At 57.8% G+C, this 57671-nt stretch carries 52 protein-coding genes and 2 tRNA genes (2 of these 54 running past the window's edge); 26 read left to right on the top strand and 28 right to left on the bottom strand.

Annotated elements, in window-relative coordinates; all coding sequences use genetic code 11:
- Window positions 1-287: the end of a UDP-3-O-acyl-N-acetylglucosamine deacetylase gene (gene lpxC, locus ACIPF8_RS16130; RefSeq protein ID WP_400422843.1), read on the top strand. The gene continues 649 nt to the left of window position 1, outside the view; 287 of the gene's 936 nt are visible here — the last part of the coding sequence; its start codon lies beyond the left edge, outside the window; its stop codon occupies window positions 285-287.
- A 68-nt stretch (window positions 288-355) separates the two neighbouring features.
- On the opposite strand, the gene ACIPF8_RS16125 is transcribed toward lpxC, so the two are convergent.
- Window positions 356-757 carry a DciA family protein gene (locus tag ACIPF8_RS16125; protein ID WP_400422840.1) on the bottom strand — a complete coding sequence of 134 codons (402 nt, stop codon included), beginning with the start codon at window positions 755-757 and terminating at the stop codon, window positions 356-358.
- Between the two features lie 159 nt (window positions 758-916).
- Here ACIPF8_RS16125 and ACIPF8_RS16120 point away from each other — a divergent pair, with 159 nt between their 5' ends.
- From ACIPF8_RS16120 to ACIPF8_RS16100, 5 genes are all read left to right on the top strand, one after another.
- Window positions 917-1876 (top strand): M23 family metallopeptidase, encoded by a 960-nt coding sequence (locus ACIPF8_RS16120; RefSeq protein ID WP_400422837.1) that lies wholly within the window; start codon window positions 917-919, stop codon window positions 1874-1876.
- A gap of 221 nt (window positions 1877-2097) precedes the next feature.
- Window positions 2098-4857, top strand: coding sequence for a preprotein translocase subunit SecA (secA, locus tag ACIPF8_RS16115; RefSeq protein ID WP_400422834.1), 2760 nt, complete (start codon window positions 2098-2100; stop codon window positions 4855-4857).
- 180 nt (window positions 4858-5037) lie between these two features.
- Window positions 5038-6276, top strand: coding sequence for a bifunctional glutamate N-acetyltransferase/amino-acid acetyltransferase ArgJ (gene argJ, locus ACIPF8_RS16110; protein ID WP_400422831.1), 1239 nt, complete (start codon window positions 5038-5040; stop codon window positions 6274-6276).
- A gap of 184 nt (window positions 6277-6460) precedes the next feature.
- Complete coding sequence (locus tag ACIPF8_RS16105) at window positions 6461-7351, top strand: ATP-binding protein (RefSeq protein WP_400422828.1); 891 nt, start codon at window positions 6461-6463, stop codon at window positions 7349-7351.
- Between the two features lie 91 nt (window positions 7352-7442).
- Window positions 7443-7859 carry an NUDIX domain-containing protein gene (locus tag ACIPF8_RS16100; RefSeq protein WP_400422825.1) on the top strand — a complete coding sequence of 139 codons (417 nt, stop codon included), beginning with the start codon at window positions 7443-7445 and terminating at the stop codon, window positions 7857-7859.
- 63 nt (window positions 7860-7922) lie between these two features.
- Here ACIPF8_RS16100 and ACIPF8_RS16095 read toward each other — a convergent pair whose 3' ends face one another.
- The 10 genes from ACIPF8_RS16095 to ACIPF8_RS16050 all read right to left on the bottom strand — a co-directional run bounded on the left by ACIPF8_RS16095 (window position 7923) and on the right by ACIPF8_RS16050 (window position 18783).
- On the bottom strand, window positions 7923-8111 hold the full coding sequence (locus ACIPF8_RS16095; RefSeq protein WP_061534609.1) for a DNA gyrase inhibitor YacG: 189 nt from the start codon (window positions 8109-8111) through the stop codon (window positions 7923-7925).
- 21 nt (window positions 8112-8132) lie between these two features.
- Window positions 8133-8888 carry a cell division protein ZapD gene (gene zapD / locus ACIPF8_RS16090; RefSeq protein WP_061534608.1) on the bottom strand — a complete coding sequence of 252 codons (756 nt, stop codon included), beginning with the start codon at window positions 8886-8888 and terminating at the stop codon, window positions 8133-8135.
- Window positions 8889-9073: 185 nt separating this feature from the next.
- Window positions 9074-9718: a dephospho-CoA kinase gene (gene coaE, locus ACIPF8_RS16085; protein ID WP_400422820.1), complete on the bottom strand. Its 645-nt coding sequence runs from the start codon at window positions 9716-9718 to the stop codon at window positions 9074-9076.
- Window positions 9719-9724: 6 nt separating this feature from the next.
- Window positions 9725-10591, bottom strand: coding sequence for a prepilin peptidase (locus ACIPF8_RS16080; protein ID WP_400422817.1), 867 nt, complete (start codon window positions 10589-10591; stop codon window positions 9725-9727).
- The gene (locus ACIPF8_RS16075; RefSeq protein ID WP_400422814.1) at window positions 10591-11826 is read right to left on the bottom strand and encodes a type II secretion system F family protein; all 1236 of its coding nucleotides are present in this window, start codon (window positions 11824-11826) and stop codon (window positions 10591-10593) included. The genes ACIPF8_RS16080 and ACIPF8_RS16075 overlap by 1 nt, the downstream gene beginning before the upstream one ends.
- Window positions 11827-11877: 51 nt before the next feature.
- Complete coding sequence (gene pilB, locus ACIPF8_RS16070) at window positions 11878-13602, bottom strand: type IV-A pilus assembly ATPase PilB (RefSeq protein WP_400422812.1); 1725 nt, start codon at window positions 13600-13602, stop codon at window positions 11878-11880.
- Between the two features lie 125 nt (window positions 13603-13727).
- Entirely contained in the window at window positions 13728-15014 is a 1287-nt protein-coding gene (locus ACIPF8_RS16065; RefSeq protein ID WP_400422809.1) for an HlyC/CorC family transporter, read from the bottom strand.
- 102 nt (window positions 15015-15116) lie between these two features.
- Window positions 15117-15193, bottom strand: a tRNA-Pro gene (locus ACIPF8_RS16060).
- A 97-nt stretch (window positions 15194-15290) separates the two neighbouring features.
- Entirely contained in the window at window positions 15291-16241 is a 951-nt protein-coding gene (gene ispB / locus ACIPF8_RS16055; RefSeq protein WP_400423014.1) for an octaprenyl diphosphate synthase, read from the bottom strand.
- Window positions 16242-16440: 199 nt separating this feature from the next.
- Complete coding sequence (locus tag ACIPF8_RS16050) at window positions 16441-18783, bottom strand: Tex family protein (RefSeq protein WP_400422806.1); 2343 nt, start codon at window positions 18781-18783, stop codon at window positions 16441-16443.
- Window positions 18784-19219: 436 nt separating this feature from the next.
- On the opposite strand from ACIPF8_RS16050, the gene aqpZ reads away from it, so the two are divergent.
- Complete coding sequence (aqpZ, locus tag ACIPF8_RS16045; RefSeq protein WP_400422803.1) at window positions 19220-19915, top strand: aquaporin Z; 696 nt, start codon at window positions 19220-19222, stop codon at window positions 19913-19915.
- A 73-nt stretch (window positions 19916-19988) separates the two neighbouring features.
- On the opposite strand, the gene prmC is transcribed toward aqpZ, so the two are convergent.
- From prmC to ACIPF8_RS15990, 11 genes are all read right to left on the bottom strand, one after another.
- Window positions 19989-20870, bottom strand: a complete 882-nt coding sequence (prmC, locus tag ACIPF8_RS16040; RefSeq protein ID WP_400422800.1) for a peptide chain release factor N(5)-glutamine methyltransferase — start codon at window positions 20868-20870, stop codon at window positions 19989-19991.
- A 13-nt stretch (window positions 20871-20883) separates the two neighbouring features.
- Complete coding sequence (locus ACIPF8_RS16035; protein ID WP_400422798.1) at window positions 20884-21384, bottom strand: disulfide bond formation protein B; 501 nt, start codon at window positions 21382-21384, stop codon at window positions 20884-20886.
- Between the two features lie 233 nt (window positions 21385-21617).
- A complete protein-coding gene (gene prfA, locus ACIPF8_RS16030) occupies window positions 21618-22700 on the bottom strand; it encodes a peptide chain release factor 1 (protein WP_400422795.1) in 1083 nt (360 codons plus the stop codon).
- 117 nt (window positions 22701-22817) lie between these two features.
- Window positions 22818-24119: a glutamyl-tRNA reductase gene (gene hemA / locus ACIPF8_RS16025; RefSeq protein WP_400422792.1), complete on the bottom strand. Its 1302-nt coding sequence runs from the start codon at window positions 24117-24119 to the stop codon at window positions 22818-22820.
- Window positions 24120-24214: 95 nt separating this feature from the next.
- Window positions 24215-26617 (bottom strand): CHASE2 domain-containing protein, encoded by a 2403-nt coding sequence (locus ACIPF8_RS16020; RefSeq protein WP_400422789.1) that lies wholly within the window; start codon window positions 26615-26617, stop codon window positions 24215-24217.
- A 35-nt stretch (window positions 26618-26652) separates the two neighbouring features.
- Window positions 26653-28326 carry a FecR domain-containing protein gene (locus tag ACIPF8_RS16015; protein WP_400422786.1) on the bottom strand — a complete coding sequence of 558 codons (1674 nt, stop codon included), beginning with the start codon at window positions 28324-28326 and terminating at the stop codon, window positions 26653-26655.
- A gap of 30 nt (window positions 28327-28356) precedes the next feature.
- Window positions 28357-29046 carry a response regulator transcription factor gene (locus tag ACIPF8_RS16010; protein ID WP_400422783.1) on the bottom strand — a complete coding sequence of 230 codons (690 nt, stop codon included), beginning with the start codon at window positions 29044-29046 and terminating at the stop codon, window positions 28357-28359.
- 424 nt (window positions 29047-29470) lie between these two features.
- Window positions 29471-29722, bottom strand: coding sequence for a cell division topological specificity factor MinE (gene minE / locus ACIPF8_RS16005; protein ID WP_038493233.1), 252 nt, complete (start codon window positions 29720-29722; stop codon window positions 29471-29473).
- A gap of 1 nt (window position 29723) precedes the next feature.
- The gene (gene minD, locus ACIPF8_RS16000) at window positions 29724-30539 is read right to left on the bottom strand and encodes a septum site-determining protein MinD (RefSeq protein WP_400422779.1); all 816 of its coding nucleotides are present in this window, start codon (window positions 30537-30539) and stop codon (window positions 29724-29726) included.
- A 229-nt stretch (window positions 30540-30768) separates the two neighbouring features.
- Window positions 30769-31506, bottom strand: coding sequence for a septum site-determining protein MinC (gene minC / locus ACIPF8_RS15995; protein WP_400422776.1), 738 nt, complete (start codon window positions 31504-31506; stop codon window positions 30769-30771).
- 265 nt (window positions 31507-31771) lie between these two features.
- Window positions 31772-31847: transfer RNA gene (locus ACIPF8_RS15990), tRNA-Phe, on the bottom strand.
- A 266-nt stretch (window positions 31848-32113) separates the two neighbouring features.
- On the opposite strand from ACIPF8_RS15990, the gene ACIPF8_RS15985 reads away from it, so the two are divergent.
- The 5 genes from ACIPF8_RS15985 (at window position 32114) to ACIPF8_RS15965 (ending at window position 37199) form a co-directional block, all read left to right on the top strand.
- Entirely contained in the window at window positions 32114-33322 is a 1209-nt protein-coding gene (locus ACIPF8_RS15985) for an FAD-dependent monooxygenase (RefSeq protein WP_400423011.1), read from the top strand.
- An 11-nt stretch (window positions 33323-33333) separates the two neighbouring features.
- Window positions 33334-34056, top strand: coding sequence for a DsbC family protein (locus ACIPF8_RS15980; RefSeq protein WP_400422774.1), 723 nt, complete (start codon window positions 33334-33336; stop codon window positions 34054-34056).
- Between the two features lie 75 nt (window positions 34057-34131).
- The gene (locus ACIPF8_RS15975; RefSeq protein ID WP_400422771.1) at window positions 34132-34731 is read left to right on the top strand and encodes an NTP transferase domain-containing protein; all 600 of its coding nucleotides are present in this window, start codon (window positions 34132-34134) and stop codon (window positions 34729-34731) included.
- 139 nt (window positions 34732-34870) lie between these two features.
- Window positions 34871-35329, top strand: a complete 459-nt coding sequence (locus tag ACIPF8_RS15970) for a DUF3429 domain-containing protein (protein ID WP_061534593.1) — start codon at window positions 34871-34873, stop codon at window positions 35327-35329.
- 40 nt (window positions 35330-35369) lie between these two features.
- Window positions 35370-37199, top strand: coding sequence for a M61 family metallopeptidase (locus tag ACIPF8_RS15965; RefSeq protein WP_400422768.1), 1830 nt, complete (start codon window positions 35370-35372; stop codon window positions 37197-37199).
- Window positions 37200-37253: 54 nt separating this feature from the next.
- Here the strand turns inward: ACIPF8_RS15965 and ACIPF8_RS15960 are convergent, their stop codons facing one another.
- Together ACIPF8_RS15960 and grxD are read right to left on the bottom strand one after the other, a co-directional pair.
- Complete coding sequence (locus ACIPF8_RS15960; protein ID WP_400422765.1) at window positions 37254-37874, bottom strand: UbiX family flavin prenyltransferase; 621 nt, start codon at window positions 37872-37874, stop codon at window positions 37254-37256.
- A gap of 8 nt (window positions 37875-37882) precedes the next feature.
- Window positions 37883-38194, bottom strand: a complete 312-nt coding sequence (gene grxD / locus ACIPF8_RS15955) for a Grx4 family monothiol glutaredoxin (protein ID WP_061534590.1) — start codon at window positions 38192-38194, stop codon at window positions 37883-37885.
- 311 nt (window positions 38195-38505) lie between these two features.
- Here grxD and rplU point away from each other — a divergent pair, with 311 nt between their 5' ends.
- The 4 genes from rplU (at window position 38506) to proB (ending at window position 41763) form a co-directional block, all read left to right on the top strand.
- Window positions 38506-38817 carry a 50S ribosomal protein L21 gene (gene rplU / locus ACIPF8_RS15950; protein ID WP_038493216.1) on the top strand — a complete coding sequence of 104 codons (312 nt, stop codon included), beginning with the start codon at window positions 38506-38508 and terminating at the stop codon, window positions 38815-38817.
- Window positions 38818-38855: 38 nt separating this feature from the next.
- Window positions 38856-39113 carry a 50S ribosomal protein L27 gene (rpmA, locus tag ACIPF8_RS15945; protein ID WP_014007873.1) on the top strand — a complete coding sequence of 86 codons (258 nt, stop codon included), beginning with the start codon at window positions 38856-38858 and terminating at the stop codon, window positions 39111-39113.
- Window positions 39114-39410: 297 nt separating this feature from the next.
- The gene (gene obgE / locus ACIPF8_RS15940; protein WP_400422761.1) at window positions 39411-40520 is read left to right on the top strand and encodes a GTPase ObgE; all 1110 of its coding nucleotides are present in this window, start codon (window positions 39411-39413) and stop codon (window positions 40518-40520) included.
- A 124-nt stretch (window positions 40521-40644) separates the two neighbouring features.
- Window positions 40645-41763, top strand: a complete 1119-nt coding sequence (gene proB / locus ACIPF8_RS15935) for a glutamate 5-kinase (RefSeq protein WP_400422758.1) — start codon at window positions 40645-40647, stop codon at window positions 41761-41763.
- A 98-nt stretch (window positions 41764-41861) separates the two neighbouring features.
- Here the strand turns inward: proB and ACIPF8_RS15930 are convergent, their stop codons facing one another.
- Entirely contained in the window at window positions 41862-42470 is a 609-nt protein-coding gene (locus ACIPF8_RS15930) for a CNP1-like family protein (RefSeq protein ID WP_400422755.1), read from the bottom strand.
- Window positions 42471-42478: 8 nt separating this feature from the next.
- Window positions 42479-43054, bottom strand: a complete 576-nt coding sequence (locus tag ACIPF8_RS15925; RefSeq protein WP_061534585.1) for an RNA pyrophosphohydrolase — start codon at window positions 43052-43054, stop codon at window positions 42479-42481.
- Between the two features lie 344 nt (window positions 43055-43398).
- On the opposite strand from ACIPF8_RS15925, the gene ACIPF8_RS15920 reads away from it, so the two are divergent.
- From ACIPF8_RS15920 to ACIPF8_RS15900, 5 genes are all read left to right on the top strand, one after another.
- Entirely contained in the window at window positions 43399-45135 is a 1737-nt protein-coding gene (locus ACIPF8_RS15920; RefSeq protein ID WP_400422752.1) for a proline--tRNA ligase, read from the top strand.
- A 171-nt stretch (window positions 45136-45306) separates the two neighbouring features.
- Window positions 45307-45951 (top strand): lytic transglycosylase domain-containing protein, encoded by a 645-nt coding sequence (locus ACIPF8_RS15915; RefSeq protein WP_400423008.1) that lies wholly within the window; start codon window positions 45307-45309, stop codon window positions 45949-45951.
- Window positions 45952-46265: 314 nt separating this feature from the next.
- Window positions 46266-47711, top strand: coding sequence for an alkaline phosphatase (locus ACIPF8_RS15910; protein ID WP_400422749.1), 1446 nt, complete (start codon window positions 46266-46268; stop codon window positions 47709-47711).
- A gap of 88 nt (window positions 47712-47799) precedes the next feature.
- A complete protein-coding gene (locus ACIPF8_RS15905; RefSeq protein ID WP_400422746.1) occupies window positions 47800-49242 on the top strand; it encodes an alkaline phosphatase in 1443 nt (480 codons plus the stop codon).
- A 149-nt stretch (window positions 49243-49391) separates the two neighbouring features.
- Window positions 49392-50075, top strand: a complete 684-nt coding sequence (locus tag ACIPF8_RS15900) for a hypothetical protein (protein ID WP_400422743.1) — start codon at window positions 49392-49394, stop codon at window positions 50073-50075.
- 111 nt (window positions 50076-50186) lie between these two features.
- Here ACIPF8_RS15900 and ACIPF8_RS15895 read toward each other — a convergent pair whose 3' ends face one another.
- Both ACIPF8_RS15895 and ffh read right to left on the bottom strand, forming a co-directional pair.
- Window positions 50187-50555: an SWIB/MDM2 domain-containing protein gene (locus ACIPF8_RS15895; RefSeq protein WP_061537577.1), complete on the bottom strand. Its 369-nt coding sequence runs from the start codon at window positions 50553-50555 to the stop codon at window positions 50187-50189.
- A gap of 353 nt (window positions 50556-50908) precedes the next feature.
- Entirely contained in the window at window positions 50909-52276 is a 1368-nt protein-coding gene (gene ffh / locus ACIPF8_RS15890; RefSeq protein WP_061537429.1) for a signal recognition particle protein, read from the bottom strand.
- 371 nt (window positions 52277-52647) lie between these two features.
- Here ffh and ACIPF8_RS15885 point away from each other — a divergent pair, with 371 nt between their 5' ends.
- From ACIPF8_RS15885 to ampD, 5 genes are all read left to right on the top strand, one after another.
- Entirely contained in the window at window positions 52648-53457 is an 810-nt protein-coding gene (locus ACIPF8_RS15885; RefSeq protein WP_400422740.1) for an inner membrane protein YpjD, read from the top strand.
- Window positions 53454-53723: a PP0621 family protein gene (locus ACIPF8_RS15880; protein WP_400422738.1), complete on the top strand. Its 270-nt coding sequence runs from the start codon at window positions 53454-53456 to the stop codon at window positions 53721-53723. Before ACIPF8_RS15885 ends, ACIPF8_RS15880 begins: the two co-directional genes overlap by 4 nt.
- Window positions 53724-53807: 84 nt before the next feature.
- A complete protein-coding gene (locus ACIPF8_RS15875; RefSeq protein ID WP_400422735.1) occupies window positions 53808-55529 on the top strand; it encodes a sensor histidine kinase in 1722 nt (573 codons plus the stop codon).
- 77 nt (window positions 55530-55606) lie between these two features.
- On the top strand, window positions 55607-57094 hold the full coding sequence (locus ACIPF8_RS15870; RefSeq protein ID WP_400422733.1) for a sigma-54-dependent transcriptional regulator: 1488 nt from the start codon (window positions 55607-55609) through the stop codon (window positions 57092-57094).
- A gap of 12 nt (window positions 57095-57106) precedes the next feature.
- Window positions 57107-57671, top strand: the 5' portion of a protein-coding gene (gene ampD / locus ACIPF8_RS15865; RefSeq protein ID WP_400422730.1) for a 1,6-anhydro-N-acetylmuramyl-L-alanine amidase AmpD. 77 nt of this gene lie beyond the right edge of the window; 565 of the gene's 642 nt are visible here — the first part of the coding sequence; the start codon lies at window positions 57107-57109; the stop codon falls past the right edge of the window.

Below are 57671 nucleotides of genomic sequence, written 5' to 3'. Positions count from 1 at the left end.
ACGCGATCGTGATGGATGAGTACCGTATCCTGAACAGCGATGGCTTGCGTTACGAAAACGAATTCGTGCGCCACAAGATTCTCGACGCCATCGGCGATTTGTATCTGATCGGTCATCCGCTGCTGGCCAGCTACACCGCGCACAAGTCGGGCCATGGACTGAATAACCAGTTGCTGCGTGCGCTGTTGGCACAGCCGGATGCTTATGAAATAGTCAGTTTCGATGAGATGACTGAAGCGCCTGGCGCCTACCAGCGTCAAGTCGGACAAGAGTGGGCATTGAACTGAACTGAGCTGAGCGGCGTGAATCTGCTCGCTTGAAATGTTTCTGATTAAATAAGGTCGCCGCGGCGGCCTTATTTTTTTTCGCTGTAGCGTTGCACCATCGCCGCGATGGCGTTTTTCAATGCATCGTTTCCGGACGACTGTCCCAATTCATCCATCAGCGAGGAGAAAGCGGATACCGCCTTCGATGGGAAGTGTAACTGCTTGGCTGGCGCGGGTTTGTTAAGATTTTGGCTAACTTGCACTTTGATTCGGATTGCATTAATCTGCCAGTGCTCTGACTGCAGCTGGCTTTGCAGGCGCGGCAGTTGTTGCTTCAATTTTGTTGCAAGAGCGGCATTGGGCGCAGACAGCACAAGTTGCCCGGCTTCGAATTGCAATACCTCGCAAGCACTGAACATGGATGGCAGTTCGGCGGCGCACTGTTTTTGCAGTGCCGCCATGCGTGTGACAGCAGGCAGAAGCGCCGCCATCTTGTCATTCCCCCGTAAAAAATCTGCGACGTCCCTGGATGTCTGTGTTGGAGTCCTGGAGCCGGTTATCGCTGGCCGGTAAGAAGAAGATGAGAGTCTACGCATGATCCTGAAACCTTATCACACCTGCGGCGCTGCCAGCGAGTCACAGAGGACACAATGCAGGTAATTCTGCTGCATCCGCGCTTTAATCGCGCAAAATCCATCACCTTGGGCGCCAAACACCTGGTGCTGATGATCGCCGCATTTTTGTTGGCGGTGCTGCTGGCTGCAGCGTTACTGTATTACGTCACGCTCCGTTATGCGGGAAGCTTGCCGTTTCTCGGTGCCGTGGCTACCGCCAATACCGCGGCCGGGGTGACGGATAAAGACAAATACCTGAAGGAAAACCTGGCCGCCATGGCGGTCAAACTGGGCGAAATGCAGGCGCAGATCATGCGCCTGGATGCCTTGGGTGAGCGAGTCCAGGGCTTGGCCGGCGTCAAGCCGGAGGAATTCAATTTCAAGGAAGCGCCCGGGCGCGGCGGCGCGGAACCGACTAGTCTGGATGCCGATCACCGGCCGCGCGACCTGACCATGATCGAGTTCCAGCAGGCATTGGCCGCCATGTCGCGCGATATCGGTTATCGCACCGATTACATGAATGTGGTTGAAACCGTCTTGATGAGCGACAAGATCAAATCCAAATTGTTGCCGACCAACCAGCCGGTCAACGTCAGCTACAATTCATCGAGTTTTGGCTGGCGGGTCGATCCGTTCACCGGCCGCAGCGCTTTCCACGAAGGGCTGGATTTCCCTGCATCGGTTGGCACCGCGATCGTGGCCGCGGCGGCAGGAGTGGTGATTGCCGCGGAATACCATCCGCAATACGGCAACATGCTCGATATCGATCACGGCAATGACATCATCACCCGTTACGCGCACGCTTCGCGTTTGTTCGTCAAGGTTGGTGATATCGTGCAGCGCGGCCAGCATATCGCAGATATCGGCACCACCGGGCGTTCGACCGGTCCGCACTTGCATTTCGAGGTGAGAATCAAAGGCGTGGCGCAGGATCCGCGCAAGTTCCTGAATGCCGGCACCGATTTGGCCAAAATAGCAACACTGTCTGGAAAGTAATGAATTTGTTGCCGTATCAACAATATAGGCCGTGATAGTCGTCAATGTGGAACAAATACCCGGCACAATTTGCGCAACATGCTATTGTTTCCGGTCGTATAACCCCAATGTGTCGGGGACTGCATGATAAAATTCTCCGATTATTTAGCCACAGCCCGGTTTCGTGTCAATCCATGAGAAGGTCACGAAATGTCGCCGGCGCTCTTTTTTAGAATCCAAGCATGTCATTACTGACCCAGATTTTCGGTAGCCGCAACCAGCGCCTGCTCAAACAATATAAAAAAGTCGTCCGCCAGATCAACGCGCTTGAGCCAGCTCTCGAAAAGCTGACTGATGCCGAGCTGCAGGCTAAAACGCCGGAATTCAAACAACGCATCGCCGGTGGTGAAAAACTGGATGATCTGTTGCCGGAAGCGTTTGCGGTTTGCCGCGAAGCCGGCAAGCGGGTCTTGAAAATGCGCCATTTCGACGTGCAGTTGATCGGCGGTATGGTATTGCATTACGGCAAAATTGCCGAAATGGGCACCGGTGAAGGCAAGACGCTGATGGCGACTTTGCCGGCCTACCTGAATGCACTGTCCGGCAAGGGCGTGCACGTTGTGACCGTCAATGATTACCTGGCGCAGCGCGATGCAGAGTGGATGGGACGCCTGTATGGCTGGCTGGGCCTGACTACCGGCGTCAACCTGTCGTCGGTCGAGCACGATGCCAAGCAGGACGCTTACGGCGCCGACATCACCTACGGTACCAACAACGAATTCGGCTTCGATTATCTGCGCGACAACATGGTGTATGACGCCGCTGATCGCGTGCAGCGTACCCTCAATTTCGCCATCGTCGATGAAGTCGACTCGATCCTGATCGACGAAGCGCGTACCCCGCTGATCATTTCCGGCCAGGCCGAAAATCATACCGATCTGTATTACAAGATCAATGAAGTGCCGCCACTGCTGATCCAGCAAATCGGTGAAGAAACGCCGGACGGCAAGGGCAAGATTGAAGTGCCGGGCGATTACACCAAGGATGAGAAGGCGCATCAGGTCTTGCTGACTGAGGCTGGCCACGACAAGGCCGAGCAGATCCTCACCAATATGGGTCTGTTGGCAGAAGGCGCATCGCTGTACGACGCCGCCAACATCAGCCTGATCCACCATTTGTACGCAGCCTTGCGCGCGCACTCGCTGTACTTCAAGGACCAGCACTATGTGGTGCAGGGCGGCGAAATTGTTATCGTCGATGAATTCACCGGCCGCATGATGACCGGCCGCCGCTGGTCGGACGGCTTGCACCAGGCGGTGGAAGCGAAGGAAGGCGTCAAGATCCAGAACGAGAACCAGACCCTGGCCTCGATCACTTTCCAGAACTATTTCCGCATGTACGGCAAGCTGGCCGGCATGACCGGTACCGCCGATACTGAAGCCTACGAATTCCAGGAAATCTACGGCCTGGAAACAGTCGTGATTCCACAGAACCGGCCGAACCAGCGCAAGGATCGCCAGGATCAGGTCTACAAGACTTCGCAGGAAAAATACAACGCAATGCTGAAGGATATTCAGGATTGCTACGAGCGCGGCCAGCCGGTATTGGTCGGCACCACCTCGATCGAAAATTCGGAGCTGCTGTCGGGCATCCTGACCAAGGCCAAATTGCCGCACAACGTGCTGAATGCCAAGCAGCATGCACGTGAAGCGGAAATCATTGCGCAGGCCGGCCGTCCGCAAGCGATCACCATCGCTACCAACATGGCTGGTCGCGGTACCGACATCGTCCTGGGTGGCAATGTCGAAAAACAAATCCAGTTCATTGAAGCCGATGCAGCGTTGAGCGACGCGGAGAAGCAATTGCGCTCCGACAAGCTGCGCGACGAATGGCAATCGCTGCATGACCACGTGGTCAATGCCGGCGGCCTGCATATCATCGGTACCGAGCGCCACGAATCACGCCGCGTCGACAATCAATTGCGTGGCCGTGCCGCACGTCAGGGCGATCCAGGTTCTTCGCGTTTCTATCTGTCGCTGGACGACGCCTTGCTGCGGATTTTCGCTGGCGACCGCGTGCGCGCCATCATGGACCGCTTGAAAATGCCGGAAGGCGAGCCGATCGAAGCCGGCATCGTGTCGCGTTCGATTGAATCGGCGCAGCGCAAGGTGGAAGCACGTAACTTCGATATCCGTAAGCAGCTGCTCGAATACGATGACGTCGCCAATGACCAGCGCAAGGTGATCTATCAACAGCGTAATGAGTTGCTGGAATCGCAAGGCGTATCGGAAACTGTCGCCTCGTTGCGCGAAGGCGTTCTGAGCGACACCTTCCGCACCCACGTGCCGGAAGAGTCGCTGGAAGAGCAATGGGATATTCCAGCGCTGGAAGCCACTCTGGCCAACGAACTGCATCTGGAAGTGCCGCTGGGCGAGATGCTGAAGGCCGAGCCGAACCTGACAGACGAAGAATTGCTGGAACGCGTACTGAAAACCGCCGAGGGCACATACGCCGCCAAGACGGAAATCGTCGGCAAGGAATCGTTTGCCGGTTTCGAGCGCAGCGTCATGCTGCAAAGCGTCGACAGCCACTGGCGCGAGCATCTGGCGGCGCTGGATCATCTGCGCCAGGGTATCCATCTGCGCGGCTATGCACAGAAGAATCCGAAGCAGGAATACAAGCGTGAAGCGTTTGAATTGTTTGGGCAGATGCTGGACCTGATCAAGAATGAAGTGGTCAAGGTGGTGATGACGGTGCGCATCGAAAGCCGCGAGGAAATCGCTGCGGTGGAAGAAGAGCTGGCGCAATCTCACGTTGAGAATGTCCATTACCAGCATGCCGACTTTGATCCGAACGCCGCGCCGGAAGCCTTGCTGGCCCCGACTGCGCATAGCGACGATTCGCAGCAGAATGTCAATGCCGTGCCGAAGGTTGGCCGCAACGATCCATGCCCTTGCGGCAGCGGCAAGAAGTACAAGCAGTGCCATGGCCAGTTGATGTAAGTCGACATGGTCGGCGACTGATCAAGAAGGGCGGGGAAACCCGCCCTTTATTTTTTGCGCGGCAGATATGCTCCCGCCGGCGCGATCCGCTTTAAAATAGTCAGCTGAAATCAAGGCCCCATCATTTAATCCCGGCGAGCAAGCGCCGCCAATATTCTTACCTAGTTATCAAGGACTCTCATGGCCGTCAATTCCCCTATTCCTGTCGCCGCCGACCTGCTTCCAGTAGCCGGCATCGAACTCGGACACGCCGAAGCCGGCGTACGTAAAGCGAATCGCAAGGATGTCTTGGTCATGAAGCTGGCGCCAACCGCGACGGTGGCCGGCGTATTCACGCAGAACCGTTTTTGCGCCGCTCCGGTACAAGTCAGCAAGGCACATCTGGCTGCCGCTGAAATCTCCGGTGAGCCGATCCGGGCATTGCTGATCAATACCGGTAATGCCAATGCCGGCACCGGCGAAGCCGGCCTGGCTGCGGCTAACGCCACTTGCGACGCATTGGCCGAGCTGCTGGGCTGCCATGCCGCACAAATCCTGCCGTTCTCGACTGGCGTGATTCTGGAGCCGCTGCCGGTGGAGCGCATTACCGCTGGACTGCCGCAAGCAATCGGCAACCTGCAGGCTGACAACTGGTTCAACGCCGCCGAATCCATCATGACCACCGATACCCAGCCAAAGGCAGCCTCGCGCAGCCTGGTCATCGACGGCAAGAAAGTGATCATGTCCGGCATCAGCAAAGGCGCTGGCATGATCAAGCCGAATATGGCGACCATGCTGGGTTTCCTGGCGATCGACGCGAAGGTTGCGCAGCCGGTGCTGGAGCACATGGTGCGCCAGGCTGCCGACCGTTCTTTCAATTGCATTACGATCGACGGCGACACCTCGACCAACGATTCTTTCATGCTGATCGCCACCGGCGCCGGCGAACTTGAAGTCAACAGCGTCGACAGCCCGGAATACGCGGCGTTGGCGGCAGCTGTCACCGATATCTCGCAGCATCTGGCGCAGATGATCATCCGCGACGGCGAAGGGGCCACCAAGTTCATCACGGTCACGGTAGAGCAGGGTAGTAACGTTGCCGAATGCCGCAAGATCGCTTATTCGATCGCCCATTCGCCGCTGGTCAAGACCGCCTTCTTCGCTTCCGATCCAAACCTGGGCCGGATCCTGGCGGCGATCGGCTATGCTGGTGTTGACGATCTGGATGTCAGCAAGCTGGACCTGTACCTGGACGACGTGCTGGTTGCCAAGAGCGGCGGCCGCAATCCTGAATACCAGGAAGCGGATGGCCAGCGAGTAATGAAGCAGAGCGAAATTACCGTGCGCGTGCAACTGGCGCGCGGCGAGGCTGCGGCGACCATCTGGACTTGCGACTTGTCGCATGACTACGTGTCGATCAACGCCGACTACCGTTCCTGATCGGCTTTGGACTACCGGGTGTTGAGAGTGCGGTGCAAGCCGATTTCAACACCTGGCGTTCTGCTGCCGGAGCAACTGGCCAAGGCCGGAAGTCCGTTGCGACGAATAATATTCATCCTGCGTCGTTTTGCTTTGCGTCAGAATGGTGCTCATTGACCATCATTTGTTATCGACTTCACGCGCCATGACCCAATTAGACCAATTCCTGATCCGTGCCGAGGCGCTGCTGGCGCGCCTTGAAACCATCCTGCCGCAAGCCAATGCAGAGCCTGACTGGCAAGCTGCCACAGCCTTCCGTTGGCGCCATAAGGGCAGTGGCGGCGGCCAGGCGGGCGGCTATCTGCAGGCTGTCGGCCATATCTCCGATATTGCCTTGTCGGATTTGCACAATATCGAAATCCAGAAGCAGCAGATCGACCAGAACACCCGCCAATTCGTCGAGCGCCGGCCGGCCAACAATGTCTTGCTAACGGGCGCGCGCGGTACCGGCAAATCGTCGCTGATCAAGGCTTGCCTGAATCAGTATGCGGCCCAGGGCCTGCGCCTGATCGAGGTGGACAAGGACGACTTGGCGGCCTTGCCGGATATTGTCGACCTGGTTTCTGCACGGCCTGAGCGCTTCATCATTTTTTGCGATGACTTGTCCTTTGAGGAAGGCGAGAGCGGCTACAAGGCGCTCAAGGTCGCACTTGACGGCAGCATCGCCGCGCAGTCGGACAATGTGCTGATCTACGCCACCTCGAATCGCCGCCATTTGCTGCCGGAGCGGATGTCCGACAACGCCAGCTATAAAACCACTGAAGACGGCGATTTACATCCAGGTGAAACCGTAGAGGAAAAAATTTCACTTTCGGAACGCTTTGGTTTGTGGGTGTCATTTTATCCGTTCAAGCAAGACGATTACCTGGATATCGTTGCCCATTGGCTCAGTCATTTCGGTTGCAACGCCGAGCAGATCGCCGAAGCGCGCGCCGATGCCTTGCGCTGGGCCTTGCAGCGTGCATCGCGCTCAGGCCGGGTGGCTTGGCAATTTGCCCGTGACCATGCCGGTCGCATGGCGACCGACGGCAAGTAGTTCGCGGCGGCCACCATACGGATGGCCGGCATAATATTGTGTTTTATTTAATTTCATTGATTGTTTTGTAGATCGGCCTGAATTCTCAACCATGACCACAGCATCTGTTTCACCAGTCAACGTCGCAGTTGGCATCTTGATGAAGCCTAATGGCGACGTACTGCTGGGGCAGAGGCCGGCAGGCAAGCCGATGGCAGGATATTGGGAATTCCCGGGCGGTAAGGTTGAGCCTGGCGAGTCGATTTTCGACGCGCTCAAGCGTGAGCTGCTGGAAGAGCTGGGAGTAGAGATTAGATCCGCTGAGCCATGGTGCGGGATCGAGCATCAATATGCGCACGCTCACGTACGCTTGCATTTCTACATCAGCCGGGATTGGCGCGGCGAGCCGCAGAGCCTTGAGGGCCAGGCATTTTCCTGGCAAGGCAGTGTCGGTGTCGAGCCGCTGCTGCCGGCGGCGATTCCATTGATCGAATGGCTGGATGAGTTGCGTAACGAGCAGGTGGGGTAAGGTAAAACAATGCCTGGCTTCACTGCCGGCGAGGAATTCGCCGCAGTTAGCCGATGTTGATGGTTATTGCGGGATGTTGCCTTCTTGATCCAGGTCGTCGGGGAGATTGACGGCTGGAATCGTGTATTTTTCTTCGGCCCAGGCGCCCAAGTCAATCTGCTTGCATCGTTCCGAGCAAAACGGTCGGAAGCGGTTGGCCGCAATCCATTCAACTTTAGCGCCGCAGGTCGGGCAATCGACGGTAGTAGTCATACAAATCTATTCAAATTCACGTTAAAAATTGCAAAGGGTCAGTTCAAACGGCACATCGCCCTCGTAGGCTTTGGGTTTGAGGTCGCCGCCTTGCGAGGTGAAGCGTACCCACAGCATGTATTTGTTGGCCGATATTTCGGGGATGGCGGCTAGCTGTTCATCAATGATCAGGCGCAGCATCTGGTAGGATTTTCCCTGCAGCATTTGCTGGTAACTGCCGTTTTCAGCATTGATTTTAACCGAACTTCCCGTTTCTCTCAGTAAGCGCAATACGATGCCGATAGCATCGAACAACGGCGCCAACGGTGCGAACCAGCCTACGATATCGGCGTAACGCTTTTCGGCTGGATGCTGCTGCCAGGCGTAATACGAGGGTAGATCGAATTCACAGGCGCCGCCCGGAATGATGGTGCGGCCGCGGATGCTCATCAGCCATTCATTGTCGCGGATGTGCTGGCCGGTCTTGCCTTGGGTCGCCATCAGCGATGTGCTGACGCGATCCAGCTCTTGCAATATGGCGTCCAGCATGTCCGGCGCAACATTCGGATTGGACTTGAAGCCGAGCAGGGTCTGGCGCTGCCGTTCCAGTTCTTGCAGCAAATCCGACTTCAAATCGGCGCGTCCAGCCACTTCCAGCATTTCAAATATGGTGGAGAGCGCGATATGGTGTTGCAGGGGATTTTCTTGCTGTACGAAAAAAACAAATCTTTCGTGCAGGTCTTCCAGCCGCAACAAGGTACGGATGCGCTCGTTGAAAGGATATTCGTAGACGATCAAAGTGACATCCCTTAAAAATTTGAGCCGGACAAGGCATGATTCTGAACGATGCAACAGGAAATTACAAATAACCTCTGAAATTTCTGAGAGATCGTTACGCCTTGGTTATCGCCCAAGTCCTCTTTGCAGCTCGCCGGTCGACTGGGCGCACGTTATTTCATATCCCGGAGTCAGTTTTATACCATTTATAACAATCGAGCAAATGATAGATAACGCGTATGTAACTGCGCTACTTGCGGCAATAGCGCTGCCGGGTCGCCATCATTGACAATCACGTCGTCGGCGGCTTGCAGACGTTGCTGCCTGGAGGCTTGCGTCGCCATGATGGCACGCACCTGCGATTCGGGCATTGCATTGCGCTGCATCACGCGTTGCACCTGGACCTGTTCGTCGCAATCTACCGCCAGTATGCGCCCAACGCGCTGTTTCCAGTTACCGGATTCGATCAGGAGCGGGACCACGAAGATCAGATAGGGACCTTCAGCGTGTTCCGCAGCGCGTGCTGTCTCGGTGCGGATCAAAGGATGCAGGATCGATTCGAGCCGGAGCCTGGCGTCGGGGTCGGAGAACACCAGTGCGCGCATCCTGGCGCGGTCCATCGCACCACCGGCATCGATGAAGTCGGCGCCGAATTCGGCAATGATCGGTGCGATGGCGATGCCGCCGGCCGCGCTTAACTGGTGGGCGATGGCGTCGGTGTCGATGACGGATGCGCCGAGCTCGGCAAACATGTCGGCAACAGTCGTCTTGCCGCTGCCGATGCCGCCGGTCAGGCCGACGGCAAATTTGGGCTGGGCAGTATTGTGGTGACTGGCATCACGTGGCTTCATACTGGCTTAGGCAGTAAAACCGAAATAAGTTTCCATGATTGTGTGGCCGTAGAGCAGGGCCAGCAAGCCGGCGGCGGCGAGATACGGGCCAAAAGGAATCGGTTTGTCGCGGCCGTGGCGGAAAAAGACGATCAGTGCGAGGCCGACTACTGCACCCACCAGCGATGAAAACAGGATGATGATCGGCAGCATTTTCCAGCCCATCCAGGCCCCCAGCGCGGCCAGCAGCTTGAAATCGCCATATCCCATGCCTTCCTTGCCGGTCAGCAGCTTGAATATCCAATAGATCGACCACAGCGCCAGGTAACCGGCAGCGGCGCCGATCACGGCTTCATGCAACGGCACGAACAGTCCCGACAGGTTGAGCAACAGGCCGATCCACAGCAAGGGCAAGGTCAGGTCGTCAGGCAGCAATTGCGTATCGGCGTCGATGAACGTCATGGCGATCAGCAAATACAGAAAGACCAGAGAGGCGAGGCCGCTCCAGCCGCTGCCGAAATGCCAGATCAGCAACGCCGACAAGGCGCCGGTCAGCGCTTCGACAATCGGATAGCGGGCTGAGATCGGTGTCTTGCAGGACTTGCACTTGCCGCGCAATGCCAGATAGCTAAAGACCGGCACATTCTCCAATGCCCCAATCTGATGCTTGCATTGCGGGCAGGCCGAGCGCGGCACCAGCAGGTTGTAGCGATCTGTGTGCGGCAGCGGCTTGCCGCTTTCGTGGGCGACATAATTGTCGGACTCGCGCTGCATCATGATCGGCAGCCGGTGAATCACCACATTCAGGAAACTGCCAATCAATAAGCCAAAAATTGCTGCCATGACGGTGGGAAGCCAGCTTCCCGCCGCCAGGAAAAAAATACCATCTTGCATCAGACCACCGAACCCAGTTTAAAGATAGGCAAATACATGGCGATCACGAGACCACCGATCAGCACGCCGAGGATCACCATGATCAACGGCTCCATCAGACTCGACAGCGACGCGACCGCATCGTCGACTTCTGCTTCATAGAAATCGGCAACCTTGCCCAACATCTGGTCCAGCGAGCCGGATTCCTCGCCGATCGATACCATCTGCGTGACCATGTTAGGAAACACGTTGGCGTTTTCCATGGCTGCAGTCAGGCTGGTACCGGTGCTGACTTCGCTCTGAATTTTTTTGGTGGCGTCCAGATAGACCGCATTGCCAGATGCCCCGCCTACAGAATCAAGGGATTCGACCAGCGGCACGCCGGCAGCAAACATGGTCGCCAGAGTGCGAGTCCAGCGGGCGATCGTGGCTTTGCGTATGACTTCGCCAAAAATAGGAGCTTTTAGCAATAGACGGTCCATTGTCTGTTGCACTTTCAGCGACCGCTTCCAGGATTGGAAGAACAAATATAAGCCGGCAAACAGGGTCGGAAATATGATGTACCAGTTGGCAACCATGAAATCCGATATCCCCATCACAAACAACGTTGGTGCCGGCAAGTCGGCGCCGAAGCTTGAGAATACTTGCTTGAACGCCGGCACCACCCAAATCATGATGACCGCAGTCACGATAAACGCCACGGCCAGAATCGATACCGGATAAAACATGGCAGACTTGATCTTGGCCTTGATCGCCAGGGTTTTTTCTTTGTAGATCGCCAAGCGTTCCAGCAGATCCTCGAGAATACCGGCCTGCTCACCGGCGCCAACCAGGTTACAGAACAATGGATCGAAATACAGCGGATACTTGCGGAATGCCTGGCTCAGGCTGGTCCCGGTTTCGACATCGCCGCGGATTTCATTGACCAGTTTCGACACGGATGGATTGGCGTGTCCCTTGGCCACGATGTCGAACGACTGCAGCAATGGCACGCCAGCCTTCATCATGGTCGCCAACTGGCGCGTAAACAGCGAGATATCCTTGTCGGAAATCTTCTTGCCGCTACGGAAGGTCTTTTTCTTGATCTTGGTGACCAGCACGCCTTGGCGACGCATGGTGACGGTAACCACTGTCTCGCTGCCGGCACGCAACTCGCCGCGCACGACTTTGCCCTTTTTGTCCTTGCCTTCCCAAAGATAGACCCACTCCTTGACCTGGCGTGCGCTTGAGGCGCTGCGTGGTGCGGCAGTTGCCATGAACTATTTCCCCTAATTTAAATTTGGTACTTTTGGTACAACCAAGCACTTTTAGATATTGGTACAGCCAAGCACTTCTTCGAGGCTGGTCAACCCTTGTTTTACTTTCATGAGCCCCGATTGGCGCAGGGTTTTCACGCCTTCGCGTTTTGCCTGTGCTTCGATTTCCAGCGCTGTGCCGTGGGCCAGGATGATGCGTTCGATTTCTTCTGTAATCGGCATGATTTGATAGATGCCGACCCGTCCCTTGTAACCGGTGCCGTTACAGCGCTCGCAGCCGACTGCCTTGTATGGCATCCAGGTGCCGTCGATGTCGTCTTCGGTCAGGCCGGCTTCGAGCAGTGCTTCGTCCTGGATCGAGATTGGCTGTTTGCAGCTGCACAGGCGCCGCGCCAGGCGCTGCGCGGTAATCAGGATGACTGACGAGGCGATGTTGAAAGCCGGCACGCCCATGTTCATCAGGCGCGTGAGCGTCGACGGCGCATCGTTGGTATGCAGTGTGGAAAAGACCATGTGACCGGTTTGCGCCGCTTTGATCGAAATGTCGGCGGTTTCCAGGTCGCGAATTTCACCGACCATGATGATGTCAGGATCCTGCCGCAGGAAAGCTTTCAGCGCGATCGGGAAAGTCAGTCCGGCGCGATCATTGATGTTGACCTGGTTCACGCCGGGCAAATTGATTTCGGCTGGATCTTCGGCCGTCGAGATATTGATGCCCGGCTGGTTCAGGATGTTCAGGCAGGTGTACAGCGATACGGTTTTACCGGAGCCGGTCGGGCCGGTCACCAGCACCATGCCGTACGGGCGCTGGATGGCATCCATCAGGATGGCTTTCTGGTCCGGGTCGTAACCCAGCGCATCGATCCCCATTTGCGCCTGGCTCGGGTCCAGGATACGCATGACGATCTTTTCACCAAACAGGGTCGGCAAGGTGCTGACGCGGAAGTCGATGGCGCGGGTCTTGGAAACGACCAGGCGCATGCGGCCATCCTGCGGCACCCGCTTTTCCGAGATATCCAGTTTGGAGATGACCTTGATGCGCGACGCCAGCTTTTCCTTGATCGACAGCGGCGGTTGCGCCATGTCGCGCAGTACGCCGTCGACCCGGAAACGAATCCGATAGAATTTTTCGAATGGTTCGAAGTGCAAGTCAGACGCGCCCTGGTTGATGGCGTCGGTCAATATCTTTTGCAGGAAGCGCACCACCGGCGCGTCGTCGATATCGGTTGCAGCCGCATCGGCAACCGCTGCTGCATCTTCTTCGACGAAATTGATTTCCTGTTCATCGCCGACCATTTCGCTGAGGCTCTGCTCGGCGGATTTCACCAACTTCTGGATTTGCTTCAGCAATACCGGATGTTCGACAATGATCGGCTCGACCGTCAGCTCGGTCTGGAATTTGATCTGATCCAGCACCTGCATATTGGTCGGGTCGGAAAACGCCACGTAGATCTTGTTGCCGCGCTTGGCCAGCGCCAGCACCGAATGGCTTTCCATCAGCTTGGCGTCGATTGCCTTTTCCGGCAGCGAGCTCAAGTTCAGCGTGTTCAGATCGAGTTGCGGATAGCCGAAAGTCTCTGCGCAAAACAGCGCCAGGTCGCGCGCATTCAGGTGCCCGCTTTCCAGCAAGGCGGTAATGAACGGCGTCTGATCACCACTCGATTTCTTGTGTAGCGTCTCGATTTGTGTCGCAGAAAGGCGACCCGCCTGGAGCAATGCACGGGCAAGTCCGGAGATCGGACTGCTGGAACTGGAGTTCGGAAAGACTGCTGCCATAAGGGGTCAATACCAAAAGATGTGCGGAACCATTCAAACCGATCAATGATGCCCTAGGGGAAACTCACTTGTAAAGGATTTGTGAAGAAATGTGTCGTAAAAATTGCCTTTCGGCAGCATTAACCTCATTGCTGTAGTTTATTCGGGCGAAACAGTTTGGCAACCTTAATTGCCTGATTTTGCACTTGTACAATTTCTATGATGCATCCGGCAATTTTCAGGCTGACATTATTGTCCGGGATGTCTTGCAGCCACTCCAGCAGCAGACCGTTCAAGGTCTTTGGTCCATCGAGCGGGAAGTTCAGGCCAAGGCGTTTGTTGATGTCGCGCAAGGTTGTCGTTCCTTCAAGCTGGCACTGCCCCTGCGGATTCCAGGAGAAACTGTCGGCGCGCGCCGCACCCGGTTTGGACGTAGTGAATTCGCCAATCATTTCTTCAATGATATCTTCCAGCGTCACCAAGCCTTGCACCTCGCCGTATTCATCGACAATGATGCCGAGCCGCTCGTGGTTTTCCTGGAAATATTGTAGCTGCGTGAAGACATCAGTGTCTTCTGGAATGAAGTAGGGCGTGCTCAGCAATTGGCGGAAATGTTCGACCGTCAATTCGGCTTCCTGGTTTAACAACACCATGGCTTTGCGTACATGCAGGATGCCGACGATCTGGTTGATTTCGCCTTCGTAGACTGGCAATTTGTTGTGGTAGCAAGTAGTCAGCTGGTGCTTGATGTCGTCAACCGAGGCTGACAGATTCAGGGCCTCGACTTGCGCCCGCGGCGTCATCACATCTTCCACCGAAATCTTTTCGAGGTCGAACAGGTTGAGCAAGATGCTCTTGTGTTTCTGCGGCATGAAATTGCCGCCTTCCAGCACGATCGACCGCAGTTCTTCCGGCGATACGCGTTGTTCCTGCGCGTGCTTGCCGGTTTTGATGTGCAGGATTTTCAGGATCGCCGAGACGAATAGATTGACAAACCAGATCACGGGTTTGGCGATGCTCATCAGCGGCTTGAGCACGAAACTGGTCGGCAGGGCAATACGTTCCGGATAGGTTGCGCCGATCACTTTCGGCGTGATTTCGGCAAACACGATCAGCAGGAAGGCGACCGCAGCCGTGGCGATCGTGATGACGCGCTGGTGGTTACCGAAAGTGGTGATCGCGATCGCCGTCACCAGCGCGGTGGCGAGTGCATTGACCAGGGTGTTGACGATCAGGATCAGCGACAGCAGCTTGTCGGTGCGTTCCAGCAGCCATAAGGTGGTTGTAGCGGATTTGCTGCCGCGCTTGGCCAGATGGCGCAGGCGATGCTTGTTGGCGGCAACCAGAGCGGTTTCCGCCATTGCAAAAAAGGCCGACAGGAAGATGAGTACGACTAGTGCAAGAATCTGCACCCATATGGGCACGGCATCCAAAGGGTCACCGTAAAGTGAGGTACTGCTGGTTATTGGGATTGTTGTTTTGTGCTGCGGTCATTCCGACCCTCCGCAACCGTTCGACATGGCTGGAATCTTCGATGGTCGGGGTGAGAGGATTCGAACCTCCGGCCTCTACGTCCCGAACGTAGCGCTCTACCAGGCTAAGCTACACCCCGATCTAGCTGTCCAATATCTTGAACAGGTTTTAAGCCGTTGCCGACACCGTTACCCGGCGCTACAACAGGCTTTCCATTAAATTTTCAACGATTCCGCTCAGTGATTCCGATCCACCGCGAATGCGGATAATTGTAGCAAAGAATCTTTGAACTGACTATTTGGCAAGGCTGCGATTGCTGTCGCTGCGCGCTGCGCTGCTTTCTCCGCTTCGCGCCGCGTGTAATCCAGCGCGCCCGAACTGGTGATGGCGGCGAGGATTTCATTGAAATGCTGCTCATCGCCATTTTCGATACAGCTGCGCACCAGCGCCTTTTGCTCAGGGCTGCCGTTTTCCATCAGGTAAATCAGCGGTAGCGTCGGCTTGCCTTCACGCAGGTCATCGCCGACATTCTTGCCGATGTCGGTGGCGTTGCCGGAGTAATCCAGGACGTCGTCAATCAACTGGAATGCAGTGCCGAGCGAGCGGCCGTATTCGCCGGCGGCTTCAATCACCTCATCGTCGGCGCCGGCAATCAGGACGCCGAGCTGGGCCGCGGCCTCGAACAGCTTGGCAGTCTTGGAGCGAATCACCTGCAGATAGCTTTCCTCGGAAACGTCAGGATTGTGCATGTTCAACAACTGCAGCACTTCACCTTCGGCAATCACGTTGGTGGCGTCGGCGACAATTTGCATCACGCGAGCGTTATCGACCGAGACCATCATCTGGAAGGCGCGCGAATACAGGAAATCACCGACCAGCACCGAGGCGGCGTTGCCGAACAAGGCATTGGCGGTCTGGCGCCCGCGCCGCAGCGACGATTCGTCAACCACGTCGTCATGCAGCAGGGTAGCGGTATGGATGAACTCGATCACCGCAGCCAGTTCGTGATGCTTGTCGCCCGAATAGCCGTAAGCCTGGGCCATCAGCAAGACCAGGACCGGGCGCAGGCGTTTGCCGCCGGCGCTGATGATGTATTCGGCGATCTGGTTCACCAGCGGCACTTCTGAATGCAGTTGCCGGCGGATTACCGCGTTGACCGCTTCCATATCGGCCGCGATCGGAGACATCATGGATTGTTGGTGTGAAGTATTGGGAGCGGCTGACAAAATAAAACCTGTTGGAAATCGAGTGTGCCGTGATTATACGATGAGCGCCCCGATTAAATCGGACGGCGGCTGATTTTGTCTTCACCAGGGAATTTCCCCAGGGCGCTGGCCAACGCTGTCGAGTCATACCGGCTCCATAGCGTTGACCTGCAGGTGCTTGCTATCCTTTTAACTTTGCAAAGGCGGCAGCCATCGCGCTGTTGGCTGGCGGCGGCGCCGCTTGCCGCTGTTGCGACATGCGCTTGGCGTCGTTGCGGTCGCCGCGCTGCTCCGGTTTGGCGCCGGCTACCGGGGCGTTATCGGTCAGACGCATGGTCAACGCAATGCGCTTACGCTTTTCGTCGACTTCCAGTACCTTGACCTTGACCACCTGGCCAGCCTTGACCACGGTGTGCGGATCCTTGACGAAAGTGTTCGACAAGGCGGAAATATGCACCAGGCCATCCTGATGCACGCCGATGTCGACAAAGGCGCCAAACGCCGCCACATTGGTAACCACGCCTTCCAGGATCATGTCCGGCCGCAGGTCGCGGATTTCCTCGACGCCTTCCTTGAAGGTGGCGGTGGTGAACTCGGGGCGCGGATCGCGGCCCGGCTTTTCCAGTTCCTTGATGATGTCGGCGATGGTCGGCACGCCGAATTTCTCATCGGCGTATTTGGCCGGATTGAGCGACTTCAACAGTCTTTCGTCGCCGATCACGCCCTTGACGTCTTTCTTGATGTCGGCCAGGATCTTTTCCACCAGTGGATAGGATTCCGGGTGCACTGCCGACGCATCCAGCGGATTGTCGCTATTCATGATGCGCAGGAATCCAGCCGCCTGTTCGAAAGTCTTGTCGCCCAGCCGCGGCACATCGCGCAGCGCCGCCCGCGAGGCAAACATGCCCTTCATGTCGCGATAGGTGACGATGCTTTGCGCGACGCTGGCGTTCAGCCCGGAGACGCGCGCCAGCAGCGGCGCCGAGGCGGTGTTGACGTCGACACCGACGGCATTCACGCAATCTTCCACCACCGCGTCCAGCGAGCGCGCCAACTGGGTCTGGCCGACATCGTGCTGGTACTGGCCGACGCCGATCGATTTCGGATCGATCTTCACCAGCTCAGCCAGCGGATCCTGCAAGCGGCGTGCAATCGACACCGCGCCGCGCAGCGAGACATCCATGTCCGGCAATTCACGCGAGGCGAATTCGGAAGCCGAGTAGACCGACGCGCCGGCTTCCGACACCACGATCTTGGTCAGTTTCAGTTCCGGCCGCAGCTTGATCAGGTCCTGCGCCAGCTTGTCGGTTTCACGCGAAGCAGTGCCGTTGCCGATCGAGATCAGCGAGACCTTGTGTTTTTCTGCCAGCTGCGCCAGCGTGTGCAGCGAACCATCCCAGTCGTTGCGCGGCTGGTGCGGATAAATCGCGGTAGTGTCGACCACCTTGCCGGTGGCGTCGATCACCGCCACCTTGACGCCAGTACGCAGGCCAGGATCGAGGCCCATGGTGGCGCGCGGTCCGGCTGGCGCCGCCAGCAGCAGGGCTTTCAGGTTGCGTGCAAAAACGTTGATCGCTTCGACTTCGGCGGTTTCGCGCAGCTTGGTCATCAGCTCGGTTTCCAGATGCATGAAAACCTTGACGCGCCAGCTCCAGCGCACCGTATCGCTCAGCCATTTGTCGGCGGCGCGGTTCTTGTTGCTGATGCCGAAGCGGGCAGCGATGCGGCCTTCGCACGGATTGTGCGGCGCGTCCCATTTCGGCTTTTCTTCTTCTGTATCGAGCCGCAGCACCACGTTCAGGATTTCTTCGCGGCGGCCGCGGAACAGCGCCAGCGCCCGGTGCGATGGAATGGTGCCGATGGTTTCCGAGTAATCGAAATAGTCGGCGAATTTTTCACCGGCATCCTGCTTGCCTTCGACCACTTTGGATTCCACCACGCCGTGTTCGGTCAGGTATTCGCGCAAGGCCTGCAGCAATGCCGCATCTTCCGAAAAGCGTTCCATCAGGATCTGGCGCGCGCCGTCGAGCGCGGCTTTGGCGTCGGCGACGCCGGGATTGTCGCCATTGTCGGTGCTGAACGCCGGCTTCAGGAATTTCTCGGCTTCCTGTTCCGGATTCAGATCCGGATTGGCCAGCAGCGCATCGGCCAGTTCGGTCAAGCCGGCTTCCGCCGCGATCTGTGCCTTGGTGCGGCGCTTGGGTTTGTACGGCAGGTACAAGTCTTCAAGCCGTGTCTTGTCTTCTGCCAGCGTGATCGCCTGCAGCAGCGCCGGCGTCATTTTCCCCTGCTCTTCGATCGAGGCCAGGATCGCGCCGCGGCGCGCTTCCAGTTCGCGCAAATAACGCAGGCGTTCTTCCAGCAAACGCAGCTGGATATCATCCAGGCCGCCGGTCGCTTCCTTGCGGTAGCGCGCGATGAATGGCACGGTGGCGCCTTCGTCCAGAAGGGCGACGGCAGCGGCGACTTGTGCCGGCTTGGCGACAAGTTCAAGAGCGAGGCGTTGTTCGATCGAAGGCAGCATGGAAAGTCTTAATAGTGAAAATCAAGCGTTGGATCATACGCAATCCAGATAATTTCGCCAGTCTTGACAGCCTGAAAAGAAGCGGGACTGAAAAATCTGCAATAAAGATGTTGTTTTTGCAATGAATTGTTTCGGCGGATTCTGCGTCTGTCGCCGCAAGTTGCGAATATTTTTATTATTAAATGCATCATGCATCCGAACGTCATATTTCTTGGTAGTATTATTTGAATTGTCAGGATGCTTCCGGAGGCCGCTATTCCGTGCCTGACAAAGAGTGGATGGGTTGGTCGTAATTGAAAAGAATTGTTAAATGATAAATTTTTTCTTGTTTGTGCACGGTTCCACAAATATGCTGTGGGCCGTGATGTGCAGGATCAAGATATTTGTCCTTAGCTAGTCAACATAAATCACTTGTTGTTTTTTTCAGGAGTCGAACATGCATCTTTCTAAACGTCTGGGAGCGGAAGCTCTAGGTACATTCTGGCTGGTTCTTGGCGGCTGCGGCAGCGCAGTCCTGGCAGCGGCATTCCCCGGATTGGGAATCGGCTTCCACGGTGTGGCGTTGGCTTTCGGCCTGACCGTACTGACGATGGCATTTGCCATTGGCCATATTTCCGGCTGCCACCTGAACCCCGCCGTGACACTCGGACTGGCCACCGCCGGACGTTTTCCCAAGAGTGAAATCCTACCCTACTGGGTTGCGCAAGTTATCGGCGGCGTCATTGCAGCCGGCATCCTGTATCTGATCGCCACCGGCAAGCCAGGTGCGGACATCGGCGGTTTTGCGGCGAACGGCTACGGCGAGCACTCGCCCGGACTGTATTCGATGAACGCGGCGCTGATCTCGGAAGTGGTCATGACCTTCATGTTCCTGATCGTGATCCTGGGCGCGACCGACAAGCGCGCTCCGGCCGGCTTTGCGCCGATCGCCATCGGCCTGTGCCTGACCCTGATCCACTTGATCAGCATCCCGGTCACCAATACTTCCGTCAATCCGGCACGCAGCACCAGCCAGGCCCTGTTTGTCGGCGGCTGGGCTTTGCAGCAGCTGTGGCTGTTCTGGGTTGCGCCGCTGGTTGGCGCGCTGATTGCCGGGATCGTGTATCCGGCTATCTGGGGCGAGAAAGACTGAGGCAGGGGTTTCTGCTGGATCAGTTGCAAAAAAGCGCGGCATGCCGCGCTTTTTTTCGTTCAAATTTCTTCCGCTATGCAGGCACACGCCACCTGCCGCCGCTGACACGCTCGATCTGTGCCAGGTCTTGCCAGCTCTGTACTTCGTCGAAAGACTGTGCCCGCAGCAGTTCGCGTACCGCTGGCGCCTGGTCGTAGCCATGTTCCATCAATAGCCAGCCGCCGTCTTTCAAGTAACGGGCCGCACCGTTGACGATGATGCGCAGCGCACTCAAGCCGTCGGCATGATCGGTCAGCGCATCCTGCGGCTCAAAGCGCAAGTCGCCTTCGCTCAGATGGCGATCGCCGGCGACGATATACGGCGGATTGGAAACGATGACGTCGAAGCGGCGCTCACCTAATGCTGCATACCAGTCGCTTTGCAGCAGTTCCAACTGCGATGTGCCTGGCGCCAGATGCCGTTCGGCGTTGCGTTGTGCTACTGCCAGCGATGCCGGGCTGACATCCAGTGCCGTCACCTGGAGGCCAGGGCGGCTGTGGGCGATGGCAATCGCGATGGCGCCTGAGCCGGTGCCGAGGTCGAGCACGCTCAGGGAACCTTCGGCATCGGGGGCCAAGCGTTGCAGCGCCAGGTCAACCAGCAACTCGGTTTCGGGACGCGGGATCAGTACATCAGGTGAGACTTCCAGCAGCAGGCCATAAAACTCGCGGTGCCCGACCAGGTAGGCAATCGGCTCGCCGAGCTGGCGCCGTCGGAACAGGGCGGACAGTTGTTGCGCCTGTTCGGCATCGATGCAACGTTCATCCTGAGTGATCAGCTGTATGCGCGTCAGCTGCAACACGTGCATCAAAAGGATGCGGCTTTCCAGCGGATTTAGCGGCGATTGCTTCAATACCGTTGCAATGCTGCTGCCGGCTTCAATGATTGCCGCCTGCGTGTTGGAAGTACCTGTCATTGAAGCGCGACCGTTAGTAGCGACGGTTGCCGGTATTGTTGCGCTTGAACAGCGTGGCAACCAGGATCACGACCAGCACCACGAACCACAGCAGCGACCATTGCGGAATCGACAGTCCGAGGATCGGCTCATAGGAAGTCGTGCAGAGCGCAAAGGCATCAACCTTGAACACGGAAGGCAACAGCGTCGCTGGCGGCAGTGCATTCATCGGCGCTTCCAGAGCATCGCGGCCGCAGGAAATTGCCGGGTGGCCGATGACCCACAAGTGCCAGATCGCGGTGCCGGCGCCGCCCAGTCCGGCCAGGATGCCGAGGCTGGCGCCGGCCTTTTGTGCGCCGTTAGGCAAGCCCGCGCAAACCAGGCAAACCAGTGCGATTGCCGCAAACGCATAGCGCTGGATCACGCACAACGGGCAAGGCTGCATATTCTCGACGTGCTGCAGATAAAGAGCGGCACCCAGAATGGCCAGGGAGATGAAGGCAACGATAAGCAGGACCGATTTGGATGTTTTCATTTTTGTAAGTCGATGAGGGTTGATGTGACGTGCAGGCCGATTGTTTGTTGAACGGCGCCAAGGAAGTCAGCCACCGCATATCCGATTGCATATGATAGCTGGCGCTAAAGCTTGGTTCCGTTGCCAGGCATCAGCATATTCGATTTTCCGAATAGTCGCGCGATTGCCCGGCAACGCGTTGCGCTTACTTAGTCACTTATTTAGTCGCTTACCTGGTCGCGCAGTCAATTCAATCAGATGGCGTCGCCAAGCGCGGCCAGCAGGTCGGCCTGGTGTTCCGCCGCCAGTGCATTGGTCAATTCCTGCAAATCGCCGTCCATGATGAAATCGAGTTTGTACAAGGTCAGGTTGATGCGATGGTCGGTCATGCGGCCTTGCGGGAAATTGTAGGTGCGAATCCGTTCGCTGCGGTCGCCCGAGCCGATCAGCGATTTGCGGGTCGCAGCTTCCTTCGATTGCTGTTCGCGCAACTGGCCGTCCTTGATGCGCGCCGCCAGCACTTTCAATGCCGACGCCTTGTTCTTGTGCTGGCTGCGGTCGTCCTGGCATTCGACCACGATGCCGGTCGGGATGTGCGTGATGCGCACTGCCGAATCGGTCTTGTTGATGTGTTGGCCGCCAGCGCCGGAGGCGCGGTAGGTATCGATGCGGATATCGGCCGGGTTGATCTCGACATCGCCCACTTCGTCAGCTTCCGGCATGACCGCCACGGTACATGCAGAAGTATGGATGCGGCCCTGGGTTTCGGTAGCCGGCACCCGCTGCACGCGATGGCCGCCGGATTCGAACTTCAGCTTGGAATAAGCGCCGAAGCCGATCACGCGCACGATGACTTCCTTGTAGCCGCCGATTTCCGATGGCGATTCCGACACCATCTCCACCTGCCAGCGGTTACGTTCGGCGAAGCGCGTGTACATGCGCAGCAAGTCGCCGGCGAACAGCGCCGATTCGTCGCCGCCGGTGCCGGCGCGGATTTCCAGGAAAATATTGCGTTCGTCGTTGGGGTCCTTCGGCAGCAGCATCTTTTGCAGATCGCCTTCCAGTTGTTCCATGCGCTCCTTGGCGGCCTGGATTTCTTCTTGCGCGAATTCCTTCATGTCCGGATCGGACTGCATCTCCTGGGCCGCCTCGATATCGGCAATGGCTTGCTGGTAGGTCTGATACAACTCGACCAGCGGCCCTAGCTCAGCATGTTCGCGGTTCAGCTTGCGATAGCTGTCCATGTTGGCAGTGGCTTCTTCCTGGTTGAGCAGATCGTTGACTTCGACCAGGCGATTGGCGAGTTGGTCGAGCTTGGCGAGCATGGATGGTTTCATTGCGTATTTCTATCAGGAGAAAAGAGGGGGGCAGAATCAAGGCGCCGACAGTGGCGCCGCGTGCTGCACAGGGCGGCACGACTGGTCGTGGCCATGTGCGGGAATTGCGCAGGCGCGCTAACGCTTGGTGCGGAACAGTTGCGGCAGCAGGGTAGCCAGGCGCGCGCGTTCGTCGCCGTGGGCGTTGTGCAAGGCCTGTTGCGGGCCATGCATGAACTTGGCGGTCAGGCCTTTGGAAAGTGCTTCCAGTACGACTTCGATATCTTCGCCCTTGGCCAGCATCTTGCGCGCACGTTCCAGCTCCATGCGACGCATCGCTTCGCTGGATTCCTGCAAGTCCTGGATCACCGGCACCACGGCGCGGTTGTCGACCCAGTGCATGAACGACTGCACGCGGGTTTCGATGATGGCTTCGGCTTGTGCGACAGCAGCCTGGCGGTTTTCCATGCCGGTCTGCACCACCGAACCGAGATCGTCGACGGTGTACAGGAAGATGTCGTCAAGGCGACCGATTTCGGTTTCAATATCGCGCGGCACCGCCAGGTCGAGCATGAACATCGGTTTGTGGCGACGCGCCTTGACGGCGCGCTCGACCATGCCGAGGCCGATGATCGGCAAGCTCGATGCGGTGCTGGAGACGATGATGTCGTAGTTGCCGAGTTGGGTCGGCAGATCGGCCAGCCGCATGGCCTGACCATTGAAGCGGTGCGCCAGCAGTTCGGCGCGTTCCAGGGTGCGGTTGGCAACTGTCAGGGATTTCGGATTTTGCGCAGCAAAGTGCGTGGCGCACAATTCGATCATTTCACCGGCGCCGATAAACAGCACATGCTGGCCGGCGACGGTATCGAAAATCCGTTCCGACATGCGCACGGCTGCTGCGGCCATCGAGACGCTGTGGGCGCCGATTTCAGTGGTGCTGCGCACTTCCTTGGCGACTGCGAACGTACGCTGGAATAATTGATGCAGATAGGTGCCGAGCCCGCCCGCCGCTTCTGCGTGGCGCACCGCATCCTTCATCTGGCCGAGGATCTGCGCTTCGCCCAGCACCATCGAATCGAGCCCCGAAGCAACGCGGAACGCATGGCGTACTGCATTGTCTTGCGGCAACGTGTACAGGTGCGGACGCAGGTCAGCGTAGGCAAGCTGATGATAATGGGCCAGGAAATGGGCGGTTGAATCGATTGCGGCGTCAATTGCGGCACCGGCGCCGTTCTGCAAATCGCCTGCGGCGTACAGTTCGGTGCGGTTGCAGGTCGACAGGATCGCCGCTTCATCCGACATGTTGACCGCACTGCCGCCGCTAAACCAGGCGCGCGCCGCCATCACCGCCTGGCCGATCTGGTCGGCCGGGAATGCCACCTTTTCGCGCAGGGAAACAGGCGCGGTGGTGTGGTTGAGTCCGACGGTCAGCAGGTGCATGTGGGAGCGGGAAGGGTAATCGTTGTTAACCCGTGATTATACTCTTAGTCGCCGCCAGGGAAATTCCGCTCTTGCAAGGGCCATGATCGCGAATCTTAAATAGTGAGCGCCGGCAACGTCACTGTGAAGGTGCTGCCTTCGCCGATCGTGCTTTGCAGCGAAATTTCGCCGAAATGACGTTCAACAACCGTCTTGACGAACACCAGGCCAAGGCCGGTGCCATCCGAACGGGGTTGCCCTGGGGCACTGACGCGTTGATAGCGTTGAAACAACTTGATCTGGTCATGCGGCGCGATGCCGAAGCCCTGGTCGGTAATCTTGCACACCACCTGCGGCAGCAATTTCACATATTTCAGGCGCAGGGTGCAGGTGATGCGGGTTTCGGGCAGGCTATAGCTGATCGCATTGGAAATCAGGTTGCACAGCGCGCGCGCCATCAGGGAGCGATCGATATTGGCCAGGAATTCCTGGCCTTCGATGTCGGTGATCAGGTCGATCTTCTTGTTGTGCGCGAGGCTCCACATTTCATCGACGGCGTCGTACAGCACGTCCTGGAAGTCGACTTCTTCCAGGCGGTATTCCGACGATTCGGCGCGCGCCAACTGCACGAAGTTATCCGCCAGCCCAAGCGTCTTGCGCGCCGCCTGTTCCAGTCGCGAGAAAAACTCCTTCTGCGGCAACGCCGAAGACGGATTGCCCTGCAATTCCAGCAGCGCCAGGATCGACGCCTGCGGTGCGCGCATATCGTGCGACAGGAAGCGCAAGGTTTCGTCGCGGCTGCGTTCGGCGGCGCGGATGATGGTGATGTCGACAATGCTGACGATCCAGCCGGTCAGCACCTGGTGCGCCGAATGGCAGGGGCCGCTCTTGATCAGTAAGTCACGTCCCTGCTGGTCCTGTACCGAGGTGCCGCTGGTGAGCGTCGAGACATGCTCCAGGTCGATCAGGTCCCACCAGCTGAACGTGTGGTTGGCCGAGGTGTTGGTCGCCTGCGGCGTGCTCATGTTGGAAAACAGGTAAGGCAGCAGTGCGCCGTCGATATTGCGGATGCCGGCGGCAGCGAAGTAATCGCGGGCGAACTGGTTCGATACCAACACATGGCCGTCGATGGTGGTGATCAGCGTGGCGTCAGGCAGGCTGTTGAGGCTATCGGAAATGAACTGGCGCAAATCCCGTACGCGGCGCGCGGCGACCCGCATCGCGTTGATGCGTTGCTCAAGCAGGTCTTCTACTTGTTGCGGCGCCCGTTCGGTGTTCACTTCCGGCAGCAGGTGCGGTTCCTGGTCGAGCAGCATGAATTCCTGGCCAAGATAGGAAATTGCCGATTCCAGGCGGATCCAACTCCATAGCGGATGGGCAATCGCCAGCGCGATCAAGGCCGCCGTCGGCGCAATCCATATCCCCAGCGTCAGCAGCAAATAGCTGACCGCCATCGTCAGCACCATCAGGGCGGCGGTGATCAGCAATGAGATGCGCGGGGTCCACAGCAGATAGCTCGACAGCGCAATCAATACCGGCACGATGCTGAACAGCGCGGTTTGCAACGGCCGCGCGATGCTGATCGATTTGTGGTCGAGCAAGCCGGCCAGGATGTTGGCGTTGATTTCGATGCCGGGCATGACGCCGGAGGTGCCCGACACCGGGGTCGGGAAGGTGTCGGCCATGCCGATCGCAGTGGCGCCGATCAATACATACTTGCCGGTGAAAAATTGGTCGGGGACATCGCCGCGCAGCACCGCTGCATACGGTACCGAACGGAAATGGCCGCTGCTGCCGGCAAATGGAATCTGGATCTGGTAGTCGCGCTGCCAGCTGTCGTGGGGGCTGGCTTCGCTGCCGGCCGGGGCGGGCGCCATGCGCGCGCCAGGCAGGTTGCCCTTGGCGTCGGTGATTTTTTGGCCGGCCACGTTCGCCATCGCCACGGCAAAATGCGGCCACCATTTGTCGTCCTGGCCTTCTTGCAGGAACACGCTGCGCACCACGCCGTCCGGATCAAGCTCCAGGTGGATATGGCCGACGCCGCGTGCCGCATTGAGGAAGTCCTGCATCGGCGGCAAGGCCTTGAGGCCGGGACCGGCGCTGGCCACCACGATCGGCAGCACGGTCAGCTTGCTGGCCGCAAGCGCCTTGGTCAGTGCGCGGTCGTCGGCACGCTGGCTGGGCGATTGGTCGTGCTCGGCTTCCGGCATGATGACGTCGAGGCCGATCGCCAGCGGATTGGCGCGCATGATCCGGTTCAGCAGCTTGGCATGCAGGCTGCGGTCCCACGGCCAGCGGCCCAGCTTGCTGATGCTGTAATCGTCGATGGCGACGATGATGATATCGTCCCGCGCCGGCCGCGAATCGGCGCGCATGAACTGGTCGTACAAGGTCCGGTCGAGGCGGCCGAGGCCATTCATGTAGCCCATGCCACCCGCCACCATCAGCATCAGGATGGCAATCGCCATCCATTGGCGAAACGCCACCCGCCTCAGGAGAGGAATGACTTGCTTGATCATGGCGGGTTTGCGTGGGCTGGCATTGGTGGTGTTTTTTAATATCCTGCCGAGGTGCTGCCGCCGATATTGAGCAGCGGCGAACCATCGCTGCTGACCCAGCGGCTGCCTACATATACTTTTTGCGGCGCCGAGAACGGACCGACATAGCCGTCGGAATCAATCGCCTTGACGCGGATGAAATAGGTGCCGCTGGCCGGCCGCGGCACCGTGATTTCCGGTGTTGCTGTTTCCTGCGTCAGCAGTGGTGCTGCAAAGCCGGCATCGCGGCTCATTTCGACCACGAATTTTTGCTGCGGCTCGCCTGGCCAGCTGAACGACAGATCACCGTCGGTCACGTCGGCAATCTTGGGGATTTGCAGTGCCGGCAGTAACGCGAAGCCCTGCGGATCGCCGTAGGGGCCTTGATCGCTGCCATCGGCTTGTTCGACAATGGTTGCCACGCGCCAGAAATAATTACCCAACGCCAGCTTGCCGGCAATGAATTGCGGCGCGGTGAGTGCCGGCTCGTCAATCACCAGATCGCGGAAAGCGGCGTCGCTGGCGACCTGCAGATGATAGGCCTTGGCATTGCTGACTTCGGTCCAGCCGAACAGCACATTTTCACTGCGCGACTTGTTTTTCGGTTCGACGTTGAATGGCGGTTCAGGGCGCGCCTTCAATTTGAATGCGGTGATTTGCGGGACACCTTGCAGCCCGAATTCGTCAAGCGCGGTAATGCGCACAAAGTAATTGCCGTCTTGCAGGCCATCGATCTTGAGGTCGCTGGTATTCGATTCTGTTTCGCTGACGATATTGCGGGCATCGGCATCCGTGGCGATCTGCGCCCGGTAACCGTACGCACCGGCGACCGGGACGACGGCGAAGCGCACGGTAAGCCGCTCCTGCAGTGCGGGGTAACCGGAGAGCGTAGGAGCGGGCAACAGCGCGACAGCCTTGCCGACACCCTTGGCGTTGGTAACGTTACCTTGACCGGCGTGCAGCGTCAGTGTCACCGGCTTGTTGGTCTTGGCAACCGCCACGCCGCCGCTCAGTACTTCCGTCATGACCTGATTGCCAACCAGGTCGACCCGGAAATTGGTGCCGCGCACGCCTGCTACGGCGAGCGGCGAATGGACTTCGAAGCGACCCTTGTTCTTATCCAGCGGTGAAACCCTGGATTCGACGCGTCCCTTCAGCAGCGTAATTTCAGTGCGCGGACTTTTTGTATAGCGCGCGGTGCGCAGCTTCGTCAGTTTGACCTGGCTATTGGATGGTAGGGCGATATGCGATTGGTCGGGCAAGGCCAGCGTCAGGAAGCTGTTGCTGCCGGTATTGATGATGGCGCCCTCGGTCAGCGTGCTGCCGATGCTGACGTCAATTGCGCGCCCGTCGGCCGCAGTGGCGCTGATGGTGCCGGACATGGCGGCGACCTGGGCGCTGCTCGGATCGTCCGGCAGCAGCGATACCGGAATAATGATGGCGGTGCCGACCGGGATGGTCCGATCGTTCTGGATGTGGTTGAGTTTCGCCAGCTGCACCCAGTTGTTCTTGTTCGATGTCAGCTGTTCGGCGATGACGCCGAGCGTGTCGCCGAGTTGCGCCCGATAGGTGATCGTGGCGGCGTCGACCTGCAGCGAGTTGGGGTCAAGTGCGGGCGCGGCAGCGAACAGCGGTGCCGGACCCGCAAAGAAAAACAGCAGGAAACCAATTTTTTTGAGTGTGCTGCGCATATTCGTCTATCAGCGCAACAAAGAGGCGCCTTATCCCGTGAGTTGTTCTAACCGATAACCATAGCTATAGACAGGAGCGAGTCGGTAGCCATTTTCTGGTCGTAATTGTAACTTACTCCGTACCCGCGAGACGTGCGTGTCCATGGTTCGGGACGGGATGTCGACATCGCGCGACCAAACTGCTTCGAGAATATAGGCGCGCGAGAGTGGACGTCCTAGGTTGCGGAAAAACAACAGCGCCAGGTCAAATTCCTTCTGTGTGATCTCAATCGGCTTGCCGGCCAGGGTCAGGCGCCCGGAGCGGGTTTCAAACAGATAGTCGTTAAAAACGATTTGTTCGCTCGAATTCTGGATCGGATAGGCGCGCCGCAACAGCGCTTGCACGCGCGCAACGAGCTCGCTGCGCCGGATCGGTTTGATCATGTAGTCGTCGGCGCCTGCGGCCAGGCCTTCAACGATGTCGTCTTCGCCGGAGCGGCTGGTGATGAACAATACAGGGATGGTGCGGGGCAGTTTGTCTCTGACCCAGCGCAGCACCTCAGGCCCGCTCAGGTCCGGGACCTGCCAATCAAGGACCAGCATGTCGTAACTCTCGCGACGCAACTGATTCAGTATCTCTTTCCCACTTTGAAATGGATGGCAGGTATGCCCACTGGATGTGAGCACCTGGCAAACTAGATCGGTTTGACTGGGATCGTCATCAAGGACAGCAATTCTCATATTTTGTATGTATTAGGTGACGACGGCCCAGAGGGCAAGCGTCGAAGTTGTGACGACAGCAAGGAGTATATTAATCTTATTGCCACATTGCTGTAGACAAATTTTTTATTTTTTTCCAGCGCTTTCGGTTGGTCACAAAAAAATTAAAAAAACAATAAGTCGTGCCGGCAGGGTTGCGTACCAAATCGGCTGAAATGGCGGCTCAGCGAAGGGGACGCCTTGCAGCGCTCTGCGGTTGCTGAAATATAGTGTATGACGGGATTTGTAAAACTCCACCTTTTGGGTGGCAGCAATGGCGAACGCCGATGCGAGTCAACGGATCAGCGTTAGTCCTGGGGGCAAGCATATCAATATTTGCTGCTTAAGTGCCCGTTACATTGCAATCAATAGGCCGGCGGTAGCCGGCACCCGATTTAGGTCTCGGTTATGCGTCCGGCAACACCACGTTGACGTCCAGCACTTCCAGATTTCCCTGGCGGTCTAGGGAAATCTTGATGTCGTCGGCATTCACCTTGGTGTACTTCGAAATCACCTCGATCAGCTCCTTGTGCAGCGCCGGCAGGAAATCATGGCCGCTGCGTCCGTTGCGTTCGCGGGCGATGATGATCTGCAGTCGCTCCTTGGCGGCCGATGCAGTCTTCGGCTTGCTGTTGAATAAGAACGAGAGCAATGCCATGTTATTTCCCTCCAAAGATGCGGTGCAGGAAACCCGGTTTCTCATAGGAAGTGAAGCGCAGGGTGACGTCTTCGCCGAGGAAGCGCGAGACGACATCTTCGTAGGCCAGTGCTACATCGCTACCCTTGATATGGATCGCCGGATTGCCCTGGTTGGAGGCGTGCAAGACGGATTCCGATTCAGGGATGATGCCGATCAACGGGATGCGCAGGATGTCCTGGACATCGGTATATGAGAGCATTTCGCCGGCTTCGACGCGCTTCGGCGAGTAACGTGTTATCAGCAGGTGTTCCTTGACCGGCTCGCCGCCATTTTGGGCGCGGCGCGACTTGGCCTGGATGATGCCGAGGATGCGGTCGGAATCGCGCACCGACGAGACTTCCGGATTGGTCACGACGATTGCCTCATCGGCAAAGGTCAGCGCCATCACTGCGCCGCGCTCGATGCCGGCAGGCGAATCGCAGATGATGAATTCGAAATCCATCTTGATGAGGTCGTTGAGGACGGTCTCGACGCCTTCTTCCGTCAATGCATCCTTGTCGCGGGTTTGCGACGCAGGCAGGATGAACAGGTTGTCGCAATGCTTGTCCTTGATCAGGGCCTGGGTCAGCGTGGCTTCCTTGTTGACGACATTGATCAGATCGTACACGACGCGGCGTTCGCAGCCCATGATCAGATCCAGGTTACGCAGGCCGACATCGAAGTCGAGTACCGCAGTCTTGTGGCCGCGCATGGCCAGACCCGATGCAAAACTGGCGCTGGAGGTGGTCTTGCCAACTCCGCCTTTGCCGGACGTAACAACGATGATTTTTGCCACGAAGAGCTCCTTTATTCATTGTTCAGCATTGCGGGACGGTGTTTAAGAGTCACCGTAGCGTGGCGAATTACGCTATCCCCAACTGACTAAATAATACGGTTAAATTGCAAGGAAAAGCCGCAAGACAGAGTTTAAAAGCCACCGAAGCATGGCGAATTACATATATTTGTGCGGCCCCATCCTCAACTGATTAGACAAAAAATAAAAATTTGTACGATGTCGAATTCGATTAATTGCGTGAAGCAGAATTGAGCGATAGTACGTCAATCCGGTCACCGCTCAAGCGAATTTGTGCCGGCTGCCCCTTCTGTTCAGGCGGCAGGCCATTTTCAAACGTGCGGTAAATGCCGGCAATCGATACCAGTTCCGCTTCCATGCTGGCGGCAAAAATGCGCGCCGAGGTATCGCCGCTGGCGCCGGCCAGCGCCCGCCCGCGCAACGGCGCGTAGACGTGGATGCTGCCGTCGGCGATGATTTCGGCGCCATTGTTGACTGTCGCGGTGATCACCAGGTCGGCGTCGCGCGCGTAAATACGTTGTCCGGCACGTATCGGCGTGTCGATGATCATGGTGCTGGCGGCAACTCTCTGCACAACCGGGGCCGGCGCGGGAGCGGGCGTTGGTGCCGGCGCTTCCTGGCGTGCGGCGCTGACGTTGTCGATGCTGAGGCCGCTGGCAATGATGTCGGCTTCCATTTCAGCCGGCGCATTGCGCACCGCGACCGCATTCAATTGATATTTCTTGAGCAGCCCGATCAATTGCGGCCAATCGATGGCGGCGCGCTCGGATGGCAATCCGGCGACGTCGATGACGGCGAATTCGTTGTCGAAGAAGTCGGCGACGCCGCCGGTCATTTCCTGGAGCGCTGCTTCCAAGGCCATCGGATCTGCATCATGCAAGATGGCAGAGACGGCCACCACAGTTGCAATTTTTATTTCAATCGGCTTGCGGGATTTGTTTTTGAGCATAAAGCAGCGAGGTGAATGGACGGGCCAACAAAACGGCAGAATGCACCGGCGGATTGGCTTATAGAGCGTCGAGAGGGCAATTGGTTCGTTAAAAGATATGTTTAATATTGTCTTAATTTGTGATCTTACCAAATCCCGGGGTGATAACAAAAAAAGCATTCCACAAGTGTGGCTTTCCTGCCGCCGCCGTCTCGATCTTCCCGTATTCAAATATGCAGCGCAAACGCAAAAAGGGCTTAGCCAAAGCTAAGCCCTTTTCTATTCTTGGTGGCCCGGGGCGGAATCGAACCACCGACACAAGGATTTTCAATCCTCTGCTCTACCGACTGAGCTACCAGGCCAAGGGACAGGAGTATAGCAAAACATTTTTGATTCGCAAAGCCCCTTGTTGAAACTTCTTAAAAAAACTTTGTGGCGGGCGATTTGCGTGCGCCAACTTCGCTCGCGATGCGTTGCCATCACTATATATATGCGTCATATGCGTCGCGGTGTTTCGATAAGGCATGCTCTGATTGCGGCCGATTGGCAGGGCTAGTCGAATGGTAGTCGCTATAATGACGGCATGAAAGATATCGGATCAATTGCGAAAAGCAGCGGCATCGCGCCGATGACCAACCATCAATGCGACATATGTATCGTCGGCAATGGCGCAGTCGGCAAGGCGGCGGCGCTTGGCCTGGCGCAGGCCGGATTGCGCGTCGCCTTGCTGGGCGTGCCGCCTGCACCGGCCGCAGCCGCAGCGGCGTCAGCCTGGGATACGCGCGTGTACGCGCTCAATCATGTGGCGCGCAACCTGCTGTCGACGGTCAAGGTATGGGATGCGCTGGACGCCGAACGGGTGGCGGCGGTCGAAGCCATGGTGGTGAAAGGCGGCGCCGACAGCGCTGCCGGTCACCTGATGTTCGACGCCTACAGCGCGCATGTCGATGCGCTGGCCTGGATCGTCGAAGACAGTAATCTCAATCGGGCGCTGGATGCCGCGCTGAAATTCGCGCCGAATCTGCAATTGCTCGGCGGCCGTGCCAAGACATTGCAAGCCGATGCGACAACCGCAACCCTGCAATTGGAATCCGGCGAGACCATCAGCGCAGCCTTGGTTGTCGGCGCCGACGGCGCGCAGTCGTGGGTGCGCAGCCAGTGCGAAATCGGGATCGACTACCGTTCCTATCATCAGCGTGGCGTAGTCGCCAATTTCACCTGCGAACTGCCGCATCGCGGCATCGCTTATCAATGGTTTACCGGGAACGACGGGATAGTTGCGCTGCTGCCGCTGCCCGGACAACGGGTCTCACTAGTGTGGTCGGCGCCGGATGCGCTGGCGCAGGAATTGATGGATGAGCCGTTGTCGCAGCTGGCCGCGCGCTTGTCGTTGCTGACGGCTGGCACGTTGGGCCAACTGCAGCCGCTGCAACCGGAGCTGGCGCAGGCATTTCCATTGTCGTTGTTGCGCACCCATGCGCTGGTGGCGCCGCGCGTCGCGCTGATCGGCGATGCCGGTCACGTCGTGCATCCTCTGGCCGGACATGGAATGAACCTGGGATTCGGCGACGTGGCGGCCCTGATCAAGGTGTTGTCCGAGCGCGGCGCGCATCGCGATTGCGGCGATGCCGGTGTGCTAGCCCGTTACGCCCGCATGCGCAAGGAAGAGATATTGCTGATGCAAGTGACGACCGATGGCCTGGAGCGCTTGTTCGGCGCCGATTTTGGGCCATTGCGCCTATTGCGCAATCTCGGTTTGAACTTGCTGGACAAGGTTCCTGTCTTAAAGAGGCAACTGATGGCCCATGCCCTGGGTCGTGCATTCGATAAAGAGTAATTGGAAAAGTGATGAAAAAAATAAGCTTGCTGTTAGTGGCCGTTTTTGGTCTGTGGATATCGGTCGCCGGCGCGGAAACCTTGCAAGAGGCTGCCGTCAAGAAATTGATCGAGCCGCAGCTCGGCGATGACGTCAAGGTTGATTCGGTCACCAAGACGCCTTATGGCGGATTGTTCGAAGTGCGGGTTGGCAACGATATTTTTTACACTGACGCCGGCGCCAAGTACGTCTTTGTCGGCCGTGTGATGGATGCCAAAACTTCCCGCGACTATACGCGTGAGCGGATCGACGATATCAACAAGGTCAAGTTCTCGGATTTGCCGCTGGACCTGGCAATGAAAAAAGTCAAAGGCAACGGTAAGCGCGTGATCGCGGTGTTTGAAGATCCGAACTGCGGCTACTGCAAACGCTTGCACAAGACCACGTTGCAAGAAGTCGATAACGTCACTATCTATACTTTCCTGTACAACATCCTGGCCGAAGACTCTGCCGTCAAGTCGCGCAATGTCTGGTGCAGCGCCGACCAGAACAAGGCCTGGACCGAGCTGATGGCTGATGGCAAGGCAGCGCCAGCGGCGCCGTCGGCATGCCAGGCTCCCAACGACAAGGTGCTGGCGCTTGGCCGCAAATTGAATGTCACCGGTACGCCGACGATTATCTTTGCCGACGGTTCACGGGCGCCGGGCTGGATCGATGCCAAGACCATGGAAGCCAAGTTCACCTCGCTGAAGTAGATTGCACTCGCCGCAGCGTCGGCGAGATTGGAAACCTGCCATCCTGCGCACATCGTCCTTGCAACGAAATCAACCATGAGCGGCCAACAATATAAAGGACTAGTGGTCGGCCTGTTGCTGGCCGCCGGCCGCGGCAAGCGTTTCGATCCGAGCGGTGCGCAAAGCAAGTTGTTGCAAGAGCTGCCGACAGCGCCTGGCCGGACGGTGCTGGCAAGCGCTGCCCGCAACCTGGCCGCTGTGCTGCCGACCTGCATCGTGCTGCGGGACCAGACGCCGGAGCTGCTGGCGCAGGCCGACGGCTGCGACCACGTGCATTGCGCCAATGCCGATGACGGTATGGCGGCTTCGCTGGTATGCGGATTGCGGCACAGCGGTGAAGCCGATGGCTGGGTGATCGCCTTGGGCGACATGCCGTATGTGCAGAGCGCCACTATCGAGGCCTTGGTGTCGGCCTTGCGTCGCGGCGCCGATATCGCGGTGCCGGTCTATCAAGGCCGGCGCGGTAATCCGGTTGGCTTCAGCAGATTGCATCTGCCTCGTTTGCTGGCGTTGCGTGGCGATCAGGGTGCGCGCAGCCTGCTGCAATCGTTTCCCGTGGTCGAGGTGGCGGTAGACGATCCGGGCATCCACCAGGATATCGATACCGTCTCCGATATACGACAATCGCCAGCCTGAAGCAATCAATCCGCCCGTCTTTTGCGCGCCATGTCACCGAGGCACAGGCTGAAAGCGCGCAATCCCGCTACACTATCGTCTTTTCGCGCAACGCGACGACGCCATGGGGGCGCCGGCGGCGCTTATCTACATCCTTCTGATGAACCCACATTTCCTGAACAAACGTATTATTCATTTGCTTGGCTTTGCCGGATTGATCCCATTCGTGCTGTTGACCCTGGCCTGCTGGCTGGTCAGCCCCGACTGGCTGCACGAGTTCATTCGCGGCCAACTGGCCTATGGCATTGCCGCGCTGTCCTTTCTGGGCGGTATCCATTGGGGGGCAGTGGTGCTGCGCGCCGACTTGTCGGCCGATCACACCAAGCGGGCGTTGGCCTGGGGCGTGGTGCCAACCATCATCGCCTGGTTCTCGACCATGGCCGGCGGCTTCGGTTTTGCGCTGTTGATGGCCGGTTTCATTGCGGCCTATCAGGCAGACAAGCGGCTGTTTACCTGGTACGGCCTGCCGACCTGGTTTATTGAGCTGCGCTTCAAATTGACTTGCGTCGCGGTAGTGGCGCTGATGCTTACTGTAATTGCCGGCAACGTGCGGGGATAAGATGAAAAAGAATACGGGTAAATCAATGAGCAAGTCCGCAATGAGCAAATCCGCCCAGCGCGGCCTGTCGTATAGCATCGTCGCAGCTGATCCGGCGGCGCATCTGTTTGCCGTCACGCTGCATATCGCCGAACCGTCGGCAGTCGGGCAGACCGTGGCGTTGCCGGCCTGGATTCCAGGTAGCTACATGATCCGCGAGTTCGCGCGGAATATCGTACAGATCCGCGCCGAATCGAACGGCCGCAAGATCGCGCTCAAGAAACTCGACAAACATTCCTGGCAGGCGGCGCCGTGCGAAGGGCCGCTGACCTTGCATTACCAGGTGTATGCCTGGGACCTTTCGGTACGTACTGCGCATCTGGACCAGACCCACGGTTTCTTCAACGGCACCAGCGTTTTCCTGCGCGTGGTCGGCCAGGAGGACGCGCCGCATGTGGTCGATATCCAGCGTCCGCAGGGCGATCAGTTTGAAACCTGGCGCATCGCCACCGCCTTGCCGACGTTGAAAGCCAAGCGCGGCTCGTTCGGCAGTTATGTCGCCGCCAATTACGATGAACTGATCGACCATCCGGTCGAGATGGGCAATTTCCAGCTGGCCAGCTTCAAGGCGCATGGCGTACCGCACGAGATCGCGATTACCGGCAACGTGCCGAACCTCGACCTGGCGCGCCTGAGCGCCGACCTGAAAAAAATCTGTGAAACCCAGATCGCCTTTTTCGAGCCGGCCGGCAGCAAGTTCGCCAAGCGTGCGCCGATGCAACGTTACGTGTTCCTGACGCTGGCGGTCGGCGACGGTTACGGCGGACTGGAACATCGCGCTTCGACGGCACTGATCTGCGCGCGCGCCGATTTGCCGGTCAAGGGCAAGCCGGAAATGAGCGATGGCTACCGTACCTTCCTGGGTTTGTGCAGCCATGAATATTTCCACACCTGGAACGTCAAGCGCATCAAGCCGGCCGCGTTTGCGCCGTACGACCTGCAGGTGGAAAATTACACGCCGTTGCTGTGGCTGTTCGAAGGTTTCACCAGTTATTACGACGACCTGATGCTGTTGCGCAGCGGCTTGATCGACCAGTCGGCGTACTTCAAGCTGATTGAAAAAACCGTCAATGGCGTGCTGCTCGGCAGCGGCCGCCACAAGCAAAGTGTGGCCGATTCCAGCTTCGATGCGTGGGTCAAATATTATCGCCAGGACGAAAATGCGCCGAATGCAATCGTCAGCTACTACACCAAGGGTTCGCTGGTGGCATTAGCGCTGGACCTGACCATCCGCGCTGAAACCAAGGGCCGCAAATCACTGGACGACGTGATGCGCGCTTTGTGGCAACGTTATGGCCGCGATTTCTATGCCGACAATGCGCTGAGCGGACGCGGCGTCAGCGAAGCTGCGGTAGAAGCCTTGTTCGACGAGATCACCGGGCTCAAGCTGAAGCGTTTCTTTGACCGTTATGTGCGCGCCACCGACGATCTGCCGCTGGCCAAGCTGCTGGCGCCGACCGGCATCGCGCTGGCCGATCGGCGCAAGCCGGGCAAGCCTTCGCTGGGCGTGCGCACTGCGCAAAATGGCAGCGATTGCAGGCTGGCGAACGTGTACGAAGGCGGCGCTGCACATCGCGCTGGCTTGTCGGCGGGCGACGTGTTGGTCGCGCTCGAAGGCATACGGGTGTCGAGCAATCTCGATACGCTGCTGGCGCGTTACCGGGTCGGCGACAGTGTGACGATCCACGCCTTCCGGCGCGACGAGCTGATGACGTTCAGTGTCCGCCTGCTGGCCGATACCGCGCCGCAGGTTGCGTTGGATGCAGACGTCAAGCCGGCCGTCGGTGCCGCCATGCGCAGTGCATGGCTGAGCGGGCGCAGCGCACGCTGATCATTGTTGAAGTGGTTCGAGGTAAAAAGGCCGGAGCAGTTTGTCCGGCCTTTTTTATGTTTTTTCGGCTTTCATGCCTTGCCAGCGCGGCGTCAGCGTGTGCTGGATGGCAAACAGGTCCAGCACGCGTCCCAGCGTGTGATCGACCATCTCGGCGATGCTTTGCGGGCGATGATAAAAGCCTGGCAGCGGTGGGAATACGATGCCGCCCATTTCGGTGACGCTGGTCATGTTGCGCAGGTGCGCCAGGTTGAACGGCGTTTCGCGCACCATCAGCACCAGCCGTCGGCGTTCTTTCAAAACCACATCGGCGGCGCGCGCGATCAGATTGTCGGACAGGCCGTTGGCGACCGAAGCCAGGGTCTTCATCGAGCAGGGCGCAATGATCATGCCCTCCGACTGGAACGAGCCGCTGGCGATGGCGGCGCCGACATCGCGCACGTTGTGTACCACATGCGCCAGTGCTTCCACCTGCTTGCGGCGCATGTCCAGCTCTTGATGCAGATTCAGGACGCCGGCGTCGGAAATCATCAGATGGGTTTCGACGCCGGGAATGTCGCGCAGCAGCTGCAGCAGCCGTACGCCATAGATGACGCCGGTGGCGCCGGTGATGCCGACAATCAGGCGGCGCGGCGGTTGGCCGACGTCGGCTGGCTGGCGGCTGGAAGAGACCACTGGCGGTCTCAGCCCTTCAGCAAGGTTTGCAGTTCGCCGGATTCGAACATCTCATTCATGATGTCCGAGCCGCCGACGAATTCGCCTTTGACGTACAGTTGCGGGATGGTCGGCCAGTTGGAGTAATCCTTGATGCCTTGGCGCACGACCGGGTCTTCCAGCACATTGATGGTGACGATGTTTTCAGCGCCGCTGGTTTTCAACAACTGGATGGCGCGGCCGGAAAAGCCGCATTGTGGAAATTGCGCGGTTCCCTTCATGAACAGCACGACCGGATTGCTGGTCACGGTTTCCTTGATCCACGCTTGTACATCGCTCATGGCAATACCTTAAAAAGTTTCAGAATACCGCCATTATATGAAAAAGGCCGCTCCGCTGCTGGACAGACTCCGTTTGTGGGATGTTTGAATGGCAATATTTGCCCGCAGTTGCCTGGCGGCAGCGTAAAAGTGTGGCGTAATTCGCACTTGTCAAGAGATTTTGACGAAAGTGCCGAGTCCATGTACAATCTCAGGTTCTCCCGATTCCGCCTGGCAATTTAGCGTTAGTTTGTTGCTGAAGCTTGTTTGTTTTTGGCGTTTTAGGACAGAAATTTTTTTAATAGTCTTCAATCATTTCGATGAGGTTTCATATGTACGCGGTCATAAAAACCGGTGGCAAACAATATAAGATTGTTGCCGGCGAAAAACTCAAAATAGAACAGATACCTGCAGACATTGGCACCGAACTCACTATTGATCAAGTGCTCGCAGTTGGCGCTGGTGACACCATTAAGTTTGGTGCACCGCTGGTCGAAGGTGCTACGGTGTCGGTTAAGGTATTGGCGCAAGGTCGCCACGATAAAGTCAAGATCTTCAAAATGCGTCGTCGTAAGCATTATCAGAAGCATCAAGGCCATCGTCAAAATTACACCGAAATTCAAATCGTTTCGATCAACGCTTAATTGCGTCGATTGACTTAACTAGATACCAGGAGTTTTAAATGGCACATAAAAAAGGCGGCGGCACTACGCGCAACGGCCGTGACTCAGAGTCAAAGCGACTTGGCGTCAAGGTCTACGGTGGCCAAGCGATCAACGCTGGCGGCATCATTATTCGTCAACGCGGCACTAAGACGCATCCAGGCGAAAATGTTGGCATGGGCAAGGATCACACCCTGTTCGCACTGATCGACGGCAAAGTACAATTCGTAACCAAGGGCGCTACCCAGCGTAACTACGTTACTGTCGTAGCAGCTTAAGCAACACGCTAAGCGTCGACACAAGCAGGGCCGTTGGCCTTGCTGCGAAAGGCTCTGCCGCTGGTAGAGCCTTTTTAGTTTCTGGTCGTAAAATACCGCGTAGGGTGGGCACTTCGTGCCCAGGCGTGAACTCACTCCGTATACATGCCCGTTTGATACCACATGGGCGGTACTCCGGCTATCGCGATCACGCGTAGGTGCAAATGCGTGCCTACCCTACACAAATGCGCAAAAATCGGTAAAGTTACCTGTGCATTTCAATAAGAATTTAACCTCCAACCTCATTAGGACCTTCGAATGAAGTTTATAGATGAAGCAAAAATCGAAGTCATTGCCGGCGATGGCGGCAATGGGGTTGCGAGTTTTTGCCGTGAAAAATTCCGCCCGTTTGGCGGCCCTGACGGTGGCGATGGCGGCGTAGGCGGCAGTATCTGGGCCGTTGCCGACCGCAATATCAACACCCTGGTCGACTATCGTTTCTCCAAGATGCATCGCGCCGGCCGTGGCGAAAACGGCCGCGGCTCGGATTGCTACGGCAAGGGCGCGGACGATATCAAGCTGCGCATGCCGGTTGGCACGCTGATTGTCGACGTCAATACCGGCGAAGCGATCGCCGACCTGACCGATCACGGCCAGGAAGTCTTGCTGGCCAAAGGCGGCGAGGGCGGCTGGGGCAATATCCACTTCAAGTCTTCGACCAACCGCGCGCCGCGCCAGAAAAGCGATGGCAAGGAAGGCGAACGCCGCGAATTGCGCCTGGAGCTGAAAGTATTGGCCGATGTCGGTCTGCTGGGTCAGCCGAATGCCGGCAAATCGACCTTCATCACGGCAGTATCGAATGCCCGTCCGAAGATCGCCGATTACCCGTTCACCACCTTGCATCCGAATCTGGGCGTGGTCCGCGTCAGTCACGAAAAGAGTTTCGTGATCGCTGACATTCCGGGCCTGATCGAAGGTGCGGCGGAAGGCGCCGGGCTGGGTATCCAGTTCCTGAAACACTTGCAGCGCACCGGTTTGCTGTTGCACATCGTCGATCTGGCGCCGTTTGAAGATACGGTTGATCCGGTCAAGGAAGCCAAGGCGATCGTCAAGGAATTGAAGAAATACGATCAATCGCTGTTCGACAAACCGCGTTGGCTGGTGCTGAACAAGATCGATGTGATTCCCGAAGGTGAACGCGCCAAGCGCGTGAAGGACTTCATCAAGCGTTTCGGCTGGAAAGGCCCGGTATTTGAAATTTCGGCGCTGAACCGCGACGGTTGCCAGGAACTGGTCACTGAAATATACGGCTACCTGGCCGAGAAGCGCCAGCAGGAAACCCGCTCGGAAGAGACGCATATGGTGGCGGAAGCGCAATCCATCCTGTCGATCGATCCGGACGATCCTCGTTTCAAGATACTGGATTAAACAAGTATCCCAGGGCCGATGTCGCGGCGGCGATACACACTAGTTGCCGCGCGCCGATATCGGCCTTATCCTTGCCTCCCACCTGGTCTTGCATGAGCCGTCGCCGCGGCTGCGATAGATAACTATGAATTCCGTCATTCAAAAAGCCAAGCGCATCATCATCAAAGTCGGATCTTCCCTGGTGACTAACGATGGCAAAGGTCTCGATGCCGGCGCCATTGCCAAATGGGCGACGCAAATTGCCGAACTGCGGGCGATGGGCAAGGAAGTCGTGCTGGTCAGTTCAGGCGCCGTGGCTGAAGGCATGCAGCGGCTCGGCTTCGACAAGCGTCCAACCAGCATCGACGAACTTCAGGCTTGCGCCGCCGTCGGCCAAATGGGATTGGCGCAAATCTACGAAACCAGTTTCCGCGCCCATAACCTGCGCACTGCGCAAGTGTTGCTGACACATGCCGACCTGGCCGATCGCGAACGCTACCTGAATGCCCGCTCGACATTATTTACGCTGCTGCGTTTTGGCGTGGTGCCGATCATCAACGAGAACGATACCGTGGTCACCGATGAAATCAAGTTCGGCGACAACGATACTTTGGGCGCGTTGGTCGCCAACCTGATCGAAGGCGATGCGTTGATCATCCTGACCGACCAGAAAGGTTTGTACACCGCCGATCCGCGCAAGGTTCCCGATGCCGAGTTCGTGCACGAAGCGAAGGCTGGCGATCCGGCATTGGAAGTGATGGCAGGCGATGCCGGCAGCAGTATCGGCCGCGGCGGCATGATTACCAAGATACTGGCCGCCAAGCGCGCCGCGACTTCAGGCGCGCATACGGTGATTGCCTGGGGACGTGAAGATGCCGTATTGACCCGATTGGCCGGCGGCGAAGCAATCGGTACGCAATTGACTGCGCAAACCGCGCAGCTGACCGCACGCAAACAATGGATGGCCGATCATCTGAAAACTGCCGGCAAGGTAGTACTTGATGCGGGTGCGGTACAAAAGCTGAGCCACGAAGGTAAATCCCTGTTGCCGATCGGCGTCACCGGCGTGTCCGGTGAATTCGGCCGCGGCGATGTCATCACTTGCACCGATGTCGATGGCCGTGCGATTGCGCGCGGCATCAGCAACTACACCAGTTCCGAAGCGCGCCGCATCATGCGTCACCCATCGTCTGAAATCCAGGCGATCCTGGGTTTTGTCGAGGAATCGGAATTGATTCATCGCGATAACATGGTCCTGCTGTAACCCGCGCTCGGGCCGTTCACAAGCCCTTGTCCTGAACGAAAAAAAACGGCTCCGCGTCATGCAGGAGCCGTTTTTTATTTGAGCAGAGTTCAGTGCGATCAGCTACCTGGCTTGATCGGACGATTGTTGCGGATCCTGCCGCGTATTTCGTCGACTTTGCCGGCGATCATGCCGTCCTGGCACAGATAATCTTTTGCCAGCGCCGCGTGCTGCCGGTTGCCGGACGATTCATTGATCTGTTTCCAGCCGCTCAAGCGCGCCCGTGACCAGCTACCGTCCTTTTGACCGAATGCGTACAGTTTGTTTTCATAAGTCTGGCAACGGATACCTTCATAGCTGATATTTTCAGCCCCAGCCTCGCTTTTGCTGACCATGGTGTAACGGACCACGCCATCGGCGCCGGCGGTAATCGAATTGAGATCGATGAAGAAGTTCATGGTGGCAGTCGGGCTGACATAGAACGACACCAGGTTAGCGGCCTGCGGCGCCGGCGGGATTTCAGTTTTGACTTCCTGCCAGGATTTGCCATCGTCGTCGAAATCTTCATCGGACAAGCCCGAACCAGGCGTCGACACAGCACTTGGGTAGAACGGATCAGTGGCGGCATGCACTAGCGCCGCAGGACCCAGCAATAGCAGGCTGGCTGCCAGCAGTTGCGATATTTTCCTGGCAGTGCCGGGAATACGGAAAGCAAAATCAAAAGCCATGGAAACACTCACTTTTTTTCGGGATCGGCATTGGCCGGATTGGGTGGGTTTGATGCACGCGGCCCATGGCCGGTGCGTAAATGACGGGCATGATGCGGAGTGGCTTGCGCCGGCCGGGTCAGGAAGCGTGACAATTCCTGCAGCGCGCGTTGATACACATCGCGCTTGAATTCGATCACCACGTCGAGCGGCACCCAATAGTCATGCCAGCGCCACGCATCGAACTCTGGATGTTCAGTCAGGCGCAGATTGACATCGCAATCGCGGCCAACCATGCGCAGCAAAAACCAGATCTGCTTCTGGCCGCGATAATGGCCGCGCACATCGCGCTTGATGAAATGATCGGGCACCTCATAGCGCAGCCAGTCGCGGGTGCGGCCGATGATCTTGACATGTTCCGCCTTCAGCCCGATTTCTTCTTCGAGCTCGCGAAACATGGCCTGCTCCGGGGTTTCACCATATTTGATGCCGCCCTGTGGAAATTGCCACGAGTGTTCACGCACGCGCTTGCCCCACCAGACTTCATTCTGGGTATTGAGCAAGATAATGCCGACGTTCGGGCGAAAGCCTTCACGGTCAAGCATGTTGTTACCTCAAAACTTTCTGCGGCCGGACGGTCCTCGTGCCAAAATGTCAATTATTGCGAAATCTTCGCCGTTACAGAATGGAGCTCATGAGCCGCCAGGCAAGCCTCGCGGCAGTTGCTCCATCTTTCCGGCAAACTTATCAATTCCAGTACAGGGTTGATCAGCCATTGAAGCCCGGTCAATTCCACTGTCTTTCATTAATTAGATACGCAATTAGCCCTGGCCCGTAGTGATAATGGCCAGAACATCAATCAATTGTGCAAAGAGTGGGCGCATCAGCCAGCTAATCCTTTAAAATTGAGTTGATTATAACCCTCTCTTTTTAAAAAGAATTCATCGTTATGCGCGCCTCCCGTTTTTTTATTTCCACGCTCAAAGAAGCTCCATCCGACGCTGAAATCGTCAGTCACAAACTGATGATGCGTGCCGGCATGATCAAACGCCTGGGTTCCGGTATCTATACCTACATGCCGATCGGCCTGCGCGTGATCCGTAAAGTCGAGAACATCGTGCGCGAAGAGATGAACCGCTCAGGCGCGGTTGAGTTGCTGATGCCGGTGGTGCAGCCGGCTGAACTGTGGCAGGAAACCGGGCGCTGGCAGAAGTACGGCGCCGAACTGATGCGTGTCAAGGATCGCCACGGCCGCGACTTCATCATCCAGCCGACTTCGGAAGAAGTGATTACTGACATCGCCCGCACCGAATTGCGTTCCTATCGCAAGCTGCCGGTGAATTTTTACCATATCCAGACCAAATTCCGCGACGAGCGCCGTCCGCGTTTCGGCCTGATGCGCGGGCGCGAATTCACGATGAAGGATGCCTATTCGTTTGACCGCGACTTGGACGGCCTGAAGCAATCCTATCAAGTGATGTACGACGCTTACACGCGTATTTTCCAACGCTTTGGCCTGCAATTCCGTGCAGTGGCAGCCGATAACGGCGCCATCGGCGGCACCGGTTCGCATGAATTCCACGTGATCGCCGCCACCGGCGAAGACGCCATCGTGTATTGCCCAACCTCGGAATATGCGGCCAACATGGAGGCTGCCGAATCGCTGCCATTGAATCCGACCCGCGCTGCTGCGGCCGAAGCGCTGGCCAAGACGCCGACACCGGGCAAGGCCAAGTGCGAAGCGGTTGCCGAGTTGCTGCAATTGCCGCTGGCGCACACCATCAAGTCGATTGTCCTGACAGTCGAGAAAGAAGCCACCGATAAGGAGCCAGCGAGCAAGGAAGTCTGGCTGCTGATGCTGCGCGGCGACCATGAGCTGAACGAAATCAAGGCCAACAAGGTGCCGGGCCTGGCTGGTTACCGCTTCGCTACTGAACAGGAAATCGTCGAGTATTTCGGTACGCCGCCAGGTTATCTGGGGCCACTGAATACCAAGAAGCCGGTCAAGGTGGTGGCCGATGTCACGGTCGCCAACATGCATGACTTCGTCGTCGGCGCCAACGAAGTGGATTTCCACTACACCGGCGTCAACTGGGGCCGCGATTTGCCGGAGCCGCTGGTGTTCGACATCCGCAATGTGGTCGAAGGCGATCCATCGCCGGACGGCAAGGGCGTGCTGGCGATCATGCGCGGCATCGAAGTCGGCCACGTGTTCCAGTTGGGCACTGCCTATTCGGAAGCGATGAAAGCCACTTACCTGGACGAAAACGGCAAACCGCAGCTGCTGCAGATGGGCTGCTACGGGATTGGCATTACCCGCATCCTGGGTGCGGCGATCGAACAGAATTTCGACGACAAGGGCATCATCTGGCCGACCGCGATCGCGCCGTTCGAAGTGGTGCTGTGCCCAATGGGTTATGACCGCAGCGAGGCCGTCAAGGCCGAGACCGACAAGCTGTACGAGGAACTCCAGGCTGCCGGCGTCGACGTCGTCCTGGACGACCGCGGCGAGCGCCCAGGCGCGATGTTTGCCGACTGGGAACTGATCGGTGTGCCGCATCGCGTGGTGATTGGTGACCGTGGCTTGAAGGATGGCCAGCTGGAATACCAGGGCCGGCGCGATACTGAAGCCACTACCGTGCCGCTGGCGGAAATGACGGCATTCATCAAGGCGCGCCTGGCATAGCATTTTGGTAAGCAGAAAAAATAAGCAGAAAAATAAGCAGAAAAATAAGCAGGAAGCATGGTTATAGTTTCCTAAAAACAACGAAGATGGCGGCGAGGCAGTTTCTCCCGCCATTTTCTTTGTATACTCCTGACAAAATAAATAGTTGTTACCAGGGAGTATCGCTTGCGTTTGCCTAACCGCTTTTTTCTTGGCTTGTTGTCAATATTGTTGCTATTCAGCAGCTTGGCGCATGCCGGTAATCAAAAAGAAGAAGAATTAGCGGACTCGGTGCGCCTGGCCTTGTCGCGCGCCATCAACGACGCGCGCCCGCCGAAACCCAAATTTTCCGATATCGACCAGCGCATCCAGTACCTGTACTGGCTCGGTGAAATGTCCGAGCGCCTGAAGAAGAAGCTGCCGGATTCGCAGATGCGCATCGAGTTCCTGGAAACCGCCTGGTACGAAGCCAAGCGCGCCGGCCTCGATCCGGGCATGGTGCTGGGCCTGATCCAGGTTGAATCGGCGTTTCGCAAATACGCGCTGTCGAGCGTCAGCGCCCACGGTTACATGCAGGTCATGCCATTCTGGACCCGCGTGATCGGCGACGCCGATCGCGGCAAACTGTTCGACATGCAAACCAACCTGCGTTACGGCTGCTCGATCCTGCGCATGTATATCGACATGGAAAAGGGCAACCTCTATCTCGCACTCGGCCGCTACAACGGCAGCCGCGGCCGCCCCGAATACCCGAACGCGGTACTGGCGGCCTGGAAACGCTGGGAATACAAGGACGAGCTGCCTGTCCACGCAGTTTCTGCATCTGCACGCCAGTAATTTCCTGACAATCTCCTCATCGGCTGGGCAATGAATTGCCCAGCCTGAGCGACTACGATTGCAGCAAGCGGAACATAAAAGTGGGGATGCACTGTGCATCCCCACTTTTTATTTGTGCCCAATCTCTTGCGTCTTTGCGTTCGCTGCTCTTGGCGTGACCGCCGTTTCATTCATCCCCCATAGTTCCAATTTCTGCTGATTTCTTCCCCGCACTGAAAAAAATCGTTTTGGTCATCGGCCTGTAACAAGCGTCGGTTACAGTTGTAACAAATGTTACAACTGCTTACATATTTTATCGATAACGCGGAGGGGTAATGAAATTAAGTATTCTGATTGCTGGCGCCTTGGCATCCATGGCGCTGACAGCTTGCAGCGGCTCCAGCAGCACGCATGCGGACGCGCCGGTTGAGCGGCCTGAGGTGAAGCCGGTCGGCAAGAACGTGATTTTCTTCCTGGGCGACGGCATGGGCATCGCCACGATGACCGCAGCCCGCATCTACAAAGTTGGCGAAGAGGGCGACCTGACCATCGACACCTTGCCGGAAACCGGTTTTGTCACGACCTATTCGAACGATGCGCAGGTCACCGACAGCGCGCCATCGATGGCCGCCTACATGACCGGCGTCAAAGCCAACAATGAAGTGATTTCGATGTCGGCCAACACCAGTGCCCGTGACGCCAGCGGCAAGGGCTATGTCAACGGCGCCGACAGCACCTGCCCGAGCGGCAACGGCACACCGGTCGATACGCTGCTGGAACTCATGAAAGCGCGCGGTTACAGCACCGGCGTCGTGACGACCACGCGGATCACGCACGCAACGCCGGCCGCAACCTATTCGCACATCTGCCATCGCGACGGTGAGAACAACATCGCTGCGCAACTGACGCCGAAGGGCGTTGGCTTCAACAGCAAGCTCAGCGACGGTGTCGACGTGATTTTCGGCGGCGGCCGCCGCCATTTCCTGCCGAAGACCGATGCCGACAGCAAGCGCACCGATGGCCGCGACCTGGTGGCCGAATTCAAGGCTGCCGGCTATACCTACGCCAGCAATTTCTCCGAGTTCGACAAGATCGGCACTTCCACTGCGAAGGTGGTCGGCCTGTTCAACAAGGACCACATGACCTACGACCTGGATCGCGATGCCGCCAAGGAGCCGAGCTTGGCGCAGATGACTGCCAAGTCGATCGATCTGCTGAACAACAAGAAGAGCGGTTTCTTCCTGATGGTCGAAGGCGGCCGCATCGATCACGCGCTGCACGCCACCAATGCGCGCCGTGCGTTGCAGGAAACCGTGGCATTCGACGATGCGATCAAGGTCGCGCTCGACAAGATGCAGCAAGTCGATCCGGGCTTGAAAAATACCCTGATCGTGGTTACCGCCGACCATGACCATTCGATCCTCTTGAATGGTTACGCCAAACGCACCGGCAAGACCACCGCGAGCGAGCCAGGCGTGCTCGGCCTGGTGAAGAACGTTCTGACCGGTCAGCCTGAACGCGACATCAACAACAATCCTTATACCGTGATCGGCTTCGGCAACGGCCCGAATCATCTGGCTACACGCGGCGCCTTGTCCGACATGCAGGTGGCCGATAAAGACTACATGCAGGAAGCGGTAGTGCCGACCGAAGCGGGCGGCGAAACCCACGGCGGCACCAACGTCTTTATCGGAGCGCAAGGCTTGGGTGCGGAAAATATCCGCGGCGTCCTCGATAACACCGAGGTATTCGGCCTGGTGAAGAAAGCCGTCGGCCTGTGATGCCTGTTCTCAACTGGCCGAGCGCCGGTTGAGAGGCAATCGAGGCGAATTGAGAAGCAGTCGATCAGATCAAGTACAAGGGATAGACATGAAGATCATCAAGCAACAGAAACAGCAAATCAGCCAGCGCGCCTATCGTTGCGCGACGGTGTGCGTATTGTCCGCACTCTCGGCACTGGCGGCCGGCAATGTGGTGGCCGCCGATGCGGTCGCGGCCAAGGCAAAGAACGTCATTTTCTTCCTGGGCGACGGCATGGGCCCGGTGACGGTGACAGCGGCGCGTATCTACGGCCACGGCGAATCCGGGCGCCTGACGATGGAAACGTTGACGCGCACCGCGCGCGTCAAAACCTTTTCACTGGATGCCCAGACCACCGACAGCGCACCGTCGATGGCGGCTTACATGACCGGCGTAAAAATGAAGAACGACGTGATTTCGATGTCGTCGGACACCAATCCTTACGACGCTAACGGCAAGCCATACCAGAACAATGCCGACTCCACTTGCGTAGCGGGTAACGGCCAGGCGGTACAGACCTTGCTGGAGCTGTCGAAGGGCGCCGGCAAAGCGGTCGGCGCGGTCAGCACCACGCGTATCAGCCATGCGACGCCGGCTGCCACTTATGCCCACGTCTGCAACCGCGATGCCTACAACACCATCACCGAACAGGCGACGCCGGGGGCGCCGGGTTACAACATCGCATTGAAGGATGGCGTCGACGTGCTGCTGGGCGGCGGTCTGCGGCACTTCTTGCCGAAATCGAATCCGGCCAGCAAGCGCAACGACAATCTCGATCCGCTGAGCATGTTCAAGGCGGCCGGCTACACCTACGTCGCTACGGGTACCGAACTGAAGAATGTCAATCCCGCCAGCGTCGGCAAGTTGCTTGGTTTGTTCACCGCCAGCGATATGGATTATGAGCTGGACCGCGTCAAGAAAAAGCTGGACCAGCCGAGCCTGGCCGAAATGACCGAGAAAGCCATCGGCGTCCTGAAGAAAAATCCAAACGGTTATTTCCTGATGGTTGAAGGCGGCCGCATCGACCACGCACTGCATGGCACCAATGCCAAGCGCGCGCTGGAAGACACCTTGGCATTCGATGCCGCGATCAAGAAGGCGCTGGAACTGGTCGACCTGAAAGACACCTTGATCGTGGTCACCGCCGATCATGATCATGCGATGGGTTTCAACGGCTATCCGAAACGCGGCAATCCGATTCTCGGCAAGGTCGCCAATTACTACGACGGCAAACTGGCGCTGGCAGCCGATGGCAAGCCATACACCACGCTGGTGTTCGGCAACGGCAGCGCGCCGCGCCGGCCGGAAGATGCGGACCTGACCAATGTCGACACCGAAGGCGATGACTACCTGCAGCAGGTCGGTGTGCGCTTTGCCGGCTCGCCGGGATCGGAAACGCATGGCGGCGGCGACGTGATGCTGTTCTCGGCGGGAGCCGGCAGCGACAGTTTCAAGGGCACATTTGAAAACATCAAGGTGTTCGGCAAGGTTAAAAATGCGCTTGGCTTGTGATGCAATTGGATAAGCCAGGTGCGTCGCATTGCGGATTGCCGGTTTGCCGGCCGTGGCTGCAATGCCGGTGTTCCTAAGTAGCATTTGGCCGCCATCGAACTGATGGCGGCAATTTTTTTGGATGGAAAATGATTTACTTCAAAAAACGAATGAATCGATTGAAGCTGGTGGCAGCGGCATGGTCCCTGCTGTCGATCCTGCCCGCTGCGTTGGCGGCGAATACTGTCGGCGCGCCCGACCAGAATCTCCAGATACAGCATTATTCAATGACGTTGGGGCGCGACGGCGTCAAACGCGAAACTACATTTACCGAGCGCGTGTACCGCCGCAACGGCGAGGTCTGGACGGAGCGGTTGATCCCGGCCGAAGCAACAGCCGAGGTGGATCACGATCACGCCGGACACAATCATCCGGATGCCGGCAGTTCGCCGATGTGGGTGCGGCGCCAGGCCGACGGCTCGCTTGATGCACGGCTGGTCGAGCGGCACCAGCGCCGTACCGTCAAGGTCGATCCGCAGTACTACGGCAACATCGGCTTTAACGGCAACTGGGGCAGTATTTTCTATCTGAGCGATCCGCAGAGCCTGAAAAAAATGCGCGCAGTCGGAGCGGTCAACAATGGTGTGCAGAACTATGAAAGCAAGCGCGGGGACGTAACGGTGCGCGTCAGTTGGGATGTCAAAGGCCAGTATCCGCGCCGTGTCGAGTCGAGCGATGCGCACGGACATGTGCGGCGCGAAACGCGGGTGACGCTGATCGAGGCGCCTAATCCATTGCCGTGGAAGACACTGGCTGGCTATGCCGACGTTGATTATTCGGACTTGCTGGATTGAAGCGAATATCTTGCGGAAACAAAAACGCCCGCGCGATGCGGGCGTTTTTGTTTGGCACTCAGGGCGGCAGGTTGAACTCGCGTTGAACCAAGTTCGGCTATGCCCCAAGCATTATTTCAGGTGGTCGGAAATGAGCTTTGTCATTTCAAACATCGACACTTCCTTTTTGCCGCCAAAGACAGCTTTCAGTTTTTCATCTGCAAGGATGTTGCGCTTGTTTGCTGGGTTTTGCAGATTATGCTTCTTGATGTATTCCCAAACCTTCTTGGTCACTTCCGTGCGTGGCAGCGGTGCTGCGCCTACTACGGCGGCCAGGACTGCTGATGGCGTCAGAGCTTTCATGAATGCAGCGTTAGGCTTGCGCGCTACAGTACCGGTTGCAGTTACTTTTTTCGGAGCTGCTTTTGGCGCCGATTTAGTCGGTGCCTTGGCGGGTGCGACAGCTTTCTTTGCCGCTGGTTTCTTTGCTGCTGTGGCCATCTTTGAGCCTCCTTCAGGGATATTGAGAAAATGCGTCAAGCACGCATCGCTAATAGTGTTGCGCTTTTCCTGGCGATGCAAGTGTTTTTTACGGGTTTGTGCGGCTTTTGATACGGAAGAGGAATGCCCGGCGGAGCCAATACCTGGGCCGGATTGGCGGCCCGAATCGACCGATTGGCGTCGCCGGATAAGTTTCAGTATAGGTAACAGATGGCCGTGATGGCTTGTCGGGGCACGTGAATTTCGCCGATAACTATGCAAAAAGCCTTGCAAGTCAATGACTTGCAAGGCTTTTTGGAGTGTTTTGCGTCGACTTTTTACTGCAGATTCGCGTCTGGAGCTTCAGCTTGAACTTAGCGCATGCCCGGCATCATGCCCTTCATGCTGCGCATCATTTTCATCATGCCGCCGCCCTTAAGTTTTTTCATCATCGATTGCATTTGATCGAATTGCGACAGCATGCGGTTGACTTCCTGCACCTGGACGCCGGCACCGACCGCGATGCGGCGTTTGCGCGAAGCCTTGATCAACTCCGGTTTGGCGCGTTCCTGGGCGGTCATCGAATTGATGATACCTTCCATCCGGCGCACCTGCTTTTCAGCCTGGTCCATATTGGCGCCGCCTGCCGCTTGCTGGAACTGGGCCGGCAATTTGTCCATCAGGTTCGATAGGCCGCCCATTTTCTTCATTTGGCCGAGTTGCGCCTTGAAGTCGTTCAGGTCGAACTTGCCGCCGCCTTTGATCTTGTGCGCGAGATCCTTGGCTGCTTCGACGTCAACGCCTTTTTGCGCCTCTTCGACCAACGCCAGGATGTCGCCCATGCCGAGAATACGGTTCGCCATGCGGGTCGGATCGAAAGCTTCCAGGCCGTCCAGTTTTTCAGCGACGCCGGCAAACTTGATCGGCTTGCCGGTGATATGCCGCACCGACAACGCCGCGCCGCCGCGGGCGTCACCGTCCAGCTTGGTCAGCACGATACCTGTCAGCGGCAGCGCATCGTTGAAGGCCTTGGCGGTATTGATGGCGTCCTGGCCGAGCATGGCGTCAACCACGAACAAGGTTTCGATCGGCTTGACGGCGGCATGGATAGCGCTGATTTCCAGCATCATCGCTTCGTCGATACCCAAACGTCCGGCGGTATCGATGATCAGCACGTCGTGGTAATGGCGCTTGGCGTAATCGAGCGCAGCCAGTGCGATCTCGACCGGCTTGTCGGTCGGCGTGGTCGGGAAGAAATCGGCGCCGACTTGCGCTGTCACGGTTTGCAGCTGGCCGATCGCGGCCGGCCGGTAGACGTCGGCGGAAACCGTCAATACCTTTTTCTTCTTTTGCTCACGCAGGTATTTAGCGAGTTTACCGACCGTAGTGGTTTTACCGGCGCCTTGCAGACCGGCCATCAGGATGATCGCCGGCGGTTGGGTTGCAAAATTCAGTTGCGAAGCTTCCGGGCCGAGATCGGCGCCCATCAGCGACGCCAGTTCGCGTTGCACCACGCCGACCAGGGCCTGGCCAGGCGTCAGCGATGCAATCACTTCTTCGCCGAGCGCCTTTTGCTTGACGTTGGCGATGAATTCGCGCACCGCCGGCAGGGCAACGTCGGCTTCCAGCAGCGCCAGGCGGACTTCGCGCAGCATGTCCGCGGTGTTGGCTTCGGTGAGACGCGCTTCGCCGCGCATGGTTTTGACGACTTTGGCGAGGCGTTGGGTAAGATTGTCGAGCATGGGTAACAGCGTTTCCAGAAGAGGTGCAATCGGTCGATACGACTCGGGTTGCGTGCAAATTTCGTGTCAATCGGCACGCTAATTCGCATTGAAAATAAATATGGTAATGCTTGTAGCCAGCCATTTTACCCGATGCCGGGCAAAATCTGCGGCCTTGCCGGGTCCACCTGGTCGAAGCCTCTCTATAAAGAGCAATGCGCCGGGCGGCGCCTTTCCGCAAACGCGATATATAAATACCAATAAACTGTCGGGCCGGCGGCTTGCCCGACTTTACAACACATGACGAGCGGCGTGAAATGTTGCCCGAGGTTACGTTATGATTGCGTGTTGTCATCACGCCGTTGTCGCGTCACTTGCTGTAAACTTACACGATGCAAACATATCTTTTCGTTCTGGTGGCGCTGCTATATATAGGCTGCACCTTTTTGCCGTCCAGCCGCCGCCAGGCCATTTCCCTCATCGTTGCCGCAGCATGGTTGCTGCATGGCGGCGTGCTGTGGGCCGACGTTGTCGGACCGGAAGAGTTGCGTGTCGGATTTTCGATGATGCTGTCGGCAACCTTATGGGTTTCGGTGGCGGCCTACTGGCTGGAAAACCGCAATTACACTCTGGACGGGCTGCGGGTCCTGGTACTGCCGATGGCGGCCCTGGCGGCCGTGTTGCCGGCAATATTCCCCGGCAACATGGTGCCGCTGGATGGCAAGTCGCCTGTATTCCTTTGGCATATCGTGATTTCCATCCTTGCTTACAGCACGCTCACTATCGCCGCTTTTCATGCCGTGTTGATGGTGTTGCAGGAGTCGCGCCTGCATACCCGGCCGGGCGGCGCCAAGGGCGGCTGGTTCGGTGCTGCGCTGGATCGCCTGCCGGCCTTGCTGACCATGGAAAAATTATTGTTCCGCCTGATTGCCTTCGGTTTCGTATTGCTGACGCTGACGGTACTGTCCGGTGTAGTGTTCTCGGAGCAGTTGTTTGGCAAGGCGTTCAAATGGGACCACAAGACCATTTTCACCATGCTGTCCTGGGCCTTGTTCGGCCTGTTGCTGGCCGGTCGCAAGTGGCAGGGCTGGCGCGGCCGCACCGCGCTGAGTTTTACCTTGACCGGGTTTGCCATTTTATTGCTGGCATATGTTGGGAGCCGTTTCGTGCTTGAAGTTGTATTGCATCGGGTGTTGGTATGAAATTTGTTATTCTGGTTGTGATCCTGCTGGCCGTGATTGTCTGGTTCCAGCGCTTGAAAAAAAACCTCGGCCGCGGTCGTCCATCGTCCGGCGGCACGCCTTTCCCGGGCGCTGCGCCCACATCCGCCGCGCCCGAGCCGACGCAGGTCGAAGCGATGGTCGCTTGCGTCCATTGCGGCATTCATTTCCCGGCATCGGAAGCGATTGCCGATTCCTCCGGCGCGATATTCTGCAGCGCTGAGCATCGTCGACTTCATGCTTCCTAGGTTTTATCCCTGACTGCGCCGAGTGCATCCAGCCTAAGGTGTACGAAGGTGATCCCCGATTGTTGCGAGACAGGATAAATACGCATGACCAACGCCAGGCGCCACCAGCCCAACGATAAACCCGAGACTTTCTGGCGTTCGCTGCAAACCTTCAATGTGACCCGGATTGTCGTGGCGATGGTGATGCTGGCTTATCTCAGCACCCAGAACAAGAGCGAAATCTGGTTCTCCCAGCTGTTCACCAGCCCGGAAACCTGCAGTGTCTATCTGTTGTGCGCCATTCTGTTTACGCTGGTGACTGCGTATCACCGGCGTCACTACATGCTGCAGATCGTGTTGCCGATCAGCGTCGATATCGTCGCGGTATCGATCCTGTACGTCGGCTCCGGCGGCGCCAAAGGCGGCCTGGCGATCCTCTATCTGTTTCCGCTGGCCGGCGCGGCGATCCTGGCGCCGCTGCTGGTGGCGCTGCTGTTCGTCTCGGTTGCGACGATGGTTTTGCTGGCCGAGACCGGTTACCAGATACTGCAGTCGACACCCGATATTTCGACCATGCATGCCGGTTTGTACGGCAGCGCCTTCTTCTTTGCGGTGCTGGTGATCAACCGCCTTGCCGACAAGCTGATCAAGCAGGAGGAACTGGCGACACAGCGTGGCCGGGACCTGCGCGTACAAATGGACATCAACCGCATCGCCATCAAGGATATGGGCGACGGTTTGCTGGTTGTCGATCCGGTCGGCACGCTGATCATGGCCAATCCGGCCGCCGAACGGATGCTGGGTTTGTCGCTGCCGGATGATGAGCCGCGCCTCAAGCTCGGCGATTCAACGCTGCTGGCGCCGATCGCCGATGCACTGTTTGCCTGGGAATCGCGGGTCAGCGATCTGCCCGGAACGGTTTCGCCGATAGCCGGTGAGGCGGTGTTCGTCACCATCAAGCATACCGAAGACCTCGGGCCGGATCCGGCGGGCATGGACTGGAGCGGGCGCCGCGAGTTGGTGGCGCATTTGAAAGTGCGCTTTGCGGCAGTCCGGATGCGCGATCTGAGCGAGTATCGCGCCGTCATTTTCTTGCAGGACGTCAGTGAAATCGAAAATCAGGCGCAGCAGCTCAAGCTGGCGTCGATGGGACGCCTCACAGCCAGCATTGCGCATGAGGTGCGCAATCCGCTGGCGTCGATTTCGTATGCCTCGACCTTGCTGTCGGAAGAGGAAACCAATCAGTCGCAAGAGCGCCTGCTGACGATTATCGATGACAATGTGGCACGCCTGAACCGCATGATCGAGGATATCCTGAAGCTGTCGCGCAAGGCGCAGCGGCAGCTTGAGCCGATCCTGCTGGCGCCGCTGTTGCAGGACATCGTCAAGGATTTCCGGCAGACCCATGCGGTTGCGGCGGAGAGCATCGCGCTCCAGGTCGACGCCGCCGACCGCCATCAGGTCTGGTTCGATCCCTTGCACTTGCGCGAGGTGGTTGCAAACCTGCTCTCAAATGCAGTACGTTACGCCAGTGGCCAGCCTGGCGGGATGCGTTTGCACGTGATGTCGAATGTGGCCGGCCGCCTGGAGTTGCATGTGCAGGACGATGGTGAACCGATCTCTCCGGCAGTGCGCGCGCATTTGTTCGAGCCCTTCTACACCACGTCCAGCAAAGGCACCGGACTGGGATTGTTTTTGGCGCGCGAATTATGCTTGAATAATGGCGCGCTACTCGATTATGAATACCGGCACGACGTTCATGGACAGAATTCCAGTCACGTAAGTGGCCGTTTTGTTATTGCGTTTGCCCCCGATGATCCTCTGTAATGACTTGAGGGGCGGGGTGGCAAGCGCCGTTATCCTGCTTCTAGATGATTAAAACTGACTGAAAAAAGACCATTTCCATGACTTCACCTCGTATTCTGGTCGTTGATGACGAAGCCCATCTGCGCGAATTGCTGGAAATTGCACTGGTCAAAATGGGACTTGACGTCGACAGCGCCGAAAACCTGACTGTCGCGCGCGCGCTTTTGGCGCAGCACGACTATGCGCTGATCCTGACTGACATGCGCTTGCCGGACGGGCTGGGAATCGAACTCGTGCGCGAAGTCACCAGCGGCGAAAAAGTCATACCAATCGCCGTGATTACCGCCTATGGCAGCGCCGACAATGCCGTCATGGCGTTAAAGGCCGGCGCTTTCGATTACCTGTCGAAACCGGTGGCGCTGGATCAGCTGCGTTTGATGGTGCAATCGGCATTGCGCATCGGGAAGCCGGCCGAGCAGAGCCGTCCGCAGCCGGATGCGCGGGTCCGTGGCAGCTCCAGCTTGCGCCTGATCGGCCAGTCGGCGGCGATGCAGGAGTTGCGCACCCAGATAGTCCGTCTGGCGCGCAGCATGGCGCCGGTGGCGATCACCGGCGAATCCGGCAGCGGCAAGGAACTGGCGGCGCGCGACATCCATGCACTCAGTCCGCGTGCCGACAAGCCCTTCGTTGCCGTCAATTGCGGCGCTATCCCGGAGGCCTTGATGGAAGCCGAGTTCTTCGGTTATCGCAAGGGAGCTTTCACCGGCGCCGCCGATGACCGTGACGGTTTCTTTCAAGCCGCCAACGGCGGCACCCTGATGCTGGACGAAGTCGCCGACCTGCCGCTGGCGATGCAGGTCAAGCTGCTGCGGGCGATCCAGGAAAGGCGTGTGCGCAAAGTCGGCGCCACGGCGGAGGAGGCGGTTGACGTTCGTTTGATCAGCGCCACCCACCAGAATCTGGCCGAGTGTGTCGAATCAGGTAGATTTCGGCAGGATTTGTACTATCGTTTGAATGTCATTGAATTAAAACTGCCGCCGTTGCGGGAGCGACTGGACGATATCGGTTTGCTGGTTGCTGCAATTCTGGGGCGCCTGTCGGTGTTTGCGCCACAAGCAGAACAGGCCAGCCTGACGCCGGCGGCATTGGCGGCGTTGCGTGCTTATGCGTTTCCCGGCAACGTGCGTGAACTGGAAAACATCCTGGAACGCGCCTTGGCGTTTGCCAATGACGGCTTGATCGAAGTGGCCGATCTTGGGTTGAAGGGGGGCGCCGGTGTCCGGCCCGCCGAGGCGCTGATGTTCGATGACGGCGAGATCGATGCCTTGATTGGTGTTGGTGCACCGACTGTCAACGCCATGGTGGCGGTCTCAGAAGCGGCTGCTGCGGGCGTGGTCATGCAGCGCGCCGGCCTGGAGTTGCCGCCGTCGCTGCCGGACTATCTCGACGACATCGAACGCGATGTCATCCGGCAGGCGTTGGCGCGCACCCATTTCAACCGCACCAAGGCGGCCGATCTGCTGGGCATCAGTTTCCGCCAGTTGCGCTACAGGATGCAACGATTGTCGATTCACGAACAGGATTAATTGATTGTGACCATGACGGAGCCGCAAAAGAGTAGCGCATTACCGGTTCGACCTTACTTCGAGGTTGGCGCCGACGGCTGGTGCCGCCCGGATGAAGTGGTGCGCCATTCGTCGCCGAATTGCGATGCCCGGCCTGCCGGTTGCAGCGCCGATCTGCTGGTGATCCACAATATCAGCCTGCCGCCGGGGCAGTTCGGCGGTCCCTATATTGCCGATCTGTTCAGCAACCGGCTCGACTATGATGCCCATCCTTATTTTGATCAACTGCGGCCGTTGCGGGTCTCGTCCCACTTCCTGATATTGCGCGACGGTGGTGTGGTCCAGTTCGTGTCCGCCAATGATCGCGCCTGGCATGCCGGCGTATCCAGTTTCGAGGGCCGCGAACGTTGCAACGATTTTTCGATCGGCATCGAACTGGAAGGTAGCGATTTCGAACAATTTTCTGATCTGCAATACCAGGCGTTGACAACATTGACCCATGCGTTGCGCTTGCGTTATCCTCTCGCCGCGGTGGCTGGGCACGAGCATATTGCGCCAGGCCGGAAGACCGATCCGGGTCCGTTTTTCGACTGGGCCC

The sequence above is a fragment of the Collimonas sp. NPDC087041 genome (assembly GCF_044745265.1).
GTDB lineage: Bacteria > Pseudomonadota > Gammaproteobacteria > Burkholderiales > Burkholderiaceae_D > Collimonas.
This window is presented reverse-complemented; position numbering and strand designations above follow the sequence as displayed.

Excerpts from the sequence above, each read along its gene's own strand:
- hemA (WP_400422792.1), bottom strand. The coding sequence starts at position 24,119 with ATGCACCTGCTGACCGTCGGACTCAACCACACCACCGCGCCTGTTTCC.
- ACIPF8_RS16080 (WP_400422817.1), bottom strand. The coding sequence starts at position 10,591 with ATGCAAGATGGTATTTTTTTCCTGGCGGCGGGAAGCTGGCTTCCCACC.
- ACIPF8_RS15880 (WP_400422738.1), top strand. The coding sequence starts at position 53,454 with ATGAAATTTGTTATTCTGGTTGTGATCCTGCTGGCCGTGATTGTCTGG.
- ACIPF8_RS15980 (WP_400422774.1), top strand. The coding sequence starts at position 33,334 with ATGAAAAAAATAAGCTTGCTGTTAGTGGCCGTTTTTGGTCTGTGGATA.
- prfA (WP_400422795.1), bottom strand. The coding sequence starts at position 22,700 with ATGAAACCATCCATGCTCGCCAAGCTCGACCAACTCGCCAATCGCCTG.
- ACIPF8_RS16095 (WP_061534609.1), bottom strand. The coding sequence starts at position 8,111 with ATGACTACTACCGTCGATTGCCCGACCTGCGGCGCTAAAGTTGAATGG.
- ACIPF8_RS15885 (WP_400422740.1), top strand. The coding sequence starts at position 52,648 with ATGCAAACATATCTTTTCGTTCTGGTGGCGCTGCTATATATAGGCTGC.
- ACIPF8_RS15910 (WP_400422749.1), top strand. The coding sequence starts at position 46,266 with ATGAAATTAAGTATTCTGATTGCTGGCGCCTTGGCATCCATGGCGCTG.
- minE (WP_038493233.1), bottom strand. The coding sequence starts at position 29,722 with ATGGCATTGCTCTCGTTCTTATTCAACAGCAAGCCGAAGACTGCATCG.
- ACIPF8_RS15920 (WP_400422752.1), top strand. The coding sequence starts at position 43,399 with ATGCGCGCCTCCCGTTTTTTTATTTCCACGCTCAAAGAAGCTCCATCC.
- ispB (WP_400423014.1), bottom strand. The coding sequence starts at position 16,241 with ATGTCTCCGATCGCGGCCGATATGGAAGCGGTCAACGCGGTAATCCGC.
- ACIPF8_RS15870 (WP_400422733.1), top strand. The coding sequence starts at position 55,607 with ATGACTTCACCTCGTATTCTGGTCGTTGATGACGAAGCCCATCTGCGC.
- grxD (WP_061534590.1), bottom strand. The coding sequence starts at position 38,194 with ATGAGCGATGTACAAGCGTGGATCAAGGAAACCGTGACCAGCAATCCG.
- ACIPF8_RS16010 (WP_400422783.1), bottom strand. The coding sequence starts at position 29,046 with ATGAGAATTGCTGTCCTTGATGACGATCCCAGTCAAACCGATCTAGTT.
- ACIPF8_RS16020 (WP_400422789.1), bottom strand. The coding sequence starts at position 26,617 with ATGATCAAGCAAGTCATTCCTCTCCTGAGGCGGGTGGCGTTTCGCCAA.
- ACIPF8_RS15900 (WP_400422743.1), top strand. The coding sequence starts at position 49,392 with ATGAATCGATTGAAGCTGGTGGCAGCGGCATGGTCCCTGCTGTCGATC.
- minC (WP_400422776.1), bottom strand. The coding sequence starts at position 31,506 with ATGCTCAAAAACAAATCCCGCAAGCCGATTGAAATAAAAATTGCAACT.
- ACIPF8_RS16105 (WP_400422828.1), top strand. The coding sequence starts at position 6,461 with ATGACCCAATTAGACCAATTCCTGATCCGTGCCGAGGCGCTGCTGGCG.
- ACIPF8_RS15875 (WP_400422735.1), top strand. The coding sequence starts at position 53,808 with ATGACCAACGCCAGGCGCCACCAGCCCAACGATAAACCCGAGACTTTC.
- ACIPF8_RS16050 (WP_400422806.1), bottom strand. The coding sequence starts at position 18,783 with ATGCTGCCTTCGATCGAACAACGCCTCGCTCTTGAACTTGTCGCCAAG.
- ACIPF8_RS15905 (WP_400422746.1), top strand. The coding sequence starts at position 47,800 with ATGAAGATCATCAAGCAACAGAAACAGCAAATCAGCCAGCGCGCCTAT.
- ACIPF8_RS16120 (WP_400422837.1), top strand. The coding sequence starts at position 917 with ATGCAGGTAATTCTGCTGCATCCGCGCTTTAATCGCGCAAAATCCATC.
- argJ (WP_400422831.1), top strand. The coding sequence starts at position 5,038 with ATGGCCGTCAATTCCCCTATTCCTGTCGCCGCCGACCTGCTTCCAGTA.
- ACIPF8_RS15965 (WP_400422768.1), top strand. The coding sequence starts at position 35,370 with ATGAGCAAATCCGCCCAGCGCGGCCTGTCGTATAGCATCGTCGCAGCT.
- prmC (WP_400422800.1), bottom strand. The coding sequence starts at position 20,870 with ATGACAGGTACTTCCAACACGCAGGCGGCAATCATTGAAGCCGGCAGC.
- ACIPF8_RS15985 (WP_400423011.1), top strand. The coding sequence starts at position 32,114 with ATGACCAACCATCAATGCGACATATGTATCGTCGGCAATGGCGCAGTC.
- proB (WP_400422758.1), top strand. The coding sequence starts at position 40,645 with ATGAATTCCGTCATTCAAAAAGCCAAGCGCATCATCATCAAAGTCGGA.
- rplU (WP_038493216.1), top strand. The coding sequence starts at position 38,506 with ATGTACGCGGTCATAAAAACCGGTGGCAAACAATATAAGATTGTTGCC.
- ACIPF8_RS15975 (WP_400422771.1), top strand. The coding sequence starts at position 34,132 with ATGAGCGGCCAACAATATAAAGGACTAGTGGTCGGCCTGTTGCTGGCC.
- ACIPF8_RS15930 (WP_400422755.1), bottom strand. The coding sequence starts at position 42,470 with ATGGCTTTTGATTTTGCTTTCCGTATTCCCGGCACTGCCAGGAAAATA.
- ACIPF8_RS15970 (WP_061534593.1), top strand. The coding sequence starts at position 34,871 with ATGAACCCACATTTCCTGAACAAACGTATTATTCATTTGCTTGGCTTT.
- ACIPF8_RS16075 (WP_400422814.1), bottom strand. The coding sequence starts at position 11,826 with ATGGCAACTGCCGCACCACGCAGCGCCTCAAGCGCACGCCAGGTCAAG.
- coaE (WP_400422820.1), bottom strand. The coding sequence starts at position 9,718 with ATGAAGCCACGTGATGCCAGTCACCACAATACTGCCCAGCCCAAATTT.
- aqpZ (WP_400422803.1), top strand. The coding sequence starts at position 19,220 with ATGCATCTTTCTAAACGTCTGGGAGCGGAAGCTCTAGGTACATTCTGG.
- ACIPF8_RS16015 (WP_400422786.1), bottom strand. The coding sequence starts at position 28,326 with ATGCGCAGCACACTCAAAAAAATTGGTTTCCTGCTGTTTTTCTTTGCG.
- ACIPF8_RS15895 (WP_061537577.1), bottom strand. The coding sequence starts at position 50,555 with ATGGCCACAGCAGCAAAGAAACCAGCGGCAAAGAAAGCTGTCGCACCC.
- pilB (WP_400422812.1), bottom strand. The coding sequence starts at position 13,602 with ATGGCAGCAGTCTTTCCGAACTCCAGTTCCAGCAGTCCGATCTCCGGA.
- secA (WP_400422834.1), top strand. The coding sequence starts at position 2,098 with ATGTCATTACTGACCCAGATTTTCGGTAGCCGCAACCAGCGCCTGCTC.
- ACIPF8_RS16125 (WP_400422840.1), bottom strand. The coding sequence starts at position 757 with ATGGCGGCGCTTCTGCCTGCTGTCACACGCATGGCGGCACTGCAAAAA.
- ACIPF8_RS16035 (WP_400422798.1), bottom strand. The coding sequence starts at position 21,384 with ATGAAAACATCCAAATCGGTCCTGCTTATCGTTGCCTTCATCTCCCTG.
- obgE (WP_400422761.1), top strand. The coding sequence starts at position 39,411 with ATGAAGTTTATAGATGAAGCAAAAATCGAAGTCATTGCCGGCGATGGC.
- ACIPF8_RS16100 (WP_400422825.1), top strand. The coding sequence starts at position 7,443 with ATGACCACAGCATCTGTTTCACCAGTCAACGTCGCAGTTGGCATCTTG.
- ACIPF8_RS15925 (WP_061534585.1), bottom strand. The coding sequence starts at position 43,054 with ATGCTTGACCGTGAAGGCTTTCGCCCGAACGTCGGCATTATCTTGCTC.
- ffh (WP_061537429.1), bottom strand. The coding sequence starts at position 52,276 with ATGCTCGACAATCTTACCCAACGCCTCGCCAAAGTCGTCAAAACCATG.
- rpmA (WP_014007873.1), top strand. The coding sequence starts at position 38,856 with ATGGCACATAAAAAAGGCGGCGGCACTACGCGCAACGGCCGTGACTCA.